This window comes from Corynebacterium hylobatis, from assembly GCF_003955685.1.
GTDB classification, from domain to species: domain Bacteria; phylum Actinomycetota; class Actinomycetes; order Mycobacteriales; family Mycobacteriaceae; genus Corynebacterium; species Corynebacterium hylobatis.
The window spans coordinates 113,053-169,549 of sequence record NZ_RXHJ01000006.1; the positions used below are offsets into that span (position 1 = coordinate 113,053).

Here is a 56,497-nt window from a genome sequence, read left to right on the forward strand (position 1 = left end):
AAGACCGGCTTGGGGAACTCGATCTCCCGGAAACCGAGATTGCCCAGCGTGGTGCCCAGGGTGGTCTCCTGGACCGGGATGCCGGTGACCACGCCGAGGGTGAAGATGCTGTTGACGATCTGGCGGCCGTACATGCTCTCGGCGGCGAACTCGGCGTCGAGATGCAGGGGCTGGACGTTCATGGTCAGGGTGGTGATCAGCAGGTTGTCGGTCTCGGTCACGGTGCGGGTGACCTCATGGCGCAGGACCTCGCCGACGGTGAAATCCTCGTAGAACATTCCGGACATGTCAGGCTCCTTCAGTGATGAGTTCGGTGGAGATGCCGGCGACGGCGAGTGCCTCGCGGGCGTGGTTGGCGTGCGCCAGGTCGATGTGGTCGCCCTCGTAGGAGACGGCGCCGTGCCCTTCCGCGGTGGCCTTCTCGAAGGCGGCGATCAGGCCGCGGTAGTAGGCGATCTGTCGTTCCGACAGGCCGTACTCCTCGTTGGCCACGGGGGCGTGGGAGGGGTGGATGAGCACCTGCCCGGTGTAGCCGAGCCGGTTGTTGTCCTGGGCGAAGGTGCGCAGACCGTCGAGGTTGCGGACTTCCTGCCACAGGCCCAGGACGATGCAGCGGATACCGGCGGAGCGCGCGGCGAGGACCACCTTGCTGCGCAGGTGGAGCGTTTCCAGACCCTCGGGGGTCCACGTGAAACCGACCTCGCGGGAGACATCGGCGTCCTTGGCTGCGGCGGCCATCACGCCGCCGACGCGGGGTCCGGCGAGGATCTCGTCGACCTTGTTGATTGAGGCGGCCGTCTCCAGTGAGGGCATGAGTTCGACCTGTCCGCGCGGGAGACCGTTGGCGATCTCGGCGGCGGTGACGAGGGCGTCGAAACGCACCACGTCATCGCGGCTGAAGAGTTTGGGCAGCAGCAGGGCGGTCAACCCCTCCCGGACCACCGCGGCGACATCCGCGCCGAAGTGCTCGGTGTCGAGTGCGTTGGGCCGGATGAGGACGGTGGCTCCGGTACCGGCGACCTCCGCGAGGATTTCGCGGGCGTTACTGCGGGCGAGGGCCTTGTCCTCCTGGGGGACGGCGTCCTCCAGGTCGATGATGATGGCGTCGGCCTCGGAGGCCAGGGCCTTGTGGATCCAGTCCTTCTTGTGTCCGGGGACGAACAGCAGGGATCTCACGGGTTTCATGCGTTCACCTTCTCGAGTTCCAGGGTGGTCAGGGCGGCACCGGCGGCCAGGGATTCACCGAGGCCGACGAGGATCTCGCCGACCGTTCCGTCGGCGGGGGCGGTGATGGGGTTCTCCATCTTCATGGCCTCCTGGACGAAGAGGAGGTCCCCGGCGCTGACCTGCTGGCCTGCGCTGACCTTGATCTGCACGATCGTGCCCTGCATGGGGGCCTTGACGGTGCCGTCGAAGGCCTTCTTCGCTTTTCGACGCCCGCCGCCCGTGCGCGGTCGGCCCGCGCCACCATTGGTCGGCGCCTCCGCGGGTGCCGCTCCCGCTGCCACGGGGGCACCGGGCACGGCTTCAGTGAAGTAGGGGATGGCGTAGAAACGGCCGCCGACCTCGACCTCGTTGCGGGCGAGCAGCTCATCCCCTTCGTCGTCCTCGTCCTCATCCTCGACGGTGACGTCGGGGAATTCAACGGTGGATTCCAGCCACAGGGTGTTGAAGCGGGTGGCGCGGAAGTCCTCGTGCTCGAGGACGAGCTTGGCGGCCGGGGCGGTGGTCTTCACACCCTGGATGTCCAGTTCATCAAGGGCCCGACTCAGGCGGTTGATGGCCGACTCGCGGTCCGGACCCCAGGCGATGAGCTTGCCGATGAGGCTGTCGTAGTAGGGCAGCACCTCGTCGCCGGCCTCGAAGCCGGTGTCGAAGCGCAGGCCCGGCTGGCTGGGCACCTTGAGGGCGGTGATCTTCCCCGGGGTGGGGACGAAGCGACCGCCGTTGATGTCCTCGGCGTTGATGCGGGCCTCGATGGCGGCACCGCGCGGGGGCAGACCGGATTCGGTGACCGAGAGCGGCTGGCCGGCGGCCACGCGGATCTGCTCGGCGATCAGGTCGAGGCCCTGCACCAGCTCGGTGACGGGGTGCTCGACCTGGATGCGGGTGTTCATCTCCAGGAAGTAGAACTTCTCACCTTCCACGAGGAACTCCACGGTGCCGGCGCCCACGTAGCCGACCCGGCGGGCCAGCCGGACGGCGGCCTCACCCATGCCCTTACGCATCTTCTCGCTCAGGCCGGGGGCGGGAGCCTCCTCGATGAGCTTCTGGTGGCGGCGCTGGACAGAGCAGTCGCGGTCACCGAAGTAGACGGCGTTGCCGTGGGTGTCGGCGAAGACCTGGACCTCCACGTGGCGGGCGTTGGTGAGGTAGCGCTCCAGGTAGATCTCACTGTTGCCGAAGGCTGCTGCCGCCTCGCGCTCGGCCGCTGCCACGGCCTCAGCGGCTTCGTCGGCGGAGTTGATACGGCGCATCCCGCGACCGCCACCGCCGTGGGAGGCCTTCACCAGCACGGGGTAACCGTGCTCCTCACCGAAGGCCAGGACCTGCTCGGCACCTTCGATGGCACCGTTGGAACCGGGCGCCAGCGGCACCTCGGCGGCGACGGCCAGCTCACGGGCGGTGACCTTCTCACCCATGGCGGAGATGGCGTCACCGGAGGGACCGATGAACACCAGACCGGCAGCGGCCACGGCGCGGGCGAACTCAGCGTTCTCCGCCAGGAAGCCGTAGCCGGGGTGGATGGCCTCGGCACCGGTCTTAAGGGCGGCGTCGATGATGGCGGGGATGTTGAGGTAGTTCTCACTCGAGGGGCCGTCGCCGAGGTTGACTGCCTCGTCGGCGCGGCGGACGTGCAGGGACTCGCTGTCGGCCGCCGAGTACACGGCCACGGTCTTGATGCCGAGGTCGGCGCAGGTCGCCATGATCCGCACCGCGATCTCGCCGCGGTTGGCGATCAGGATCTTGTTGAACATCTGTCATGTCTCCTTATGGGGAAAAGGTGGGGATCAGAAGGTCTCTGATTTGGTGGTCCGGGCCGCCGGGTCGGGGCTGGTCCAGCCGAGGTTCTGCTTGAGGGTGGCCTTGCGCAGCTTGCCGGCGGCGGAGCGGGGCAGTTCCTCCGGTTGGAGGAAGACCATCTGTTTGGGGATCTTGTAGCCGGCCAGCTGGGTGCGCAGGAAGGTGGAGAGCTCCTCCTGGGTGGCGGCCACCTCGCTGCGCAGGACGATGGCCGCGCGGACCTCCTCATCCCATTTGAGGTCCGGCACCCCGACCACCGCGGCCTCCAGGACGGCCGGGTGCATGTGGAGGGCCTGCTCGACCTCAGCGGCGTAGACGTTCTCGCCGCCGGTCTTGATCATCTCCTTGAGCCGGTCGCGGAAGAAGTAGTAGCCACGGTCGTTCTGCGTGGCCACATCCCCGGTACGCAGCCAGCCGTCCTGCAGTGCCTCGGCGGTCTGTTCGGGGCGGCCGTAGTAGCCGGTCATCAGCGACGGGCCGCGGACGCAGATCTCACCGAGGTCACCGACCGGGGTGGGGCGGCCGTCCGGGTCCTGCAGCTGCACTTCGGCCATGAAGTACTCCTGGCCGATGGAGCCGTCGACCTCGGGGTCGAACATGTCCTCGGGGCGCAGGCGGGTAACCATGGGGCCGGCCTCGGTGAGTCCGTAGCGGTAGTAGAGGTCGGTGCCCGGCAGCATCTCCGCGAAGAGTTCTTTGTCGGGCATGCGCAGCAGGCCGGCTCCGGTGTGCAGGGCCCGCAGGTTCTGGCGGAAGACCGGATCGGCCAGCACACCGTTGTCCATCATCTTGCGCATCATGTTCGGGATCATGAAGGTGTTGGTGATCTTCTCCCGGCCCACCCAGTCGACCAGTGACTCGGCGTCGAATTTCGGGGCCAGGACGCTGGTGGCCCCGCCGACGAAGTGGGCGACGAGCCAGCACAGCAGGCCGGCGGAGTGGAACAGCGGGGTGACGATCAACCCGCGCTCATGCGGGCGGGATCCGAGCTGGCAGTCCACCAGCTCATTGAAGGCGTTGGCCACGGCGGCGCGGTGGGAGAGGACGACGCCCTTGGACTTTCCGGTGCTGCCACCGGTGTAGATGATGCACAGAGGGGAGTCGAGGGTGGTGGGGTCCAGCAGGGGACCGCTCCCCTGCCGCAGGTTGTCGGTCTGGGCGCCCTGGACGATGACGGTGGGCAGCTGGTCGTGGGTGCGACCGTAGATCTCCAGGGCACCTTCCAGGAGGGGGAGGAACTGCTCCTCCACCAGGATGATCCCGGCCCCGGTCTCCTCGATGCCCTCAGCCAGCTCCAGTTCGGTCCAGCGCCAGTTGTAGGCGACATAGACGCCGCCGCTGGCGGCGATGGAGAAGAACATCTCGGCGTTGTAGACGGTGTTGGCGGCCAGGACGCCGATGTGGCTGCCGGGCTGCGCGCCCAGACTCCGGAGTCCGCGTCCGAGGGCCCAGGATCGTTCCGCCAATTCCCCGTAGGTGCGCCGCCCGTCAACACCCACGAGGGCCTCCTTCGCCGGCCGTTGGCGCTGATGGAGGTGCAACCAGTCTCCGATGGTTCGCATCGCTGCCCCTTTTCTGCTGTGTTCCCGGCGGTGTGGACCGCGGGAGAATGAGGATCACTTTCTAAAACTAACGATCGTTCGTAAGCGAGTCTAGGCTGTGGCCCGCGTCTCACGCAAGAGGGGCAGTGAAACTGGTCATGAAAAAAGGCGAGGTGACCTGGTCACCCCGCCCGCGGCAGTACTATTGAACGCCGTTCAAATTATCGGCTATGATGCGACTTTTCCGGACCGCGCCGCCGCATCCACCCGCTCGTCGGCGTCCGCGACCTTCATTTCCCGGAGGACGAACTTGGTGTAAGTTTCCACGATCTCGTCCAGGCTCAGGCGCCCCCCGGGCCGGTACCAGCCCGCCAGATGCGTGCCCAGGGCGACGATGCTGTACGTGTGCAGACGGGGGTCCAGCACGGAGGCGAGGCCGGATCTGCCGGCCTCCACGACGGCGGCCTCGATGACGTTGGAGTAGTCGGCGCGCTTGGCCACGATCGCCCGGCGCGCCTCCTCCGAGAGTGCCCGGAGGTTGGTGTTGCCGATGTAGACCTCCTTGGCCCGGCCCGCATGGAATCGGATATGGCATTCCACCACCGAACGCAGCCGCTCCACGGCATCACCCTCCACCTGCAGGGAGGCCTGCTGCTCGGCGACCAGATCATCGATGGCCCCGCCCATCACCTGGAGCAGGAGGTCCTCTTTGCTCTCGATGTGGTTGTAGAGGCTGCCGATCTTCAGCCCTGAGGCGGCTGCAACCTCCCGGAGATTGGTGGCGTCGTAGCCCTTCTCGAAGAAGAATTCTGCGGCCTTCTCCCGGACCACTTCCTTGGTGTTTCTCCCCGTGCGCGCCATACATCCCTCACTTGATCGTCCGGTCAGCTTCCCCCGTTCCGGGGAAACGTGGATTCTTTCTTCTCACGCTATTGACAATAGCGCACCGGTCGGTGACGCTAAGACTTACTAACAATCGTACGTTAGGAGAGCAGATGTCAGACTTCTCCCTGTTCAGCACCTTCCATCTGGGCCCCCTTGAGCTGCGCAATCGCACCGTCATGGCGCCCCTGACCCGCAGTCGGGCCACTCCGGAGGGGATCCCCACGGCGCTGATGGAGGCCTACTACGCCCAACGGGCCGGCGCCGGCCTCATCGTCTCCGAGGGGGTGGTCGTCTCCCCCCAGGGTGTGGCCTACCCCCGGGTGCCGGGCCTCTACAACGACGAGCAGGTCGAGGCCTGGCGCCGGGTGACCCGCGCGGTCCATGAGCAGGGCGGGGTGATCTTCGCCCAGCTCTGGCACGTGGGCAGACAGTCGCACTCCTCTGTCCAGCCCGACGGCCTGCCGCCTTTCGCCCCCTCCCCCGTGCGCATCGAGAATTACCGGTACTACCGCAAACCGGACCGCCTCCCCTACGAGACCCCGCGCCAGCTCTCCCGCGAGGGCATCCGGAAGGTCATCGACCAGTATGCCCAGGCCGCGGCACGGGCCATGGCGGCGGGCTTCGACGGCGTGGAGATCCACGCCGCCAACGGCTACCTCATCGACCAGTTCCTCAACTCCGGCTCCAACCAGCGCACGGACGAGTACGGCGGTTCCCCGGCCAACCGGGCGCGTTTCCTGCACCAGCTTCTCGACGCCGTCGCCACCCACGTCCCACCCTCCCGCGTGGGTGTGCGCCTGTCCCCCTCCTCCACTTGGATGGACGCCCTCGACGAGGACAAGACGGCGCTGCACAGCCACGTCGTGGCAGCGCTGAACCGCCACGGCCTGGCCTATCTGCACCTGGTGGAACCGGAGATCGCCGGCAGCACCACGGCGGAGATCGCCGAGGACGCGGTACCCACCGAAAAGCTCGCCGCCCTCTTCCGCGGCCCGGTGATCGTCACCGGTGAGCACGATCTCGCCTCCGCCGAACAGCGTCTGGCGGACGGTGTGGCGGACCTGGTCGGCTTCGGCCGCACCTTCATCGCCAACCCGGACCTCCCGGAACGCCTGCGCACGGGCAGTCCGCTCAACCCACCGGAGAAACGGACCTTCTACGCCGGTGGTGCGGAAGGTTACATCACCTACCCCTCCCTCGCGGAGGAGGACCGGTGGGCACAGCTGCGGGCGGCCATCGAGGAGGGCACCATATCCGCGGCGGCCCACCTCGAGCAGCTGTCGTCCCGGACCCCGCTGGACCTGGTCCGTTCCGGCGAGCTGCACTCCCTCCACCAGCTCCGCGAGCTGGTGGCCACCTATTCAACCGTCTCCTGAGCGAAGGAACCCACCCATGACCCCCACCTCCCTCAACGTCCTGGTCACCGGCGCCGCCGGCGGCATGTGCCGGGGCATCAACGCCCGTCTCGCCGAGGCCGGCCACACCGTGCTCTGCGCCGACCTGAACCTGGAGGCGGCCCAGGCCGCAGCCGACCAGATCACCGCGGCCGACGGTTCCGCCCACCCCTTTGAACTCGACGTCACCAGCGATGACTCGGTCGAGCGGCTGCTCGCCGAGGTCCAGGAGTCCGTCGGTGACATCCAGGCACTGGTCAATGCCGCCGGCATCCTGGACCGCAAGTACCTCGCCGACCACGAGGGAGGCTCCTTCGAGCGGGCCATCGACATCAACCTCAACGGCCCCTTCCGGATGATCCGGGCGTTTGCCCCGCAGCTGGTGGAACAGGGCTGGGGGCGGATCATCAACATCTCCTCCATCGCCGGCACCACCGGCTACCACTACCCCAGCTACGCGGCCTCCAAGGCGGGCCTGTCGAACCTGACCCGCTCCCTGCTGGTCGATTTCTGGGGCACCGGCGTGACCGTCAACTCCGTCTGCCCGGGTGTGGTGGACACGAGCATGGTGATCCAGGAGGTCCGAGACCAGGTCAAGCGCAAGGTCCCCACCGAGCAGATCGTCCAGCCGGAGGAGATCGGTGCGATGATCACCTTCCTGCTCTCTGAGGACGCGAAGAACATCAACGGCGCGGACCTGGTGATCGACGGCGGGGCGACCCAGGTCTTCTCGCTCTTCGACCGCTGACCTGATTCCCGACGACAGGGGCGGCACCCGGTGTCCGGGTGCCGCCCCTGCCTGTCTGCGCCCGCAGCAACAAGAGCCCTCCCCGCACCGGAGACCCGGCGCGGGGAGGGCTCTTGATGGGCACGGGGGCGTCGTCAAGCCCTCGCTTCCACGGCGAGATCGATCTCGACCTCATCCGCGATGAACCACTCCATGCTGCCCAGGAAGAGCCGTTCGTGCTCAAACAATGCCTCCGCCTCCGGGCCGGCGTAGGCCACGGCGACGTCCTTCACGGAATCGAACCACAGTTCCGCCATCCCGTCATAGGGCCATTCCTTGCGGTGGGCGATGGCCGGGTTCTGGCGGTACCGCCGGATGCCGGGCAGCTCACGCACGTAGGCGGGGTGCTCGACGTTCCAGTGGTGGAGGAACTCCTCCCGGGTGTGCCCGGGCTTCTTCTTCACGATCGCGACGATCTTGACCATGAGCTTCCCCCCTAGACCGGGGTGACTGCCTGGCGGCGCTCGACCGGCACGGCCTTACGCCTGGAGTACAGCCCCAGGCGGCGGGTCAGGTCGTCGCGCAGCTCATTGGCCGGGACGACCGCCTCGACGGCGTTGGCGTTGGCAATCTTGAACACGTCGATGCCCTCGGCGTATTCGGCCTGCTTCTCGGCGATGAAGGCCTTGCGCTCCTCCGGATCCTCGATCTCGTGGATCTGGTTGTAGTAGATGCCGTTGACGGCGGCATCCGGACCCATCAACGCCGGGCGGGCCGTCGGCAGGGCGATGACAGCGTCCGGGTTCATCGGGGCACCGGACATCGCCAGGTAACCACCGCCGTAGGCCTTGCGGACGAGCACCGTGATGCGCGGGACACGGCACTCGGAGACCGCGAAGATCATCTTCGCGCCGTGGCGGATGATGCCCTGGCGTTCCACCTCGGAGCCGATCATGTAGCCGGCGATATCCACCAGGAACAGGATCGGGATGTTGTAGGCGTTGCAGATCCAGATGAACCGGGCCGCCTTGTCGGAGGAGTCCGGGAAGATGGACCCGCCCATGTGCATCGGCTGGTTGCCCACCAGGCCGACGGGGCGGCCGTTGATGCGGGCGAAGCCGGTGAGCATCTCCGGGGCGAAGAGTTCCTTATAGGGGAACCAGCTGCCCTCGTCGACGAGGGATTCGACGAACTCCTCCATGTCGAAGACCTCGGCCTCGCGCAGCGGGACGATCTCCTCCAGGGTGCGGCCCTCGCGCGGCTCGGTGGCCGGGGCGATGGGTGCCGGGGTCTCCCAGTCGGAGGGCAGGTAGGACAGCCAGACGCGGATCGCGGCGATGGCCTCGGCGTCATCCTCGACGAGCACATCGCCCAGCCCGGAGACGGTGCAATGCATCTCGGCACCACCCATCTCCTCGAGGGTGACCTTCTCGCCGGTGACCATCTCGGCCAGGCGCGGGGAACCCAGGTAGGCGGTGGCGTGCCCGCGGACCATGATGGTCAGGTCACACAGGGCCGGCACGTAGGCCGAGCCCGCCGGGGAGGGGCCGAAGAGGGCGCAGACCTGCGGGACGCGCCCGGAGATCTGGACCTGGTTGTAGAAGATGTTGCCCCAGGCGTGGCGGCCGGCGAAGGACTCGAACTGCTCGTTGATGCGGGCACCGGCGGAGTCGAAGAGGTAGACGATGGGGATGCCGGCCTCATTGGCCTTCTCCTGCGCCTGGATGATCTTCTCGAAGGTGCGGTTACCCCAGGTGCCGGCCTTGACGCTGAAGTCGTTGGCGATGACGCAGACCTCCCGGCCGTCGACCTTGCCGAAGGCGGTGACCACGGCATCGCCCGGCAGCCCCTCCTCGAAGCGGGCCAGCAGGCCGTCCTCGATGTAGTGCTGGTCGTCGAAAAGCAGGTCCAGGCGCTGGCGGACCAGCAGCTTGCCCGAGTCGATGATCTTCTTGCGGTTCTTCTCCGGCCCACCCAGGCGGGCCTCCCCGAGGCTGCGGGCCAGCCTCTCATGGACAGTCTCGTTCATCTGGTCCTCCGTGTTCATGGTGGTCTGCTCGGTGGTCTGCTGTGCGGGGATGGTCTGGGTCATGGGGTCCTCCGGTCGGGTCGGTCAGACAGTCAATGTTTCTTTCTCTATTGGTACACGAACGAACATACGTTAGTCTAGTGTATGTTGAGAGACAGGCCACAGTTCCACCGAAATGACACAGTCGACACAACCTGTGATGCTCGACTGGGACCACCTCAGGAAGGAATGACCACCATGACCAACGCCACCCCCCTCGCCCCCGCCATCAAAGGGGCACCCGACCACTACTGGGACGCCCTCGAAACCGGCGACAAGCTGCGCAGCCCCGGACTCACCATCACCGAGGCCCACCTGGTCAACTGGGCCGGCCTGACCGGTGACTGGGTTTCCCTGCACCTGGACGCCCAGTACGCCGAGCAGACCGCCTTCGGCCAGCGCATCTGCCACGGCCCGCTGACACTCTCGGCGGCCCTGGGTCTGATGACCCAGACCGGTTACTTCACCCACGTGGTCGCCTGGCTGGGACTGGACGCGGTACGCGCCACGAAGCCGGTCCTCATCGGCGACACCATCCGCGTCGAGGCCGAGGTGACACTGGCCCGCGAAACGAAGAAGCCGGAACACGGCGTCTGGTCGCTCGGCTACACGGTGTTCAACCAGCATGACGAGGTCGTCATGAACTTCACCAGCAGTTTCCTCATCGAGCGTCGCTGAACCCGGGCCCCGGAACACCGAAAGGAACATCATGACCGCTCCCCCGACCACCACCCCGGCCCTGGCACCCTTCGCCACACTGGCCGACACCCCCGACGTCGCCGAGGTCCGCGCCCGGGTGCGCCGGGTGCTCGCCGAACACGTGACCCCGGAACGTCTCGCCGAACACGACGAGAACGAAACCTACGACCTGGAGCTCTACAACGAGCTCGCGGCCGCCGGCCTCATCCGCCTGGAAACCGAAATCGACGGCCGCAAGGCCGCCCACCAGAGCCAGGTGACGGTGCTCGAGGAACTCGGCGCTGGCGCCACCTCGGTGGGCGTGAGCATCGTCGTCCAGTACATGGGCGTCGAACTGCTCCACTCCTTCGGCAATTCCGCCCAGCGCCAGGAATTCCTGGCGCCGTTGCTGGCCGGCGACGCCCGCATGTCCTTCGCCCTGAGCGAGCCGGACGGTGGCACCGACGTCGCCCGCGCCATGAAGACCCGGGCCACCCGGCGCGCGGACGGCTCCTACGTCCTCAACGGCCGGAAGAAGTGGATCGGTGGTGCGTCCACCGCGAATTTCCTGCTCGTGCTGGCACGCACCACGGAGATCGAACGCTCTTCCATCGACGGCATCACCATGTTCATCCTGCCGCGCTCCACCCCGGGTATCACCACCACCCCCATCGACACGATGGGTATCCGGGCCCTGGAGCAGGCCGACATCGTCTTCGAGGACGTGGTCATCCCGGCCGAGTTCGTCCTCGGCGAGGTCGACCGCGGTTTCCGGCAGGTGCTGGCCACCCTCAACGGTGAGCGCCTCAACGGTGCCGCCGTGGCCCTGGGCATCGGACGCGGTGCGCTGGAGCACGCCGTGGCCTACGCCAAGGACCGCGAGGCCTTCGGCCGTCCGGTGGGCGCCTTCCAGGCGCTGCAGCACGAGCTTGTCGACGCCGCCGTCAAGATCGAATCAGCCCGCCTCCTGCTCCACAACGCGGCGCGCACCTCGGACGAGGCCGAGGGTGGGGCCAACGAGACTCTCTCGGCCATGGCCAAGCTGGCTGCCTCGGAGGCCGGCACGACCGCCTCGGATATCGGCATGCGCGTCATGGGCGGCTGGGGTTTCCTGCGCCAGCTGCCCATGCAGCGCTACTTCCGCGATGCCCGGCTCTACACCTTCGCCCCGCTCACCGACGAGATGATCCGCAACTACATCGGCGAGAAGCACCTGGGCCTGCCCCGCTCCTACTGATCCACCCCCATCACTTTCTGAAAGGAACCATCCCCATGTCCCAGAACATCCCCGGCCCCGACTTCGACATCAACAAGAACGTCGACATCTTCACCGTCAACCGCGCCGACGATCTCGCCGCCGCCCCCGGCCAGACCCACAATGCCCGCCGCATCTCCGGCGTGTCCAAAGAGAACTCGGCGGCCTCGAAGATCTGGTTCGGCAAGGTCTACACCGGACCCGGCGAGGTCTCCGGCGCCCACCACCACGGCGAGGCCCAGACCGGCGGCTATGTGTTCAAGGGCCGCGGTTACATCCGCTACGGTGAGCGTTACGAGAACATCGCCTACATGGAGGAGGGCGATTTCGTCTTCGTCCCGCCGTTCATGCCGCACATCGAGGGCAACGCGAGCAAGACCGAGGAGCTGATCTGGATGACCACCCGCACCCCGGACAACATCGTGGTCAACCTCGAGGACCAGGACGTCGCCGACATCGAGATCGACTACCGGTCCTGACCCCCTCACCCCAGCTAAGGAGCCCCTCATGCAGAAGACCGCCACCACCCGCCCGGTCCCCTATTTCCGTGGTCCCGGCGAGGTGGCCTTCGGCATCCAGCCGGTGCTGACCGAAGGCCACACCGCTGAAGGAGCCATGCGCCTGGGTGAGTGGGCACTCTACGGGGACGGCTCCGGCGTGCACCAGGGCGCCACCGGAGTGCTTATCGACGACACCACCGCCTACGCCGCCCTCACCGCCCGCAGTGCCGACCAGTGGGGTGTCAGCACGGAGATCAGCGTGGATTTCCATGCCCCCATTCCGGTGGACGCGGGCCGGTTGATCTGCACCGCCACCGCCGACCACAGCTCCGCCGGTTGGGGACACAGCACCGGCGAGGTGCGCGCTGACACCGGTGAGCTGATCGCCACCGTCGGCCAGCGGATGCGATTCTTCCCCGGCGATGACTCCCCGCACCGGCAGGACCCGCAGCCGGCGGACGCACCCTCCTGGCTGACCTCTCTCGATTCCCATCTGGAGCTGGCCGAGCAGTCGGGCACCCGGAGCGAGTTCCTCCTCCGGGTCGATCCGGGCATGCGCAACCCGATGGGGATGCTGCACGGCGGCATCAGCCTGGGGTTCTCGGAGCTCGCCGCCCGGAAGGCGTGGGAACAGTCCGAGAACTTCCCCGGGGAGCCCTTCCGGACCGCCTCCCTGCGAATGTCCTACCTGCGCCCGGGTGTCCTCGACGGTGACCTCCGGATCGTCGTGGACATCATCCACTCCTCCCGCTCCGTGGTGCTGGCTGAGGTGTGCATCCGTAATGCTGACGGCTCAGCAGCGACCTTCGGGCTGGCGACCCTGCACCGGGTGGCGACGATGTAAACGGTACGGCCAAGCCCGGAAGACGCCGGACGACCTTGCGGTTGTCCGGCGTCCTCGCGCTCTCCACGGCAAGGCTCGTCACCGCCGCCGCGCGACTCTACGATGGGACTCCCCGAAACATTCACGGACCGTTATGCACGCGACGAGAGGATCTCACGTGGCACCCTAGGAACACATCGACGAAACACTGGATGCTGTCGACGCCCTGCTCCTGACAGTGAGAAGAAGCCCGACGCCCCAACCAAGCTCACCGGGTCCAACTGGGAGTACGCCCTGAAACGGTCGGTGCGGGAGTTCATCTCCGACGGTGGCACGGATCTGGCGACCATGCTCCCCTACTTCACGGTCCTGTCCCTGGCACCGTCCATGCTGGCGGTGTTCTCCACCATCACCCTGGTGCTGGCCACCAACGCCGAGTCCATGACAACCCTGGTGGAGGATTTCGCCGAGACCTATGTGCCCGTCGACGACCAGGAGCTGGTCACCGACCTGATCGACACCGGCACCGGTTCAGCGACCGGTGGCGCGTTCGCCCTGATCATCGGTGTGACCACCGCCCTGTGGTCCTCCTCGGCGTACGTGAAGGCCTTCTCCCGCAGCACCAACACCATCTACGAACGCACTGAGGGACGTGGGCTGATCAAGCTGACCGGTACCATGCTGGCGACCACCCTGGGTCTGCTGCTGGGTATCGTGCGCACCCTCATCTACCTGGTTCTCAACGAGACGGTGGTCTCCGGGATGCTCGGCCTGTCCGGGGCCCTCGACTTCCTCATGGGTACCTTCCTGCCGGTGTGGGCCTGGGTGAAGTGGCCGGTGATCCTCGCGCTGCTCATCGGCCTCATCGCAGTGCTCTACTACTTCACCCCGAACGTCCGGCAGCCGAAGTTCCGGTGGATCAGCCTGGGTTCGATCGTCGCCATCATCGGTATCGCACTGGCCACGGGAGCGCTGTACCTGTACTTCTCCTTTCTCGGCGGCTACAGCGTCTACGGAGCCGTCGGCGGTGTCATGGCCCTGCTGTTCACCCTGTGGGTGTTCAACATTGTCCTGCTGCTGGGCGTCGAGATCGACGCCGAGGTCGAGCGCGCCCGCGAACTGCAGGCCGACATCGCAGCTGAAGAGAACATCCAGCTGCCCCCACGCGATACCGCCAAGGTGGAAAAGCAACAGGAGGTGCCTGAGAAACTCGAGGCTGACGGCCGGAAGCTGCGCGCCGCACACAATGGGACGATGTCCTGAGGATGCGGAAGATGTTGATGGTGAGGACGGTGAGGATACGAAGCGCTCCGGCAGCACTGCCCACCGGGAGGGGTTGAGGAGAAACGCTAGTGCCCTGAGTCTTTAATTCGTTTCAAGTATCGGGCGATAGAGGCAAGGATCTCCTCTGCGGTTTTCGTCCAGATGAACGGCCGGGGATCCTCATTCCAGGCCGTCACACAGTTACGTAAAACCTTCTCCAGGGCCTGCACGCTCCGATGATCCGAGCGCTGAAGAAGCTTCCGGGTCACCTCAGCAAAGAGTCGCTCGACCTGGTTAATCCAGGAGGAGTACGTCGAGGTGAAATGCATGTGGAACCGGGGATGCTTGGCCAGCCGGGTGTTGATGGTGGGATGTTTGTGGGTGGCGTAGTTGTCACAGATGACATGGACATCCAGGTGTTCCGGGACCGTATTGTCGATCTTGGTCAGAAACTTCTTGAACTCCACAGCCTGGCGCCGCCGATGGATCGAGGAGATCACCGTTCCATCAGAGACATTGAGCGCCGCGAACAAGCTCGTGGTGCCATGCCGGACATAGTCGTGACTGCGCCGCTCGGGCGTGCCCGGCATCATCGGCAGCGCCGGCTGGGACCTTTGCAGTGCCTTTACCTAGGATTTCTCATCCACCGACTCCGGCGGATTCAAATAGAGTCCGACGATGTCGTAGACCTTCTCGGTAAACAAGGGATCGGTGGAGAGCTTGAATCCCTCCTCCAGGTGGGACTTGAGGCCGAAGGCCTTCCAGATCCGGCCGACCGTGGACTTCGACAGCCCGGATTTCTCGGCCATACTCGCCCGTGACCAGTGGGTGGCATTCGGTGGTGTGGATTCCTTAGGTGTCGATGATGACCTGCTCGACCTGGTCGAGGCTGATTGTGGCTGGCCTGCCGGGTCGGGGTTCGTCGACCAGTCCGTCTAGGCGTTGGGCGATGAAGCGCGAGCGCCCCTCTCCCATCAACAAGAGGATCCCCAACGCTAAGGGCTTCCAGGGAAGCCTCTCATCTCAGTGAATAATGGGCTGGCTCCACTACCGTGCCGTAAAATTAGAAGAAATCACCGGGGTTCGCAGTCAGATTTCACGTGAGACCTATCCAAAATCACCCCGCGGAGCCGCCCCCGCCCAGATATCAAGCAGTCATCCCCGCTGGACATAACTACAAAGTCCGGATCCTGCTTTCGTAACCTCACCAACCCCTTGATTAGATACGATACGAGCCGTATGATGTGATCTGCATCGCTTCTATTCTTTCCGAGGGAGTCCCCCATGTCTGTCCAATTTCGCTCCGCAGCCGAAGTATTGTCCAGTTCCTGGAGAATCGGCGACGTGGAGATCAAGAACCGCTACGTCGTTGGCCCCATGGCTGTCCTTCAACCCACCGTGGATGGGCACCCCAGTGAGCAGACGATTGCGTTCCTCACCAGGCGCGCCCGAGGCGGAGCTGGCCTCATCATTGTGGGTGGAACCGTGGCCACCGAGGGCGGGTATATGGAGGCTCCATTCCAGCCAATTCTGCGTTTTGACCATGATAAGTTCATCCCAGGTCTGACCCGACTGGTTGATGCCGTGCACGCAGAAGGCATCCCGGTCTTCGCCCAGATCTTCCCCAGCTTTGGGGCGATGGGCGTACCCGGTGATGACAGACCCACCAAGGCGGCAAGCCCCAAGCCGGTGCGCATGGCTGCCCCTCGCCTGCCTGAAGGACTCTATATTCCCGGTGGTCGAACCAACCCGACCCCGATGGAGATCACTAAGGAAGAGATCCTGGAGATCCAGCGCCAGACAGTTGCCGCTGTACTCCGGGCGAAAAAGGCAGGCTTCGACGGCGTGGAACTCGGCGCACATATGCGTTACCTCTACGCCTCGTTCCTCACCCCCCGTACCAACTGGCGCAAAGACGAGTACGGAGGAAGCGCGGAGAACCGTGCCCGGATCCTCGCTGACGCTGTGCACGCAATCCGAGTTGAGGTGGGGCCAGATTATCCAGTGGGCGTGAGAATGAGTGCGAACGACCATCTGGAGGATGGCCAGGGCCCAGAGGGATTCGCCGAAGTTGCTGCTGTCATTGCCCGGGAAGGACTGGGGTATATCGCACTGACTGACGGCAACTACGAGTCCATGAACTATAATGTCACCTCGGAATCAGGTGTCATGATCAAACATGGCGAACCGCAGGCGTTCCGCGATGCAATCCCTGATGTCCCCCTCCTACTCAGCAGCACCTACAAGCCTCAGCAGGGTGCCCAGGCGATTGCGGCGGGTTATGGAGACGGAATCATGCTGGCCCGCCAGATGCTTGCGGACCCTGATTTCCCCACGAAGGTCCTGGAAGGCCGTGATGACGAGATCATCTGGTGCGACCATGCCAACTCCTGCCTGCGGCGACTCATCCTCAACGTCCCTGTGCGTTGCCATAAGAATCCCGAAACTGGTCGGGAAGCAGTGCAGACGGGTGTGCGTGAACCCCTCTCCGTCAAGCTCAAGCGGCCGGTTCAAGATCTTCTGATCACTGCCGCGGGGTCGCCGACCCTGATGGGAGTCGCCGATAAGCTGGCATCCGCACGACAGAATTCCAAGATTCCCCAGTGAGCTACGGCTCTTCAGTCACGGTCTGCATACTATTAATCAGCACTGCTGACCATTGAAGAGGACGGGCCTCACGCCCTGACGGTGCCTAATTCACCGCAGTCATGCGCTTCACAGGAAAAATCATGGTGAGACGATGAGTAGCGTCTTAGATACCCGTTCCGTTCCCCCGCACGATCGCCAGAACTACTGGTCCTGTGGGATAGCCGAACACTTCTTCCCCATACATATAGAAGCAGAGGGGGTAGCTCCACTTGATCTTCGCCTGGCCAGCGGCCAGATCGGGCCGGTAGGAATTCGGTTCATCCAGGGCCTCCCCCACCGGGTAACGCGTACTCCCGGCATGATCACCGCAGCTGACCCCCAGTGCATCCTTCTTTACCTGCTCATAAGGGGCGTGGTTCATCTCGAGCAGGACGATCGGAGTTGTGTTCTCCAACCAGGAGACCTGGCCTGTCAGGACACGTCTTCGCCCTCGGTGTTCGAGAGCCGGGAGAACTTTGAGGTCCTGGTTTTCAGTGTGCCCAAGTGGTTCATCGGAGGGCATGCAAACAAGATCACTCAGCATACGGCAACCCGGGTAGGTAGAGACGAGGGTCGACTTTCTCTGCTTGCCGCTCCATTTCTCATCAACCTGGCCCGGACAGTGTCCAGCAGCAGTCGCCTTCCGCTACGTGACGGAAACAGCGCCGCAGAAATGCTCTTGTCGATGCTCAACTGTCTCTTCGACGAGGAGGAGATCGTTTCCGGACACTCTCATCCGGAAGATCTTTTCACACGCATGCAGCTGTACGCGATGGAGCACCTGGATGACCCCCATCTTGGTCCGGAGAAGATCGCGCAGGCCCATTTCGTGTCCACCCGCTACGTCCATAAGCTCTTCGCTTCCTCCGGGTCCGGTGTATCGGCCTGGATCCGCCAACGACGTCTGGAAGGCGCGTCTGAAGAGTTGCGGTGCTCACCGGCCACTCCAGTTTCCACAATCGCCGTGAAATGGGGATACCGCAACCCAGGGAGCTTCAGCAGGGCCTTCCGTGAGAGGTTCGGTTATGCCCCACGAGAGGCCCGCCAGATCTCGGAAATCACAGGAGATTCTTACCAGTGATGGGCGATAATTACCGGCCTGGAGCAGGCATTCAGTCCGTGGAAGTGGTTGTGACTCATTAGGAGAAACATCCTGGGCATGTTGGCCCCCACCGCGCCACCAGAATCGCCAGGGTTTGCACCCCTCCTGCGTGCAGACCCTGGCTTCTTTCGTGATCCAACAAACTGCCGACATGGACGATGTCGATCTCCAGCCTCTTTACCACGATGGAAGAGGGTATTTGCCCGCTGGAGTGAGGAAACTATCAACGCAACGGATGCGAACGGACTCAAAACAGAGATGTGCCTGCGGCATGCTCTTCACCTGGACAACTACGGGAATACCATCAAGAACCTCCTCCCCTTCCCTTCTGCACCGGAGGGGTGACGCCACCAGGCTCAGATTGACGCGCGCGGGTAATTGGTACTGATGTTCTGGGGATCGGGTACCTCTGTTCTGCTCATCGGGTACCGGGGGTAATGAGCTGCGATCCTGTGACCGACGGCTTGCGCACAGTGGACGCGCAAGCCGTATGGTCAACAAAGGAGACCCGCAGATGACCGACTACCGGTCAATTTTGCTGTGGTTGCACGACGGCAGGTCCTACACCCAGATCGCCTCATACCTGGGATGCTCCCGCCGCACCATCAGTCACGCCCGAACCGTCCTGGATGCCCAGGGCTTCTCAGCCGCAGACATCACAGCCCTGAGCACCACCGACCTGGAGATCTTGTTCCCCGATCACCGACGACGCGACCCTGGTAGGTTCGTCCAACCGGATTTCGAGGCCATCGCCCACCGCCGGAAAACCCGCACCCGCATCACCCGCAAAGTCGAGTGGGAACGCTACCGGAAACTTCCCGCCGCACCCGGTCTGGAGTTCTACTCCTACCCGCAGTTTTGCTCCCTGTTCGACGACTACGTCCACGAACACGAACTGACCACCCAACTCGACCACCTTCCGGGGGAGAACATGCAGGTCGACTGGGCCGGCGAGACGATGACGGTGGTTGATCCGTTGTCGTCGCAGCGCTACCGGGTCTACCTGTTTGTCGCGAGCCTGCCGCACTCCGGGATGATCTACGCCTGCGGATGTCTGGATATGCGGATGCGTAACTGGTTGGCCTCCCACCAGCAGGCCTTCCGCTATTTCGGTGGCGTCCCCAGGGTGGTCATCCCTGATAATGCCGCGACCGCGACGTCCCAGGTGGCCCAGGGCACCCGGGTGAGGGATCTGACTGATGAATACTTCAAGTTCAGCACCCACTTCGGCTTCGGTGCCGTCGCCGCGCGTTCCTAGACCCCCAAAGACAAAGCTCATGTGGAAAAGAGCGTGGACATCGCTGAGCGCTGGATCATCGAGTACCTGGCCGACCGGAGTTTCTTCAGCCTGGAGGAATGCAACGAGGCAATCGCTGAGCAGGTGGAGTGGATCAACCACCGGGATCAGTTCCGCGGCCGGTCCCAATCGCGGTGGCAGCTGTTTGAGCAGTATGAACGTGATCAGTTGCTGCCGCTACCCGATCGTCCCTGGTCCTGGGCCGTGTGGCGTAAGTCCAAGGTGGGGATGAACTACCACATCAGGGTCGACAACCACTTCTACTCCGTGCCGTGGCAGTTGGCGGGGAAAACCGTCGAGACCTGCATCCTGGACGACGCCATCGACATCATCCACGACACCGAGATCGTCGCCCGGCACCGGAAAGGCCCCCGCAATTTCCAGTACTCCACCCTCGATGAACACGTGCCACCCTCGCATCAGGATCTGCGTACTCGGTGGGACAGGCAACGCATCGAGCAGTGGGCGGGAAGTATAGGAGCTTCTACCTTCGCGGTCATCGAGCAGATGTTTAACGCCAGGAAAGTCGAAGCTCAGGCCTATAATAGCTGCCTTGCGGTGCTGGCACTGTCGAAGGATTTCTCCCGCAGTGAACTCGAGCAGGCCTGCGACGTCATCATCCGCACCCGCCAGGTGCCGTCGGTACGCAGGATCAAAGAGCAGCTGACCGATCATCGCAAACATCCCCCAGTCACGGTAGAACCCACCGACCCCGCAGCGTCGACGACCCCGGGTGCGTCCACCCCGGCCACCACCCCTGCCCGGGTGGTGGCCCGTCCGGGGGACAACCCGAATGTCCGTGGCGCCGGTGCCTTCACCTTCAAGGAGGTGAACTAACCGATGACACTGACCCAGGAAGACATGGAACTGTTCAAGGAACTACGGATGACTGAATTCGGACGCGTAATCCAGGAGATCATCGACGACCCGGCCCGTGACCACGACAGTTTCGAAGGCAAGATCAAACAGGCCCTGTATGCCCAACGTGATGCCCGGGACAGTCGGCGGATCGAGAAACTCATGAAAGAAGCCGGCCTCAACACCACGGCTGCGGCCCTGGAGCGTTTTGACACCACCACCGACCGTGGGATCACCGCAGACCGGATCAATCGTCTGGCCTCGTGTGACTGGATCGTCCACGGTCAGGATCTGCTGCTCATCGGGGCGACCGGCACCGGGAAAAGCTACCTCGCCCAGGCACTCGGGGTTCATGCCTGCCGGTCGCAGTTTCCCACCCGCTATTACCGGCTGGCGGATCTGGCTGATGACTTCGACGCGTTGGCAGTCAACCCCGCCGCGCGTAAAGAGTTCCTGGCGTCGCTGGTCAAGCCGGCGTTGCTGGTACTAGATGATTTTCTGGCAACGACGGTGTCTGACCATGCGTTGTTCCAGGTCTTCAATCTCCTGGTCGCCCGGGAGAATTCCTCGACGGTGCTGGCCAGCCAGCACCAACCAGAGTACTGGTACTCGGTGTTCACGGATTCTGCTGTGGCGGATGCGGTGTTGAGCAGGCTGTCGAATAATGGTCTGCTGCTACGGCTGCGGGGAGAGGATATGCGCACACGTACGGACCTGAACGTGGATCATCCTTATCGCAATACCACGATTCCGAGGCATCTGCGACGCGCAGAACGATAGGAGGGGGTGAAAACAGCGGTACCGGAGGTTCAGACCTGCGGTACCGCTTCACCATATCCCCGGTCCCCGAAACAAGCGCAGGTCACTCAGATTTCCTGCCGTCTCAGGACCGTGTAACCAAGTATGGAAGGTGGCCCAGAGGATACTGTTCACCAGAAGAACCCCGTGGACCAGTTCATTCACATCAGGTTCACGGGGTTCTTCTTTCCGGCACAGTGTCTTTACGGACGGCAGCTCACAATCAGGAGGATGCCGGATATGGTCACCGAAAGAAGGCTTCGGGGAGCCCTGTTAGCTCTGGGGAAAGCCTGCCTCACGCATGCGGGTGCCCCAGATACCGGATTTACCAGGAGCAATGATCCCATTCGGATCGAGCGTGTCCTTGATGGACTCATTGAAGCGTCGCTGAGCATGATCATTGAAACCGAACTGATCGGCAGCGAGGTCCATGAACGACAGATGGGCGCGGTACTCTCCATAACCGAGTTCGCCGGCCTTTGCCACCATCCGCTTCGCTGCCGTGTAGGCCTTCTCCACCTGCTCCGGGTCCTTGGTGTCGAACGGGATTACATTGATGAAGGTGGTCGAGCGACCGTTGATCGGCAGCATGCCGCCCAGATAATCGAGCCCGGCTTCCGCACACATCTCCATCATCAGTTTCTGAGCGGCTTCTGCATGCTGCGTTGTGAGGGGGATGACCGGGGAGAAGTCGACGTGTCCGCCCTCTTCACCTCCCGCCCAGCTGGCCATGCGGTACAGGTCGTTGTTGGGCACACCGATCATCACCTGCTCGTGGGGGTTGGGCAGCGTCTCCCATTCGTCCGCACCATATTTCTCACCCCAGATCTCAACCCCCGGGATCTGCAGGAAACGTGCCTTGATCTTGGCGAAATTGTGGTCAACCACTGTTTCATCACCGTACAACGCAAAACGCATCATCCACCGGCCCAGACCCAGTTCATTCGCTATCTTGTCGATGACATCCTCGGGCACGGGCCCGGGGCCGTCGTACCACTGAGCACGGTCAGTAAGCATCGAGGCCATGATGAGAGTATTAGACAGCTGCGGACGCATGTTGATTGTTCCGGCGAGCATCAGTTCCCGCAAGGCATCAACCAGTGCCGGCATCTGAGCATCATCCCAGGAGCGCAGCCACAGCGGCATGTACACCTCGGGCTTGGGCATCAGCCAGTAACCCATTTTCGTGACGATGCCGTAGTTGGACTGCATGAACATCTCGGTGGAGGTCGGTCCGAGACCACGCTTGTACAGTGGCCAGGTGGGGTTGTTGTCCATCGCTCCCGACCCAGTCCGCATGAGGTCGCCGTTGGGGAGAACAACCTCGAATCCACAGTGGGATGCCTGATCGATCGAGTACGGCATGTAGGTCAGACCATGGTCAAGGGTGTTAGAGACAACTCCTCCCCAGCCGACGTCAACGATGGAGGCGACGAGATCATGACCTCCCTCCTTGATGGCGTCGTGCAGGTCGTACCAGCTCACGCCCGGTTCAAGGAGCGCGTAACCGAGCTCCTCATTGATTTCGAGCACACGGTTCATCTCCTTGAAAGAAACCATCACGGAACCTCGTACCTGGGGCGCAGCACCCCCGTACCCGTTGTTCTTTCCCCTGCCGATGGGCCACAGCGGAATGCGATGCTCGTTGGCGATTCGAACAATTGCCTGGACGTCCTCGGTGGAGGCGGGACTAACGACTGCGGACGGGACATTCATGGCGGCACCCGGAACCTGGTACGGGTCCTGGAAGTCCTGCAGAGCCTTGGGATCGTCGGTGACCTTCTCCTGACCGATGGCGGTTGCGAACGCAGTCAGTGCGCGCTCCAGCTCGGCCTCAGTGACTCCGGGTGGCACGGGACGGGCTGAAGTTACAGGGACGGTAGTCATTACTCATCATCTCCTTCGAAGTTCAGTGACTGGCGTCACGACTTCCTTTTATCGTGCCGTGCACCATAGGGGGATAGGAGGCCTCGCCCTGGTTGGTGCAGCCAGCGCATAGAAGTGTGCGCGGACTGCACCATCCTTCCGGAGCCCAGGGGATTGGGGTGCCACCGTGGTTGCATGAAATCACCGGCACAATCGAATGAAATGGAGAAACACCATGAGCGTTGGTCGTTTGGAAGGAAAAGTAGTGCTGCTGACGGGGATCGGCGGTGGAATGGGCCGCGTGACCGCGCAGCTGTTCGCCCAGGAAGGGGCCACGGTGGTGGGATGTGATCTCAACCCCGACAGTGCCGCGGAGACGGTTCGGCTTGTGGAGTCTGAGGGGGGTTTGATCGAATCCAGTGCTCCTGTGGATCTGAGCCGACAAGAAGATATTGAGAAGTGGGTAGCCGAGGCCGCTGAACGCCATGGGCGGATCGATGTACTCTACAACAATGCCAGCCTTCCCCGGTTCGCCCCGTTTGCCCAGACCAGTGAAGAAGATTATCTGTTCACCATCCAGAATGAGCTGCACCTGGTCTGGCACGCCTGCCAGACTGCGTGGCCACATCTGGCTGCAGTGGGAGGCACCATCGTCAACATCGGTTCCGGAGCCGGCATCCAGGGTGTCCGCTCCCTGCCTCAGGCCGCGCATGCCGCAGCGAAAGGTGCAGTGATCGGTCTTACCCGACAGCTGGCGGCGGAAGGAATGGCCGAGGGTATCCGGGTCAACTGCGTGAGCCCCGGTGTCATGGCGACTCCACCCGTCCTGGCCATGTTCGAGCAGTTCGGGGAGCAGGCGCCCGTAGCACCCGTCATCGAGCGCACGATTGACGGAAAGCCCGGCGACCCCCGCGCTGTAGCTTATGCCGGACTCTATCTGGCTTCTGACGAAGCGCAGTGGGTTACCGGAACCAACCTGGTTGTGGACGGAGGCGCCAGCGCGATCATGTAGGCCGACGCCACCCGGGCAAGCAGTTGCGGCCACAACCGATCATGGTTGTGGCCGCAACTCCGTATTCCTGAGTCCGGCAGACTCCTGCCCGGCTTCTTCCAACTCAGACCAGATTGAGCGCCGTACTCCGCTGTTGTGCGATAGATGCGTACTCTTCCAACAGCCCCGGGTCGTCGACTGCCCCCAAATCAGCCACTTCCCCCAGGGAAGCACCCTGGATAAGTCGCTTGACGGGCACTTCCAGTTTCTTACCCGTCCGCGTGTGGGGGATGCCGCGCACAGGGATGATCTCGTCCGGCAGATAGCGGGGTGAGAGTTGGAGGCGGATAGCCGAGATGATCGCGTGGCGGGCATCCTCCTCCTCAATGCCGGGCGCCACCTGAACGAAAAGTGGCATGTAATAACCCTCAGCGCCGATCTCGGCCCCCACGACCATTGCTTCCGTGATTTCCGGGAGAGCCTCAACCACCGTGTAGATATCGGCTGAGCCCAGACGTAGGCCGTTACGGTTCAGAGTCGAATCCGAGCGTCCGTGGATGAGAATGCCCGATGCGCTGAACTCGATAATGTCTCCGTGCCGCCACATTCCGGGAAAGGTTGAAAAATAGCTGTCGTGGTACCTTTCCCCGTTCTCATCTCCCCAGAAATAGAGGGGCATGGAGGGAATGGGATAGGTAACCACGAGTTCTCCCTTGCCCTGGGTGGGGTCCCCGTCCATGTCCCAGGACTCCACGCGGACTCCTAGCGCCGGTGCCTGGATAAAACCAGAGTGGACCGGGAGAGTAGATGAACCGCCCACGAAGATCGAAACGATGTCAGTCCCTCCACTCATCGAGGCGAGCCAGACGTCACCCACATGGGAGTACACCCATCGGAACCCATCCACGGATAGTGGGGAACCTGTGACCTGCAGACACTGTAGTTGCGACAGGTCATGGGTGGTCGCCGGATCCAGTTCCGTCTTGGCGCAGGCGTGGATGAAACCGGCGCTGACGCCCAAAGCTGCAGTGTGGGTGGCCGCTGCCACCTCCCAGACCCGATCCACCGACGGGAAAGTGGGGTTGCCGTCGACCAGGACGGCAGTGGCTCCCACACCGAGGGCACCAACCAGTGCGTTCCAGAGAACCCAGCTGGTGGAAGCCACATTCAGGTAGCGGTCTCCTGGCTGTAATTCAGTATGGAAAGTGAGCATTTTGAGCAGCTCGAGAAGCGCACCCCCGTGGCCGTGCACAATTCCCTTAGGTTTGCCCGTGGTCCCCGAGGAAAAGAGCACCCACAACGGGTGGCTGAAATCCACCTCAGCGTAAATAAGCTCCACGGCGTCGGTTGGTAACTGCTCCCATTTCAGGGAAGAAACAAATGGGTCGGGAACCGGCACGTCCGTATGTTCACTGACCCAGATGACATGCTCAAGATCGGGAAGCCCGGCGAATATCTCGGCAAGCGCCGCCCGGCAGTCCCGGTTCTTGCCGTTGAGGACATAACCCGGAGCAGCAATGATAACTTTCGGCTTGAGCTGGGAGAAGCGGGAGATCACCGCTCCGGGTCCGAACTCCGGGGCACAGATCGACCAGACGGCTCCGATAGAAGAGGTGGCCAGCAGTCCCACCACAGACTCAGTGATATTAGGCAGAACTGCCACCACCCGGTCGCCAGCCTGGACGCCCACCGACCGCAGGTGCTGGGCCAGTGCTGCCACTTCTTGGCGCAGCCCCTCCCAGCTGGTCTCCCTGGTCTGCCCATCTTCCGAAACTGCCACCAGAGCGGTGCCACTCCGCCCGTCCAGAAGGTGTCGGGCGAAGTTGACGGTACGCCCCGGAAACCACCGGGTGTGCGGCATGGACTCGTCAGTGCGGACGGGGCCGGTCGGCCCGCCAAGCCGAACACCGGAGAACTCGGCGAAGAGTTCCCAGAAGCGTTCCGGTGCATCAACTGACCACTGCCACAGGTCGTCGTAGGTCTCGCCGATGGTGATGTCATGGCCCTGCAGATAGGTCACGAACTGCGTCACTGCCGAAGAATCAATCGTGCCCTGATCGGGGGTCCAGATAACCTCACCGAACGCGGCCTCTTTGTCGATGATCATGACACTCCTGTCTTCACCCCGGCAGAACGCCGCAATTCAGCAATCTCCGCTGCTGACTGCGGCGGGGTGCCGATCAGGACGAACAGCACCCGAGCGGTCTTGTCTGTCCGGTTGGACCACGCATGGCTGGTGGCGCGCTGGATTGCCACGTCCCCCGCACGAAGAGTCGCTTCCCCTTCATCCACCAGGAGAGTGATCTCTCCGTCGAGTACCACGGCATAATCCAGAGAATCTGTGCGGTGGAACCAGAAGTGCTTGCCCGCGCTGTGCTGGTTGCCGGCCTCTGCCTCATCATGCCCGTCCAGTTCGTTGAAGATCACTGAATCAGCTTCATCGGGATACACGGAGTCCGGGGGAAAATCGGCGATCCGGAAAATTGTCTCGCCCGGACCAGGGAAGGACGGGATCTCCGTAGCAGCGGTGGCAGGGTCGTTATCCCTCACGTGGTCGATAGGTACGTCCTCTGTCCACCAGGGCACGGTCGCACCGAAACCGGGGATGGAAGGGGATTCAAAACTGTTGGGGGCAGGGCCATCAGAAAGGATGATGGCCTCACCGGAGTCATTGTGCCCGGTCACCACCCGGCGTACAGGTCGTCGAGTCATGGTCAGTTCTCCTCGTCATCAAAGGGGTAGGGGCGCGGGGTTGGCCACCACGGGGGTGTCTCTTTCTGGTTGGCCACCGGATTCCGCAGCGTGCCGACTCCTTCCAGCTCAAGCTCGACTACATCACCCGGCTGCAGGAAGCGGTTGATCTCCACACCGGCACCGAATCCCATCGTTCCGGAGCCGATGAGATCCCCTGGCTGGAGTCCGTCGAAGATGGAGACGTAGGCCACCAACTCGGCGGGGGTGTAGACGAAATTCTCGACCCGGGTGTCGGACCAGACCTCACCGTTGACCCGAACCTGGCCCTTGAGCCCTTCAATAGAGTCAATCTCGTCCATGGTGGTGATCCACGGTCCGATGCCGTAGGCAAAGTCCTTACTGTGCTGGGCCCCCATACCGATGGGGCCCTCGAGTGCCTGGACATCCCGCAGGCTCCAGTCGTTGAAGATGGTGATGCCGAAGATATGGTCCATCGCTTCGTCCGGCGTCAGGTTCCTTCCCGGCTTGCCCACGATGTAGCCGATCTCCAGCTCGTAATCGAGTTTCTCGGAGATGTCGGGGTAGGGAATGGTCTGGTCGGTGCCGTACACCGTTGCCGTCGATCCCTTGAAAAAACCGGGCCGTTCATAGACGGCTCGGACAGGCTTGGAATGCACCACGTTCTTGAAGTAGTTCTCGATGTGGGTACCGAACGTGAGTCCGTCGCGAATCACCGGCGGGTCAACTGCCGCCCGCCACTCGACCTCAGCTAGGGGAAGCGAGGCGTCGTCAGCTGCATCGAGAGCTTCACGGGCCAGTTCGAGGAACGCTTCGCCAGCGGCAATTCCCCGGGACAGACTGCCCGGGAACACGTTCTGCGCGACCTCGCGCGCCCGCTCCGCGGTGGCGCCCCTGCGCTGCAGGGTCAGAGCATAGGCCCGGGCGAGATCAATGACCCTGCCTGCCTCGGGTTCGACCGCCACCACTCTGATCTGTTCACCATCAGGTGTCTGTACTGCAATTCGTCCCAGTTTCATGTACGTACTCCTAGAAAATTGTCTGTTTGATGTTTGCCAATTCATGGCGGGGTGTGATCACACCCCGCCATGCCCAGGAAATCCCTGAGTCTTAAACCGGAGGGGCCACGTAGAGGCCCTTGTCCGGATCATTGAACATCTCCCGCGTAATGAAGTCGTCCATGTCGTTGGCCGTTCCCCACTGGTCGGAGGTCTCGGATTCCTTGACGTTGAAGACGGAGGGGTGCCAGGTGTCCTCCTCCACCGTCTCCAGCTCAGTGGTGTACTCCATCGTGTTTCCGTTGGGGTCGAGGAAATAGGTGAAGGTGTTGTCACCGGCCCGGTGGCGGCCCGGACCCCACAGCTTCTGCCAACCGGACCGCATCATGCGGCCACTGCCGCGCATGTACTCATCCAGTCCACGCAGCTCAAAGGATGCGTGCTGCAGCGATGCGTGGGGGCCACGGGCAATGGCCATGCTGTGGTGCTGCGCGTTGCAGCGCATAAAGTAGAAGAGATCACCGGTCCGGGGATGGTTCAGCGTGTCAGACAGTCGGAATCCGAGGTGCTTCTCGTACCAGGCCCGCATCTTCTCGGGCTCAGGCGAGTTGAGGACCACGTGAGACAGGCGGACCGGGATATCCTCCCGTTCCTCGATCTTGCGGTGCTGCCGTACCTCGACATCCGAGGAGACCTCGATGGTGCGTCCCTCCAGATCGAAGAAGCGGAAGCCGTATCCGCCACCGGCAGTCTGGACGTCGGTGGGCTCGTTGATCAGATGGACACCCGAGGCCGCAAGATCCTGGGCGAGCTTCTCGACGGACTGCCGGTCGGCAGCACCGAAAGAAACCAAGTCGAGACGCTTGTCATCTGCCCTGCGCACGCGCACCACGTACTGCTCGGGGGAACCTTCAGCGGCGAAATAGGTGAGATCGGAGCCGTCGGTGGTGGCCGTCAGACCCCAGTGCTTACCGTAGAACTCCACCTGCTTGTGATAGTCCGGAACCGCGAGATCGAAGTGGCGTAGATGAGTGATCGGACTGAAGGACATGATGTTCTCCTTGAATATGAAGTGAGTGGGTCATGCATTCTGGACGGTTTCGACCGCCAGGCCGGGGAGATGGCGGATCAACCGGTCGAATTCAGCAGGCGAATCCGCGACGCCGAGGACATGACGGTCGGGTCGAATGAGGACGGCCCGGGTATCAAGATCCTCCAGCAGGGAAGCGACCTCTGCCGTTTGCCGGATCACGGTGACCTCTTCACCGGACTCGAGCTGCTGGCGCAGATCCACATCAGCCCCGCTGTACAGTTCGGGGTCAACCACGAGGGCGAAACGAAGCCCGACGAGTTCATCGAGGCGTACGCCATCGGCCAGGATCGGCTGGGGGCTTAGCTGTCCGGCCCAGGGATTGGCTTCACCGTCGTGCAGGCCGGGTCCCAGCGGAGGAGAAACCGGGGCGGCTTCCGCAGGGTTGGCCCGAATGAAGGCGTCCCGCCGGCGGGCCGCCTCCGGATCTAGGGTCTGGAGGAAATCTGCTGCTTTGACCGCCTGCTCAACCCAGAACCTGGCGTGCGGTTTGCGTTCCGTTTCGTAGGTGTCCAGTAGAGCGACGTCCTCCACCCCGCGTTTAACCAGGTCAAGTTTCCAGACCAGGTTGGCGATATCCCGGATTCCGGCGCAGAGCCCCTGGCCGAAGCACGGCGGAGCCTGATGCGCAGCATCGCCGGCGAGGAAGATGTTGCCTTCTCTCCATCGCTGGGCGATACGTCCCCGAAACGTGTAGATGGCCTGTCGCTCAGCAGTGAAGTTTGCGGCTGGCAGGACTCCGCGACTGATGCGCTCGATGGCTTCCGGGGTGACTATCTCATCGCGGTCGTCACCGTCCAGGAGCATGAACTCCATGCGCACCCGGGTGCCGGGAAGACGGACCCACATGGCAGGCCGGGTGTGGTGGCAGATGAAGACCATGTCGTCCTCGTAACCGGGACTGTCCTTCAGGTGACCATCCACCACCACCCAGTCTGCGTCGTCACCGAACTTGTCACCCTCAATACCCAGGGACCTCCGGACTGACGAACGAGCACCGTCAGACGCGATGACCCACCGTGACCGGAGGATCCGTTCTGCTCCGTCCCGATCAATTGTGGTCACCTCCACACCACCCGGTATGTTCCTGACTCCCTCGGCCGTGACACCACAGCGCAGTTCAATCCCGGTCAGTTCAGCGATGGCCTCCCGCAGTACACGCTCAAGATCCGGCTGGTGGAAAGTGAGGTCATCGGGCCACGCCTGGGTCCCGAAGCGCCCGGTCGGGACGGAGACGAGGATCTCCTGCGCCTCATTCTGGATGTGCATGGAGTTCATCGGGCGGGTGGTATCGGCCAGTTTCTCGGTGATGCCGAGCGACTGCAACATCCGGAAAGCTTCCCCGTCGAAATGCACGGCGCGAGCGGTGGGCCAGACGTCGGAACTCTTCTCCACACCGATGGCGGTCAGCCCCCGCTGGCCGAGCATGGCCAGGGCTGTCACCCCGACGGGTCCACCGCCAATCACTATTACGTCTGCATCGAAAGTGCCTGTCATGGCTACCCCTTCAGATTCGGTTCGGTTCGTTTCGTATCGATTGTAGGGCGGGTCACACCCAAGCACAAGGGGTGAGGTGAATCTCGCCAAAAATGGCTGTACCGTCAGGCCTTCCACACGGTCTTCAGGTTGCAGAACTCCCGGATACCGTCAGCAGCCAGCTCCCGACCGTAACCCGAGCGCTTGATACCCCCGAAGGGCAGTTCCTGGTAGGAGACGGTCATGCCGTTAATGAACACGGCCCCCGCATCAAGATTCCGCAGGAACCACGACTGCTCCTCCGGCTCAGTTGACCAGACCGAGCTGGACAGACCGAAAGAGGTCTGATTGGCAATGCGTAGCGCATCCTCAGCGCTCTCAGCGCGATACAGGGAAGCGACAGGACCGAAGGTCTCCTCCTGCACCACCCGCATGCTGCCATCGAGTCCGGCGAGAATGGTGGGCGCATAGAAGAATCCGTCCCCTTCGGGCACATATCCTCCCACCAGGACCTCTGCACCCTTAGCCACCGCGTCATCCACCAGTTCCATCAGATCGTCACGTCCACCCCGGGTCGCCAGGGGGCCGACATCCACGGAAGGATCAAGCGGGTCACCGACCACCAGGGCCGACATATGCGCGACGAATGCCTCGGCAAATTCCTCGTAGACGTCCGTATGGACAATAAAACGCTTGCCCGCAATACAGGACTGCCCATTGTTACTGATACGCGCCCGCACCGCAGTGACGGCAGCTGACGCAATATCTGCTGAGGGCATCACGATGAAGGGGTCGGAACCACCGAGCTCCAGGACGGATTTCTTAATATTGTCACCAGCGATCGAGGCAACCGAGCGACCGGCAGCCTCGGATCCGGTGAGAGTGACCGCCTTGACCCGGGGATCGGACAGCACGTCAGCCACCTCCGAGCCACCGATCAGCAGGGTCCGGAAAGAACCGCCGGGGAAACCCGCCCGCTCGAAGAGGGTGTCGAAAAAGAGCGCAGCCTGCGGCACATTCGAGGCATGCTTGAGCAGCCCCGCATTGCCCGCCATCAGGGCAGGAGCAGCAAACCGGACCACCTGCCAGATCGGATAGTTCCAGGGCATGACGGCGAGCACCACACCCAGCGACTCATAGCAGGTCCAGGCCCGGGAGGCGCCGACCACTGCCGGATCCTCCAGGGGGACCTCAGCGAGAAATTCCTCGGCATGGTCCGCATAGAAACGCATGGCCTTGGCCGACTTATGCACCTCAGCTACGGACTGCTGGATGGGCTTGCCCATCTCCACAGTGATCAGCTCTCCCAGACCTTCAGCCTGGTCGGTGAGGATGTCGGCCGCAGCGTGCATCCACCGGGCCCGCTGCTCGAAGGTCGTCGAGCGCAGCTTCCGCGCCGCGACATCAGCTTCGTCGATCCGCTCGAGCGTCTCGACGCGATCATGCCTTTTCACCAGCACCTCGGTGGCTCCGGTGGTGGGGTTAATTGTTGCGAGGGTCATATCTGCCTTCCTGCTTGAGATGAGGGTCACGTTCAGTATAATGGAAACGGTGCGTTTCGAACAGCATTTAATGATCTACTTTTCCAGCCATCCAGATACCGGTCCCTTCACACCTGAGGAGTGGCATGACCGAGCAAGTTCTCTCCCCTAGACCCCCACTGTTCCTCAGCGATACCGACATCGCTGAACTGTCCGATGTCCGCGCCGCCATGGAGGCGGTCCGGGACGCCTACTGCATACTCGAGGAGGAGGGTCGCACCCCCGGACGCATCTTCGCCCAGTCTGAGCAGGAGTGGATGCGCATCATGCCGTCCGTTCCGTCTTCAGGTCGACTCTTTGGTGCCAAATCCATCGTCGGCAGCTTCGCCTCCGGTCTCTCGGTGAGCTACCTGATCACCCTCTTCGACAAGGAGACCGCCGAGCTGGTGGCACTGTTGGACGGCAACCGGGTGACCGGGTTGCGGACAGCAGCCACCACGGCCGTCGGGACGTCAACAATCGTCCCGGACAGATCCCTGACCGTGGGAGTCATCGGCTCCGGATTCGAGGCCCGATCCCACCTGCAGGCGCTGTCACACATCGCCCGATTCTCCTCCATCCGGGTGTTTAGCCCGACCGAGGCCAACCGGGAGGCTTTCGCCCGGGATTTCAACGGTCTCGACGGAGCATCGGCCACAGCCGTCTCCTCGGCGGCGGCTGCCTCTGAAGGTGCTGACCTGATCCTCTGTGCAGCCCGTTCCCGGGACGAGATACCCATCATCGAGTCCCGCCATGTCGGGGATGACGCGACCGTCATCTCCATCGGCTCTACCACCGCAGGTCAGCGCGAGCTTCCCGTCGACCTGATCGAACGGGCCACCACCATTGTCGTGGACACCTACGACGAAGTGGTCCACGACAGTGGCGACATGATCGCGGCCCAGACAGAGGGCGTGGACCTGACATCGAAGGTTATCACCCTGAACGATGCCCTGCGGGGCAAGGCACCGATCGACACCCAGCGCGGCATCCGTATCTACAAGTCAACGGGTTCCGGCCTCCAGGACATCGTCGTCGCGGAGATGCTCGTAAACCGGGCACGCACACAGGGCCGGGGCGTCCCCCTGGCTACCACCATTGTCACCACCCGCAAATAATTGAAGGAGAAAACCATGGATTACACCAAGACTGAAGCACGGGCCTGGGCCCGGGAGAACTTCAAGGGCACCGTGGCCGTGACCCACCCCTCGTACACCCCTGATTTCTCAGCTATCAATGAGAACGCGATCCGCCATGACATTCTGCGCCTGAAGGAACTCGGTTACACGGGCTCCCTCCTGGTCGCCGAGGTGAATGTCACCCCGGAGGAGAACGCGCGCATCACTGAGATCGCACGTGAGGCCGCCGGCCCTGATTTCGGCCTGTTCTTCCACGCCATCTTCGGCACCCTTGAGGAGAACATCCACGCCGCCAACCTCGCCGCCAAGGCCGGAGCCGACCGCGCCCTGCTTGCCTACCCCGCCTCCTTCTGGCCGACCTCCTACGACGAGGTCTTTGACTACACCAAGAAATTCACTGACAGCACTGACCTCGCCACCATGCTCTTCCCTTTGCCCGCCTGGGGCTTCGAGCGCATCCACCCGGCAGGCATGAGCGTCGATTTCGTCCATCGAGTGCTTGACGCCATGCCAAGCATCGTGGCCATCAAGGCGGAACAGGGTTACCCCGGCATCCCGGGCCTGATGGAGATGTATCACCACTTCCGGGAGGAGGTCATCATCTCCTGTCCCATCGAGGCCGACACAATCCCGCTCATGTCCCAGCTGGACCTGCAGTTCTCGGGCACCGCAAACACCCACTGGATGGGCGATTACTATCCACGCGCCTTCGAACTGGCCCGGACCGGTCAGTGGGAGAAGGCCATGGAGTTGTATTGGAAGGTCCAGCCTGCCCGCGCGGCCAACACGTCCGTCTCCTCCACCTCCACCCCGGGTACCAACACCATCAACCGCACCCAGTGGAAGTACCAGGAATGGCTGGCCGGCTTCAACGGTGGTGCCCTGCGCCCGCCGTCATCCAAGCTGCCTGACCGCTTCATGAAGCAGCTGCGTGCGGGTCTGATCGCCTCAGGCCTGCCTGTCACGGATCTGCCGGATGAGGAATTCGTGAAGGGTCGTGTCTCACCCTAAACGTTCCTCTCACGGCTCCGGGGCCACCAGGTTTCCTGGTGGCCCCGGAGCCGCTTCCCTTCTTCTCAGACCTGTCCAGTGTCAGCGGCCCGCACCAGGCGGGCCCATCTAGGTGGAGGGCTCCCCCGTGGTCCTGCCCGTACCGCGGAACAGAGCGATGGTGCGTTCCCCACTGCGTACCGTGACGTCCACGATGATTCGGCGCCCACCGCTGAAAGAGACGACGGCCTCCGCCACGAGAATCTCCCCTGCCCTGGCAGGGGAGAGAAAGGAAATCTGCGCATCCACCGTGGCCACCCGTGACAGGACAGAATTGGCGGCGCAGGCGAAGGCATAGTCGGCCAGGGAGAACACGAAGCCGCCGTGGATCACCTCGATGCCGTTGATCATGTCGGACTCCACCGTCAGGTGGGCCGTGGCCTGACCCTGACCCACCTCCGTACCCCAGATGCCCAGGCGTTCACGGCTCTGGTCCGCCTCAAGCATCTCCGTCACGAAACTATCGTTGACCTGGTCGGAGTCCCTCTCAGCCATTCCACTCATGCCAGCCTCTCAATCACCATGGCCATGCCCTGGCCGCCACCTACGCACAGAGTAGCGAGGCCAAGGGATCCGTCCGTGGAGCGCAGTCCATTCATCAAGGTGCCCACCAGACGGACGCCGGTAGCCCCGAAAGGATGACCGATGGCGATGGCACCGCCATGGACATTGACCTTCTCCGGATCCGCTGACAGGCCACGCACAACCGGCACCACCTGTGCTGCGAAAGCCTCATTGAGTTCGATGAGGTCGATGTCGTTGATTGTCATTCCCAGCCGCTTCAGCACCTTCTCGGAGGCACCGATCGGCCCAAGGCCCATGATCTCCGGCGACAGTCCTGTCGCGGCGGTCCCCAACACACGTGCCAACGGAGTGATGTCCAGCTCCTCGGCGCGCCGCGCGCTCATGAGCACTGCGGCAGAGGCTCCGTCATTGAGCGGGCTGGCGTTACCGGCGGTTACCGTCCCGCCCTCCAGGAAGGCAGGGCGCAGGGCCGCCAGGCCCTCCATCGTGGTGCTGGGCCGAGGGCCGTCATCAGTCTGGACCACTGTGCCGTCAGCACGCTCATAGGGCAGGATCTCCTGGGTGAAGAATCCCTGCTCGATGGCCCGGGTGGTCCGCTGCTGCGACAGCAGGGCCCATTCATCCTGCTCCTTCCTGGTGGTACCCGTGGTCCGGGCCACGAACTCAGCAGTGGCCCCCATGGGGATGTAGAGGTCGGGCAGCTCACCGGTTTCCCGGGGATCACACCATCTCTCACCGGACTCGAGAATGCGCCGGGTGCGGGAGGCCTCCGCTTCCATTCCCGGGTAAGGACTGGTGGTGACGGGAGGGGTCGTCGAGGTGGATTCCACGCCTCCCACCAGGTAGATGTCTCCGTCCCCGGCTTTGATTGCCCTGGCTCCGGCGGATACAGCTTCAAGAGAGGATGCGCAGAAGCGGTTGATGGTCACGCCGGCGAGTTGGTCCCTGTCGGACAGAACGGCCACCCGTCGGGCGATGTTGTCACCCTGGGCGCCTTCCGGCACTGCGGTGCCGAGATAGAAATCATCCACGCTCGCCCTGCCCAGGGCAGGAATTGAGAGCATCACAGCAGACACCGCAGCTCGGGCCAGATCCTCCGGTCGCTCTCCGGCGAGCGTTCCCTTCCGGGCCTTGCCGAAGGGTGTGCGTTGATATGCCACGATGACGGCGTCGTGGGGCGCAAGAGTGGTAACCATATTCTTCGTGTTCCTTCCAGGGCAGGCAACCGCCCTTTCAATTCGATACGTTTCGAACTGTTAGCTTACTCCTAACCATCACCCCGTTCCAGGGCTACGTTCGTTTCATACGGATCAGCAGGAAGGATAAGGTCAGAACATGGCACTCAGAAGCGAAGAAAGTCATCAGGCGATCCTCAACGCCACCATGGCCCTCGTGAATCCCGAGGATGGGGAGGGATTTTCCCTGCAGAAGCTCTCCATTGAGCGGATCGCCCGGGAAGCCGGTGTCAGCAAGACGACCATCTACCGCTGGTGGCCCAGCAAAGTGGCCGTGGTGATCGACAGCTTTCTCGAGCACCATGTGGCCCGCACACCCTTCAATGAGGAACTGCCCGCTGTCGATTCACTACGGGACCATCTCGGGTCAGTCGCGGAAGTCTATGGGACCGGTGAGGGGCGCCTGGTCGCGCAGCTGATTGCCGAATGCCAGCATGACCCGGAGGCGATGAAGGAGTTCAAGGACCGGTTCTGGCTCAACCGTCTGGAAACCGCCACCTCACTCATTCATCGCGCCCAGTCAGAAGGTGTGATCCGGAACGACATCTCCTCCCGCGAGATAGCAGACATCCTCTACGCACCGATCTATTTCCGCCTTCTCCTGCAGTCCGGCCCCCTTGACCGGGACTGGGCCCATAGCCACTTCGACATCGCCATGGAAGGGGTCCGCAGCCGGAATTGAGCGGACCACCGGGAGCGCCACTAAGGTCGTGGACCCTGCCACCATGATGGCGGCAGGGTCCACGGACTTTCATAACAGAGCAGGTCACGGCCGGCCAGTACGGACTCGGCCGTCGGGAAGCAGACCCCTACGAGGTGAAGAGTACACTCTCCTGATCCCGCGCAGGAGCCTGCTCCACGGGGGCGACCTTGGGGGGCCGAGCCAGCATCTTGAGACCGGCGAGCGCCAGCCCGAGGATCCCAAACGGAACGAGCAACGCCAGGAAGAAGCCGCTCAGTCCCAGACCCGCACCGATGATGACTCCACCGAGCGCACCCTGACCGGCAGAGCCCAGGCGGGCGCTAAATTCGGTCGTGCCCACACCCGTCGCCCGCATGTCCGTGGGATAGGAGTCAACCGCCAGGATATTGCGGGTCGGGCCCAACGCGGCGGGGAGGAAGAAACCAGCCGCGGTCAAAGCGACCGCCAGGGGGATGAAACCGGCGTCATTGACGAAGCTGACGATCACCGCCACGAGCGCAGAGCAGGCCAGACACAGGGCGATGACCCCGAAGTGGTGCCACTTGGCCAGAACCGCGCCCAGCAACAGAAGGCTCAGGACGCTCGCGAATCCGTAGAGAGCGACGATGGTGCTGCTCTGGACGGTGGTGAGGCCGGGCACGGGAAGCTGGAGCAGGGTCGGGAGGTACTGGATAACGAGCAACTGGGTTCCCAGGGACACGAAGCCGAAGGCCCAGAGCAGCAGAGTGGTCAGCGTGAAGGGCCGGGTCAGCAGACGCCGCAGGGTTCCCCTGCTGAGCTCCTCTACATCCGGTACGAAGAACTCGACCGAACTGACATCGAGCCGCGGCAGCAGGCGACTGAGGGAGCGGCGTGCCTTCGCCATCTCACCCCGGGCAGCCAGGAACCCGGGCGATTCGGGCATGCCGATCCAGATCAGGAGCGTGAGCACGAGGGGGACCACTCCCCCGATGATCAGGAGCGTCCGCCAGCCCTGCGTGGGCAGGATAAAACCAGCCAGAGTGGCACCGACGGTGGTGCCCAACCCGAGCCCGGCGTAGGCGGCGGCAATCATCGCGCCGCGACGCCGCTCCGGCACCAGGTCAGCGAGAAGCGTGACCGCAGTCGGCAGCACCGCACCGATGCCCACACAGGCGATGAAACGCCACAGGGTGAACGCGTTCAGGTTGTTGGCGGTCCCCCCGAAAATTGTTCCGAAAGAGAGCAGCAGACCGGCGACCACCAGAATGCTCTTGCGCCCCCACCGGTCCGCCAACCGGCCGGCCAGGAAAGAACCCAGCCCCATGGCCAGGAAGCCCCCAGACACGATCAAGGCGATGCCCCCACCGATGGACACCCCCCACTCCTTGATCAGCGAGGGGAAGATGTGGCTGACGATGGTCGAATCCATGCCGTCTGCCATGAGCAGGAAGAAAATGAGGATGAAATAGAGCCAGTGGCGTCTGGTGAGGCCAGCAGATTCGATGACTTCGGCGATGTTACGCCGTTCTACTGGAGCAGCAGTCATGGCGGGACCTTTCCCTTTCGATTCCGGTCGTCATGACCTGCGTCACAACGTAATGCAATACTATACGTTTCGAATCGAATTGGAAGAGGCAATTTTCCAAAATTCAGAAAATATCTAGGGCCTGCGATCAGGTCGACCTACCCGCAGCCCCGCACGACCTCCGCCACCGACGCCACGGCGACGTCGAAACGGATCCGCTCCTGCTCAATCCGCAGGTGGCCGGCCTCGATGAGGGCCTCCAGGCTGGCCAGCTCCGCGGCGCTCAGCCGCTCATAGACCCGCGGCTGGAAATCGCGGTCGGGCACTCCCATGTGTTGCCACCGCTGCACCGTCGCGCGGTCCATGAGCACCGATCTCGTCTCAGGAACTGCCCCGCGGACGCCGTCGAGGATCCCGTAGCCGTCGGTGTCCAGGTCACCCCAGTAGATCAGGGGCGCGGCGTGGAAGAAGGGCTCGCGCACAATGTCGGTGGCCCGGTAACCGGCGCCCCAGGCCAACACCACCCGGTCCGGGACAGGCAGGGCCAGGAAGGACTCCAGGTTCTCCACCATGACCACCGCCCGCGGGACCGGAATCCCAGGCAGTTCAGAGAAGACCACCTCGACGTCGCTGAGCCCGCCCGGCCCCTGCCCTGCGGGGAAACGCAGACGTACCCGCCCCTCCGGCTCGGCAAGGCCCAGCTCCGCGCGGCCGACCTCGCCGCGGCGGGCAGCCAGCAGTGTCTCCACCAGCGTGCGGTGCTGCTCCAGCCACTTGGTGTGCACCCCTTCCACGACCACCGCCCGGGGCAGCACACCGGAGGCTGGGTGCGCCTCGAACCAGGCCAGCACCTCCACCGCCAGGTGCAGATCCACCACCGCCACCCCGCGCCACAGCGGCAGGGCAGCCAGCACCGCGGGCAGCGAACCGGTCACCGACACCAGCAGATCCCGGCGCTGCACCAGCCCGTCCCATTCCTCCCGGCAGCCGACGAAATCAACCAGCCGCTCCACCGTGTCCAGCTGCAGGCGCACCGGCACCTCCTGACGGCCCAGGCCCACCGTCGACCAGTTGCGCACCGCGGTCTCCACACCGGCCACGCCCTGCCACTGGCGGATGAACTCCTGCGTGGCCGACACATCCGCCGCGGCCTGCGCGGCAGTCGGCGGGCGCAGCGGAAAACCGTAACCCTCGAAGTCCCCGGCGAGCAGCTCGCGCTCGCGGGAGCGGAGGTGGCGGAGGGCGCGGGAGCGGGCGTCGATAAGCGGGAGCATCTCAGACCGCGTCGATGCGGGAGTACCGGGAGGTACCGCGGATCTCCCCGCGCTCGTCGGGGGCCTCCCGGTAGTCGACCACGATCGTCGCCCCGACATAGCGGCCGAGGGTCTGGATGAGCTTGAGCGGGGTGGCCAGCACCATGTGGAAACCGAAGCTGGCGAAGACATCCATGGTCTGCCGGGTGAAGGCGGGGTCGGCGCGGTCGAAGGCCTCGTCGAGGATCACCGTGGCATAGGTCGGGTACTGGGCGCCGGGTTCGGCCAGCTGGTAACGCAGCGCGGCGGCCAGGCAGAAGAAGACCAGCTTCTGGGCCTGCCCACCTGACAGCGAGGAGGAGTCGACATAGGTGTTGATCGTGGTGCCCTCACGGTCGCGTTCGATGCCGATGAAGCTGACGTGGCGGCGGGTGTCCAGCACCAGCTTCCGCCAACGGACATCCGCGGAATCCTGCGAGCCCAGGCGCCGGATGAGCGCGGCGATGACCTGGTAGCGGGCGAAGGCCTGCTTCTCATCGTCCGTGCCCAGGCCACCACTGACGGCCTCGTCGAGGTCGCGCTGGAAGTCCTGGACCACCTCTCCGCGCCGGTCGCGGACCTGGATGTGCAGGAAACGGTCGGTGTTGAACTCGGAGCGTTCCAGGGAGTGGTTGATCGGGTCGATGCGTTCCTCGATCTCCCGGCGCGCGTTGCGCAGGGCCCGGGCGATCTGGCCGAGGTTGCGGGTGGACATGTCGTTCATCAGGCCGAGGAAGCGGGCGGTGAATTCCGCCAGGCGGTCTCCACGCAGGGCCCCGAGGCGGTTGAGGGCCTCGCCGATGTACTCGGGCTGGGGCAGGATGTCGGCCTGCTCGGCGGGCCATTTCTGCAGGTAGCCGCTCAAGGTGGAGGTGATCTGGGTGTCAGTGCGGCTGAGGGTGGTGTTGAAGGTGTCGATCTCCGCGTCGAGTTCCTCCCGCAGCGCGTTGGTGCGCTCGTCGACGTTGCCGGCGTGGATGCGGCGGGTGGTTTCGGCGAGCCGCTTCTCCACCTCGCGGGCGACTGCCTCCTCGACCTCGGTCGTCGGGATCTTCCGCAGGCGCTCGAGTTCCTGCAGGGCGGAGGCCTGCTGGTTCGCGGCAACGGATTCGTCGCGGTGCGCCTGGTTCCACTGTTCCCGGGCCGCTGCCAGTTCCGTCGTCGCAGCCTCAAGACGTGCGCTGAGTTCCGCGGCCTCCGGGGTGGTCTGCAGCTCCTGCAGGGCCTGGTCCAGGTCCGCCAGGGCCTGCCGCACGGTGGCGGTGTCCACCTGGGCCCAGGAGGTGCGCAGGATCAGCTCCGCGGCGCGCAGTTCCTTATCCAGGACATCGATCCGCGCCTTGGCCTCCTGCTGCCGGTGGACGGCGGACTGCATCTTCCCTGCCGCCTGCCGGACCTGCTGGCGCAGCAGCTCGATCTTCTCGTGGTTGGTGGAGCCGAGGCGGTAGGTGGAGCGGTCGCCCAGGCGGCGCCGGTCGTCCTTCTCCAGGCGCTCGGTGGTATCGCCCGTGCGGCGGGCGTGCCGGCGCAGGCCCCGCAGGGTCACCGCATCATCCTGGGGGCGCAGGTCCGCGAAGTCGGCCGGGCTGTCCACGCAGAGGATGTTGTGGCGTCGGCCGAGTTCCGCCTGCAGCCAGGCCTGGAAGGGTGAGTCGATGACCTCAACCTTCCGGGGCAGGGCGTTGTGCGCCAGCCGTGGGGTGGAGTACTCCTCGGTGGTGTGCACGCCGTTGACCACCAGGCGGGTGCCGAGGTGTTCGGCGTCGATCCAGTCGCGGATGCGCGGGAGGGCCTCGTCCTGGACGAGCAGTGTGGCGGCCAGGCCGCCGAGCAGGCGCTGGACCACCGGTTCCCATTCCGCGTCGACGGGGTCGATGAGTTCCCCGGCGAAGGGCACGTCCCGGGTGTTCAGGCCCAGGTCGTGGCACATGCGCTCGCGGACCTCCAGCAGGCGGGAGTCGATGTTGCTGCTGCCGCGGCTGAGCGCGTTGAGTTCGCGTTCTGCGGCCTCGTGTTCATCGGTGGCGCGGGTGCGGGCGGCGACGGCCTCCTCGCTGACGGTGTCCAGGGCGGTTCGGGCGGCTGCGTGTTCAGCGGTGATCACGCGGGCGTCATTGCCCAGCACCAGGAAATCCTCGGCCACCTCCGGGGGCACACCCCCGATTCCTTCGACAGCGGCCGCGAGTTCCGCGCGGTTCGCCTCGGCGCGGTCCAGGCGCTCGGCCGCGGCATCGAGGCGTGCGCTCAGCTCACCGTGTTTCGCTCCGAGGGTCTGCTCCACCGCGTTGCGGGCGATGCGTTCCATCTCCTCGGCGTGGGTGCGCCGCTGCTCCGCGGACTCCAGCCGGGAGGCCGCCTCATCGTGTTCCACGGTGTAGCGGCGGACCAGCGCCTCCTGCTCGCCGCGTTTGATGCGGTTGCCCACCGCTGGCAGAGCCTGCTTCAGCGTCAGCGCGTGCGCCCTGCTGGTGCGCGCCTCCTCCTTCCTCCGCTGCAACCCCACCAGCGGTTCCAGGGCCGCCACCTGCGCCTTGATGTCTTCAACCTTCTCGTAGGCGCCCTCCAGGTCCCGGAACTGCTCGACCGCGGTATCCGCGAAGCCGAAGGTGGCGGGTTCTTCCAGCATGTAGTCGCGGAAGAGATCGTCCAGGCTCTGCAGGTCCTTGGCGGACTGCGCCCGGTGCAGCAGGTACTGGGCCTCCTCGCTGGCGATGCCCAGGCGCTGCCGGAACTTCCCCGCGAACACGGAGTGGTTCTCGGAGAAGGTGGCCTGCTTGTGGGCCGCCTTGATCCGCCGTTTGTCGATGCCGCTGCCCAGGTGCTCCACCAGGCCGAAGACCGTGTGGTCACCGGGGATGAGCCCGTAGAAACGCGCCACCTCGGCCGGGGAATTGTGCCCGGACTTCAGGTAGAACATCGCCACCAGGGTGTGGGCGGTGCCTTCCCCGTCGTCGTAGGTCAGACCCACCACCGAGTAGGTGGCCTTCGGACGCAGATAGGTCGCCACCACGGTGCCGGAGGCGTGGTCCTCCCGGGAACGCCACGCACCCCGGATGTAGGAGACGAGGTTGCGGCCCTTGCCGCGCGGGGTGTTCGCCTGGGCGGCGGCGTTGAAACGCACCCGGTCACCCGGCAGGAGGACGGCGGTGATCGCGTCGATGAGCGTGGACTTGCCCGAACCGGAACCACCGGTGATGAGGAATCCCTCCCGGGCGACGGGGATGTCCACGCTGCCCTCGAAGGTCCCCCAGTTGATCAGCTGGATCCGGGAGAGCCGGTACTGGCCGGGGTGGACACTCACTGCTGCTCCTCGGTGTCTTGGGCACTGCCGGCGTTCCGGTAGCGTTCGTATTCGGCGCGCACGCCCTCGACGGTGGCGGCGTCGAAGATCTGGCGCAGCGCGGGCGAGACCTCGAAACGCCCCTCGGTCTCCGTGGCGTGGACGAGTGAGTACTCCCCCATGCGGCGGAAGGCCGCGTCGAAACGTTTGCCCAGTTTCGTCTCATCGCGTTCCGTGTCCACCCGGTAGAGCAGCACCTGCTCGCGCAGTTCCCCGCGGTCCACGATCACCCGCTCCCCCGGTGCCGCCAGGGCCAGCTCCTGGCGCAGGTGCAGGATGATCAGGGTGTCGGTGTGGCTGAGCGATTCGGTGCGCAGCACCTTCGGCATCGGTTCGCGTCTTCCGTCGCCGGTGTCCACGTCCTGCCCGCCGGCCGCGGCCCGGGAGAAGGCGATGCCGGCGTCCTCGTCGAGCACCAGCTCCAGGAAGACGTTGTGTAGGCAGGAACGCAGCGCCCCCTCATCACTGACGATGGCCTGCCACACCTGCGGGTGATCCTGGGCCGTGGACATCGGCCCCTTGAGCAGCTGCACCAGGGCGCGGCGGGAATGATACGACAGGGTGCCGGTGTCCTCCGGCCACATCGGGGTGCTCATGGTTCTTCAGTCTCCTCTTCCGTGCCGCGGTGGAACTGCCAGCCGCTGATCCGCGCGCGCCGCTGTTCTCCCGCATCCTCCCACTGCACGGTCTGCGCCTGCCCCGTGGACACGCCGCGGGTCATGGCCAAGTACAGCAGACCGACAACGCTGGCCAGGCCCTGGGTCGCCGGGGTCAGCTCCAGGATCTGCGCGATGGTGGCCGTCGGCTGCTGCGCCAGGGCCGTGGCGACGGCCCCTTCCAGTTCTTCAAAATCAATCTCGCTGGCCCGGATCTGCTCCATGAGGACCCCGGCATCCAGTTCCACCTCTTCGACCTGCACGGGGGTCTCCTCGACGCGTTCCTCCCCGGGGTTGCGCAGGCGCAGTGCCGCCACCGAGCGCAGCTGCATGCCGATGCGCACCAGCGGGGTCTCCATCTGGTTGAGCGCGCTGACCGAACCCTCCTGCGCGGCCTCGGCTGCGACGTGCCGGGTGGCGCGCAACAGCTGCACCATCCGACGGTTCTCCGCGAACTCCTCGGTGGTGACGTAGTGGCGCAGACTCCGGGCCAGGCCGGTCATCTCCTGGCTGACCTCATAGCTGGCCTCCTCCATGTCGCGGAAGAGCCGGTACAGGCCGACGCGGAGATGCTCGGGGACCTCCTCAGCGGCGTCGCGTCCCAGCACCTCGGCGATCCACCGGTCGACGAGGGCGGAGCGTTCCCGGTCGAGCAGCACCTCGAAGAAACTGTTGAAGCTACGGCCGGCATCCGAATCGCCGATCAGGTCCACGCCGCGGAAGATCTCCTCGAGCACGTTCCCGCGGGAATCCTCCGGGTCCAGCAGCTGCCGGCGCAGCTGACGGTTGAGGTCCCCGAGCTCATGGCGCACCCGGGCAAAATCCGCGGGGATGGCGGACGCCAGATCCAGGATGTCGGCCATCCGCTCCGTGATCTGCGTGGTGGACAGCACCTCGAATTCACCGCGGTGGGTGGCCTCGATGAGGTGCGCGATCTCCTCACGCTGACGTTCCAGCTCGCCGAGACGTCGGCCCACATCCGGGTCGGATTCCCGCGCCAGGGTCTGCAACGCCTGGGAGAGCGATTCAATACGGGAAGCGGAGACCGCACGGTGCGGGCTGTCCCAGCGCTGCAGGGCGTCGAGCACCGCCAGCACGTCCTCGCTCGGCTCCAGGGTCTCACCGGTCCGTGAGGTGCCGGGGCGACGCACCAGCCAACCGCTGCGCACCCAGTCACCGACATAGTCCTGCGGTCCCTTCGGCAGACCGAAACCTTCACCGCGCAGCTGACGCAGCCCCTCATCCAGCAGCGTGTAGACCTCGTGCGCCGGGCGTGCCAACGCACCCTGCGGGAAGTACTGCGCGACCACGGCCAGCACCACCGGCAGGTTCTCGCTGCGCAGCAGCGCCATCACCGGCGATTCCCGTCGGAAGCGGGCGAAGCCCAACGCATGGGAGACCAGACTCATGGCACTGACTATTCCAGAAAAGGGCTCTGCTCTCGCAGGCACGGTGCTTATCGACGCCCCTCCCCAACCCCGGCCCGTGAGGAGGTTTCACGTGAAACATGGGATACGTCCACATAGGTCGATGAAATAAACATATCGGTTCAATATGTTTATTTTTTAGGCCGAAATCGACATATGACCTTTCTGGCACTTCCCGATCTGCAACCGTCTCACATCGGGGGCGATCGCCTCGAGGTGCCGGATATGCCCGAAGGCAAACGACCGCAGGAAGGAACCCAGGGTCGACGGGACGTAGACCCGTTGAAGAGTCGGGTCATGCCGTCGTGGCGTGCTGGGCAAGGCGACCCGCACCCAACTGAGCAACGACGGTGAAATCGACTGGATCATCGACCAGGACGCCCTGGGTCTCAGCCGCATCTACGTGCAGGCCAAACGCTACGCACTGACCAGCAGGGTGGGCCGACCGGAGATCCAGGCCTTCGTGGGAGCCCTCCACGGGGTGCAGGCCAACCAAGGTGCCTTCCTCACCACCGCACAGTTCACCACAGGTGCCGAGCAGTACGCGGAGAGCCTCAACGTCCGCGTCGTGCTCATCGACGGCCCCCGGCTGGCCCGCCTGATGATCCGCTACGGCGTCGGCGTACAGGTCCAGCAGGTGGTCAACGTGGTGGAGGTGGATGAGGACTTCTTCGAATAGGCGGAACAGCCAGCAGCTCGCCAGCAGGAAACCGGAGAGGTGGCATGAAGTTTCGAATATCTTCTTCCAACCTTCTCGGAGAATCATTGAATGCGCTACCAAGGCAGATTTTTACCCGTAATGCCCCGAACCCCATAGCCTATAATCGAACATTATGACGGGAACGGCAGTTGAAGAAGATCACCGCAGAACTCTGCATGTGTTCATGGATGAATCAGGGGACCTGCAGTTCGGTCGGAAAGCCTCCCAGCATTTCATCTTGTCCGCCGTGTACACCGACAGTCCCCAGAGCTCAGCAGCTGCAATGCAGGAATTGAAATACTCTCTGCTTGCCTCTGGCAGCACCGATCTGGAATTTCATGCGACTTATAATTCGCGCGGAACCCGAAAACGCGTGATTGATACCATCGTCGATATTGAGACCATCAGGATTCACACCCTGTGGATTGATAAGGCGTTCACGGCACCAGCGCTCCAGAATGAGATCGCCCTGCTCGGGCAATTCGGAAAATCCATGGGCCGGTGGATCAGCTCAACCCACACGTTGGCAGATTATGACCAGGTTGTGCTGATCTTCGATTCGGTACTGACAGGAAAGAAGCAGGACGCCTTCCTCAAACTTCTCAAGCCGGAGCTTGCTACGCTGCCGATCCCGTACCGGGTCCTTTTCCATCCCGTCAAACAAGACCTGAACGGCCAGATCGCAGACTATTTTTCCTGGTCGTGGTTTCGGAACATCGAACACAAAGATCCCCAGTACTGTGAGGCTCTTCAGCGAAACGGCCGGTGGACACAGTTCAACCTCTTCCGAAATGGAAACACCCGATACTGGTCTCGGCCTCTATAAAAGCGACCACCCTGCCTACCGGCGGACCGGAGAGCCCAGGGGCTCTTATCAGCAGGGTGGAACCTTTGTTCCTCGAATTCTAGCTGATAACCACCCCGATTGTCAACACTTTCCGGAATGTTTCCGCAGGTAGATACACATATTTGACGCAGCTAACCGACTTTGAGCCGGGGGGATAATCCACTCAGGCGTCCGACATCCACGCCGCCCACGTCATCGCCGAGACCTGGCGGCACGGAAAAGGAGAACACCCATGAACAGCACCGATGAGACTTTTGAGCCTTTCAATGCCGCGGACTATCTGAATACTGTGGACGATGTCGCCGCTTATCTGGAAGCAATCATCGATGAATACCCCGACGATGCCTCCGCTATCGCACGCGCCCTCGGAACGATCGCACGCTCACGCAACTTCAGCCAGATCGCCCAGGAGGCCGGAATCAGCCGGGAGGGCCTCTATAAGGCGCTGTCTGGCGACGGAAACCCCAGCCTTTCTACCTTCATCAAAGTCTCGCGGGTTCTCGGACTCCGCCTGCGCTTCGAGGCAGCTGCCTGAAGAAACATGAGCCGGAAGGCCTGGCATGGCTGGCAGCCATCAGCATCCTTTCTGCCCATGGCAAGTCTGGCTCCACCACTGCGCTTCAGAGTTACTTGCACAGTCTCCGTCGCAGCAGGGTGAGTCGATAACTACCGCGGTCGCACATCAACCGCTGTCACCGTCGGTACCCGCCGGTCACCGTGCTCGATATCGGAGATCCGCAGGTCGACGTCGAAGATGTCGCCGAGGTTCTCCTCCGTCATGACCTCGTCCACCGGACCGAACCGGGCGCGGTGGTCACGGCCGATGAGGATGATCTTGTCGGCGATGCGGATGGCGTGCGCCGGGTAGTGGGTGTTCATCACGACCACCAGGTTCCGCTCCCGCACGAGGTGCTGCAGGAGGTTGAGCACCACCATCTGGTTGTGGAAGTCCAGGCCGGTCTCGGGCTCGTCGAGAACCATGATCCTCGGTTCCGCGATGAGCGCACGGGCGATGAGGATCATCTGGAACTGTCCGCCGGACATGTTCCCGCAGGGCATGTCCGCCAGGTGTTCCGCGCCTATCGACGCCAGCGTCTCCCACGCCATCGCCTCCTCCTCCGGTCCGGGCTGAGCGAACATGCCCAGGTGCGCGGCACGACCGATGGTCACCATGTCCAGGCCCGACAGGGAGAGGCTCACCGCAGAGCGGGCCTGTGGGACGTAGGCGATGGTCCGCCCGATCTCCCGGGGGCTCATGTCCTTGAGGTTCGCCCCGTCGATCTCGGTGTGGCCGCTACTCCACTGCTGCAGCCCGGTCATGGCGCGCATGAGGGTGGTCTTCCCCGCACCGTTGGGTCCGAGGATGGCCAACAGCTCGCCGGGTTCCACGCGGAAGTTGATGTCCTCGAGGATGGGTTCCCGGCTCAGCGGGTAGCGGAAGGTACCGCCCTTGACCTGAAGAGCCATTACCAGTTGCCTCCGGTCTTGCGCAGCAGCAGGATGAACACCGGGGCACCGATGAGGGCAGTGAGCACGGAGATCGGGATCTCGGAGGCCGTCATGGTGCGTGCCAGGGTGTCGATGAGCAGCATCATGGCCGCCCCCAGCAGCAGGGAGACGGGGATGACCAGCCGGTTGTTGTTGCCCACGAGCATGCGGGCGCAGTGCGGGACGAGCAGGCCGATCCAGCCGACCTGCCCACACATGGACACCACCGAGGCGGTGATGAGCGTGGCACACGCGATGACCAGGGGGCGCAGCACCCGGATGTTGAGCCCTGCCGCGCGGGCCTCATCCTCCGAGAGTGCGAGCACGTTGAGGCGCCAGCGCAGCAGGTAGATGCCGAGGGTGCCCAGCACGATGAGCGGCACCCCCAGCGCGATGGAGCTGAAGGAGACGCCCGCCAGGGAGCCCATGAGCCAGTAGGTGATCTCCGGGAGCTTGGAGGTCGGATCCGCCATGAGCTTGAGCATGGAGATGACCGCGTTGGCGATCGCGGAGACGATGACCCCGGCCAGCACGAGCATGACGATGGAGGTCTTCCCCCGGTGCCGGGCGATGCTGACGGTGACGGCCATGGCCAGCAGGCCGAAGAGCAGGGCCAGTGCCTGCACACCGAGCAGGTTCCAGCTGAAGATGAGGGCGAGGACCGCTCCGACGGAGGTGCCCGCCGAGACACCCAGGGTGTCCGGGGTGGCCAGCGGGTTGGAGAACACCGACTGGAAGGCGGCACCCGCCACGGCCAGTCCGGCGCCGACGAAGATGGCCAGCACCGTCCGGGGGAAGCGGACACCGAAGAGGACGGAGCCCACGCGGTCATCGGTGAATTCCTGACCGCTCAACGAGTCGCCGAGGGCGCGGATGATCTCCGGCAGGCTGATGCTGTAGCGGCCGGCCATGACGGAGATGAGCGCGCAGGTGATGAGCAGCAGCCACAGCACGATGACGAACCAGGCCCGCAGCCTGCCGGAGACGACGAAGGCCTCCGTCCATCCTCGCCCGGCCGCGGTTCGGCGGCGCCCGGTCGCCGCTGAGGCGGCCACGGGAACCTGTTCAGTCGATCGGGTTTCAGCGTAGGTCAGCATCGGGATCAATGATCTGGGCCGCGCGGTCCGCACTGACCTCGTGGCCGTACATCTGCTCGTAGTAGTCCTGCGTCATCTGAACCAGGTCGACGTCCTCGAACTGCTCCGGGTACAGGCGGGAGCCCAGCCAGTTGGCCACGACGGGCGCGTCCGGGTTGGGGGTGAACCAGTTCCACATGCCCAGTTCCGTGGAGTAGACCTCACCGTTCTGGACAGCGCTGAGACCGGAGAGGTCGATACCCTCGATTTCGTTGTTGAGGATCTCGGCGGCGGTCATGGAGCTCTGCCCCTTGCCGGTGACGAAGATGACGTCCGGGTCCCAGGCCAGCAGCTGCTCGGCGTTCACCGGCATCTGGCCCTGCTCGGAATCGGCGGTGGCGTTGATGAAGTTCATGCTCTCGGCCCAGCCGTCCGTGAACCAGCCGTCCTGGCCGCCGGCGACAACGAGCATGCCCTGGTTGGTCTGCATGACCACCAGCGCGGTGCGCTTCTCGTCCTCGGGAACCGCGGCGACGCGTGCCTCGGCGTCGTTAATGAGGTCCTCGCCATAGGCGATCTTGTCGTCCATCTTGCCGGGCTCGCCGTAGACGTCCTCGAGCAGGCGCAGCCACTTCACGTAGGTGTCGGTGGGGGTGCCGAGGGTGTCAAAGCCGACGACGTCCAGGCCGACGGCTTCCATAGCGCTGCGGCTGTCCTGGTTGCGGGCGTTGTTGAAGATCAGGTCCGGGCCGATACCCAGCAGGGTCTCGGCGTTGATGGTGCCCTGCTTGTCAAAGGAGGTGTCCACCTCCAGGGCCTCCGGGGCGATGTCGGCGAGGATGGTCTCGTCCATCATGTTGATCAGCCGCTCCGAGGTGGCGACAACGTTGGGGGCCTCACCGTCGAAGTAGGCGACGTAGGTGGACAGCAGGGGGATCTGCTCGAAGGCCACGGCGTTGATCTCCGCGGGGATGGTGACCTCCGCGCCAGAGTGGTCGGTGACGGTGCGGCTCTGCGCCGACTGGGCGGTCGTCGTGGTGGTCTCGCTGCTGCCGTTGGAGGTGGTGCCGGTGTCCGAGCAGCCTGCCAGAAGCAGTGCGCTGCCCATGGTCAGCGCAGCAATGTGCTTCATCCTGAACTTCATGTCATTTTCCTTGGGTCTGGGGAGGGAGGGTTCTCAGGCCTGCTGCTGGACGCGCTGGCCGTGGTCGTACATGCCGCTGAGGGTGATGTTGCCGACTGCGTCGAAAAGCTGCTCGGGATCCTTGGCGACGAAGCCGGTGAGCACATCAACGCCATGCTCGAAGAGAATCGGGCTCAGCGTGGTGGAGGGGCCGACGAGGACCGTGGTGGCGTTGCGGGAGAGTTCCAGCAGCCGGGGCATCGTCTTGTTCACGAAGGCGGAACCGGAGATGAACACGAAGTCACTGTCCGGGAGCAGGTACTCGGCGGCCGGATCCGGGTAGTCCCCCGGCTTGGTGTTGCGCTCCAGCATGCGTAGTTCCGCGGCCTGCGCGAGCGGTTCCGGGGCGAAGGGGAAATGTCCGATGACGGAGACCTTCTTGCCCGCCACCGCCTCCGAATAAGGGTGGAAGACCTGCTGCCACAGGTTGACGTCGCTGGCCACGAAGCCGTTCTGCTCGGCGGTCTCCGGCTGGGAGTACCAGGCGTTGACAGCGGCCAGGCCGAGCGCGGCCTCCGCGAAATTCCAGCTCTTCACCAGGGCGGCGACCTCACGCAGCGGGGCACCGACGAAGCTGGGCTCCTCATAGAGCGCCGGGCGGGACTGTTCCCCGAAGGTCAGGCCCATTCCCAGGCCATCTTCCGAGGACAGGATCCGGGACCAGCGCAGGCCCACGGAGGCAGCCGCAACCGTCGGTTCTGGTGGGATCCCGTCGATCAGCTCATCATAAATCTTCCAGGGATCTCCCACGCGAACCTCTTCCATCGGCGAATTGAAGGACAGGCCAGCCGCGACTCCGCAGAGTGCCTGCCCCACCAGGACATGGTTGGGTTAGGCAAGGCTGACCTATCTAGATCCTGAAGATATCCCATGGAAAGTTCCGTCACAAGGGTGTAGTGGAGGGGTTACACCCGCTCGCGCGCCGCGGGAGCGCGGGCGTCGATAAGCAGAGGGCTACTCCCCCAACGGCCCGAGCTCCTCGACCAGAACCTCCTGGACCACCTTCATCGCGGAGAGCGCAGCCGGCGCACCGCAGTAACCGGAGGCGTGGATGACGGCCTCGGTGATCTCCTCGCGCGTGAGACCGTTGCGCAGTCCACCGCGCACATGCCCGCGCAGTTCCTCGGTGGCGCGCAGGGCGATGAGCATGCCGATGTTCAGCAGGCTGCGGTCGCGTTTGTCCAGGCCGGGGCGGTTCCACACCGAACCCCACACTGTCTCGGTGAGGTGACACTGCAGGTCCTCCCCATCGGTGCCCGCGTTGCGGGACAGCGCAGCGTCCACGAAATCATCGCCCATCACCTCCCGGCGGATCCGGATACCCTCGTCGAAACGGCCGTCAGCGTGATTCTGCTCAGTCATGGCACTGAAGCTACCGGAAGGGCACCTCGCCCATCGTCCGGCGCAGCTTGCGGGTGCGCAGTCGTTCCGGGTCCTCCGCGAGCGACTCCACGGCACGCACCGCGCACATGACGTGGGCCTGCTTGGAGTTGGAGTAGAAGGCCTGCGCCTGGGCCGGCAGCTTGGGCACGGCGTGCAGCGGCAGGTCAGAGACCGAGAGCAGGCTGCCGTAGGGCACCCGGTAGCGGTAACCGTTAGCGGCCAGGGCGCTGGACTCCATGTCCACGGCCGCGGCAGTCGAGCCCTTGAGCCAGTCCCACAGGTCGCGTGGGGTGTGCCATTCCCAGTTGCGGTCGGCGGTGGACAGGACGGTGCCGGTGCGCATGAGGGAGTTGTCGTCACCGTAGATCTCCTCCACCGCCGCTTCGAGAGCGATCTGTACCTCGGGCACGGCCGGGATGGGGATGCTGCGGGAGATGTGCCGGTCGAGGATGCTGTCCTGGCGCTGGTAGGCGTTGCCCAGGATGAGATCCCCCATGCGCATGCGTCCGTCCATGCCGGCGCAGTGGCCGATCATGATCCACGCCTCCGGGCGCAGGACAGCCAGGCAGTCGGTGATGGTCTTCGCGTTGGAGGGGCCCACCCCGATGTTGATCATGGTGATGCCGTCACCGTCACGGGTGCACAGGTCATAGCGCGGCATCTGGTAGCGGGAACCGAGATCCAGATCCGCGATGGTGATCAGCGAGGCCCGGTCCCGGCTGATCTGCAGCCCGGAGGGCAGCACGAGGTCGGTGTAGCGGGAGCCCTCGGTGGCCAGTTCCGTCAGTCCGAACTTCACGAACTCGGCGGTGTGCATGTCGTAGTTGGTGAACAGGATGAACCGTTGGACGGTCTCCACCTCGATACCGGTGTAGTGCTCGATGCGGGCACACGCGATGTCGAAACGCTGCGGACCGAAGTGGAACAACGGCTTCTCCGGACCGTGGAAGGCCTCCCATTCCCCGTCGACGATCGCATCATGGACGTGGTCGAGCGTCGGGCGCGGGATCTCCGCGGCACTGTCCCCGGCGCGGCGGGCCTCGGTGATGCCCTCGATGCCGCGGATGTACTCCGGCGGGATGCGCTGGTCGGAGGGGCCGATGTAGATGTCACAGGGATAGTTGTGGGTCAGCCGGCTGAGCTGGTCGTGCAGGTAGTCCCGGATGATGTGCGGTTTGGACAGCGTCGCGGAATAGCGGCCGGCCTCGTCGACATAGCCGAAGGGCTCGGAGCGGTCGATGGGCCGCCACTGCTTCACGTCCACGATGAGCTTGGGGTAGACGACGTCGCGATACTCGTCGTAGGTCCCTTCATCCAGGATCGTCCGGGCGAGCGCGGTCGCGTGGTCGTAGAGCTCGACGAGGCCGTCGACGGCCTCGTCCACGTCGAAAACCTGGTACATGACGGCCAGCCTAATGACGAACCCGGACATCTGCCCGGGCCGGAAGACCCGACCGTGGCGAACCGGAGAACACTACACAACAATTCCATACCGAACCCCACACAATATTCCTGTGACCATGTACAATGCCCCGGCCCAGGCCATACCGTTAAAACATGAGAAACCACACGAGATCACATACCGCCCACCCCCTGCTCGCGGCACTCTTCGCCGCATCGTTGGCCCTGTCCGCCTGCACTGACGGCGGCTCCTCCCCTGCCCCCACCGGCAACGGCCCGGAACCGCCGGGCACCACCGCCACCATGACGGCGGCTGCGAACCATCTGGGTTCGCCGGACCTGTCCGAGAAGCGGCAGGACTCCTCCGTGGGTGAGCAGGTGGAGATCACCAATGTGCGCCTCGGCCGTCATGCGACCTTCGATCGCGTGGTCCTGGATCTGCGCGGTGAGGGCATCCCGGGTTGGATAGCCCGGTTCAATACCAACCCGGTCCAGGACGGTTCGGGCTTCCCGGTCGAGTACGAGGGCGAGACCAGCCTGGAACTGGCGGTCACCGGACTGACCATGCCCGGGGAGGACTACCGACCCATCGACACAGTGCCCGGCGCCGGTGGCGTGGTCACCGAAGTCATCCCGGGTGGCTGGTTCGAGGGCATGAGCTATGTGGTCATCGGTCTGCCCGGGGAACGCCCCTACTCGATCCAGCTGCTCGAGAATCCGCCGCGCCTGGTCGTGGACATCCTGCACCAACCCGAAACACCCACCCCGACCAGCACCCCACCGGCCACAAGTCATCTGGGCTCACCGGACCTGTCCGAGAAGCGGCAGGACTCCTCCGTGGGTGCGCAGGTGGACATCACCAATGCGCGCGTCGGCCGTCATGCGGACTTCGACCGCGTGGTCCTGGATCTGCGCGGTGAGGGCACCCCGGGCTGGATCACCCGCTTCAACGCCAACCCGGTCCAGGACGGATCGGGCTTCCCGGTGGAGTACGAGGGTGAGACCAGCCTGGAGCTGGCGGTCACCGGACTGGCCATGCCCGGGGAGGACTACCGGCCCATCGGCACCGTGCCCGGCGCGGGAGGAGTGGTCACAGAGGTCATCCCGGGTGGCTGGTTCGAGGGCATGGGCCATGTCGTCATCGGCCTGACCGGGGAACGCCCCTACTCCGTCCAGCTGCTCGAGAATCCACCGCGTCTGGTCGTGGACATCCTGCACCGGCCCGACGCCCCCACCACCCGGCACCTGGGTAACCCGGACCGCAACGATAAATCCGCGGACTCCGGACCGCCGCACCGCCGGGCGGTCACGGACGTGCGCATCGGCACGCACGAGGGTTTTGACCGGGTGGTCTTCGATACGGTCGGTGAGGGCAGGGTCGGCTGGTACACGTCGTACACCACGGATCCGATCACGCCGGAGTTCGGTGAGCCGGTGGACTTCGAGGGAGCAGTCGCCCTCGACGTCAACCTCACCGGCGTGTATCTCCCCTCGGAGATCGGTGAGGACTACCCGCCGATCGGTACCGTCGCCGGCACCGGCGGCGTCGTCGTGGAGGTCGTGGATTCACTGACCTTCCACCAGCAGAGCCAGTTCATCATCGGCCTGCCGGAGGAGCTGCCCTACTCAGTCCAGATCCTGGAGAATCCGCAGCGGGTGGTCATCGACATCCTCCACGAATAGGCAGGGACTACGAGGAGGTGCCGCGAGCACCGAGGGCGGTGTCGATGCGCAGCAGACCGGAGCCGTCCTCGCCGACCAGCTTCACCTGGTCGATGATCTCGGAGACGGTGTCCTCCTCCTCGATCTGCTCGCTGAGGAACCAGTTGACCAGCGCACGGCTGTCGAGGTCCTTGACCTCGTCAGCAACGCGGGTCAGGTTCCGGATCATCTCCGAGACCTGCTGCTCGTGCTCGAGGGCGTAGTTGAAGGCGTCCAGTGGGGTCTTCACGGCGAGGAAGGGCAGCTCGACGGTGCCCAGCTCAACCTTGCCGCCACGGGCGATGATGTGGTCGGCGATCTTGGACGCGTGCACACGCTCCTCGCTCGCCTGGACGGCCATCCAGGAGCTCATGCCCGGAAAGCTCAGACGGTCGAGGTCGTAGGAGAGCTGGGTGTAGATCAGCGCGGCCTGGTGCTCGGCGGTGACCTGCTTGTTCAGGGCCTCAAAGAGTTCATCGGGAATGTTCATGCCTCCATGCTAGGCGCGGCAGGGGTCTGCCGTCATTAGAGTGGGAACATGGCCACCGACTACCTCGCCGAACTACAGAAGGACATCTCCGAGAAGCTCAACAGACTGCTCCCGACGAGGGAGGCGGACGTCGACAAGCCCCCGCGGCAGGCCACGAAACCCGACCTTCCGCTGACCGCCCGCCTACCCCCGCGCGGCCACATCGAGGACGATTGGCGGGCCCGTCCCACCGCGCAACGCCCCTGGCCGGTGATCCTCATCCACGGCACCGGCGACACCAACGGAATCTGGCAGCAGCTGACCATCGAGCTGCGCGAGGACGGCTGGGCGGTGTTCGCACCCGAATTCGGTCAGCGCTGCACCGACCAGGTCGAGGAATCCGCCGCGCAGGTCGGCGCCTACATCGAGGCCGTCCTCACCGTCACCGGCGCCGAGCGGGTGGTCATCGTCGGCCATTCCCAGGGCGGGGTGCTCGCCCGCTACTGGATGCGGCTTCTCGACGGCGCGGCCAAGGTCCACCACCTCATCAGCCTGGGGGTCCCCCACCACGGGACGACCATGGGCGGGATGCTCTCCTCCGTCACCACCACGAAGACGGGCGAGACGATGATGAACGCCATCGTGCAGTCCTGGTTCGGCCCCTCCGGATTCCAGCTGATCACCGGCCACCCGCTGCTCGAAGAACTCAATGACGGGGGCAGCACCGAACCGGGTGTCGGATACACGAACATCGCCACGAAGAACGACACGATCATCCAGCCCACGGAGACCAGCTTCCTCGTCTCCGAGGACCCGGAGGCCGACATCACCAACATCCTGCTCCAGGACCTCGAACCCAAGGCCCTGGTCCTGCACATGGACATGCCCGGCGATGTGCGGGTCCGTAGCCTGGTGCGGGAGGCGTTGGACGGGCTGGTGGAGCAGGACTGAGGCCCGGGGCCTACAGCGAGAGGGCGTCGAGAAGCGCGTCGAAGGCCGGGGCCACGGGCGTGCGCCACAGGACATCCACCCGGCCGTCCGCCCGCCCCGGGCCACCGTTGATGACCGAGACCTTCTTGCCCTGCCGTTGGGCGTCGAGGATGAAGCGGTACCCGCTCATCACCGCCAGCGAGGAACCGACGACCAGCAGCGATGCAGCCACGTCGAGCAGGTCGCGGGCCTGTTGTTTCCGGTCCGCGGGGACGGGTTCGCCGAAGTACACAACGTCCGGCTTGAGCCGCACCGAACCGCAACGCAGGCAGCCGATCATCCGGAAACGGTCGACGGCCGACTGCGGCAGAGTGACATCACCGTCCGGGTTGACCATCGTGGGATCGAGGACGATGGACTCCAGATAACCGGGGTTGGCGGCCTCAAGACGTTCGCTGAAGAGCCGGCGGTCCTCCCGGTGACCGCAGTCCAGGCACATGACCGTGTCCAGGTCTCCGTGCAGGTGCAGCAGATTCCCGGAGCCGGCCGCGCGGTGCAGGCCATCGACGTTCTGGGTGATCAGGCCCTGCAGGTGCCCGGCGCGCTCCAGCTCGACCAGGGCGTAGTGGGTGCGGTTGGGCGCGGCCACGTCCATCTCCCGCCAGCCGACAAACGAGCGGGCCCAGTAGCGTTGCGACGCCGCCGGGTCATGGCAGAACTCCTGGTACGTCATCGGCCGGTGCCTGCTCAGCGAACCGCGCGGGCCCCGGTAGTCGGGGATGCCGGAGTCCGTGGAAACTCCCGCACCGGTGAGCACGAGGACGGAACCTTGTTCGAGCTGCTCGGCGGTGTGCTCCAGCGCCTCTTCCGGCGGGGTGGGCGTGGCCGTCTCGTCCACCACGCGGGCGATCGAGCGCAGGGCGGCGCGGTGGGAATCGTTGATCGCGGGGTCGGTGAAAGGGCTGCGAAGAA

52 protein-coding genes and 1 pseudogene (2 of these 53 running past the window's edge) are annotated in these 56,497 nt (G+C 64.2%); 21 read left to right on the top strand and 32 right to left on the bottom strand.

Annotated elements, in window-relative coordinates:
- From EAH68_RS06270 to EAH68_RS06290, 5 genes are all read right to left on the bottom strand, one after another.
- Positions 1 to 287, bottom strand: the 5' portion of a protein-coding gene (locus tag EAH68_RS06270) for a MaoC family dehydratase (RefSeq protein WP_126120471.1). 208 nt of this gene lie to the left of the window's left edge; only the first 287 of its 495 coding nucleotides appear in the window; it begins with the start codon at positions 285 to 287; its stop codon lies off the left edge, out of view.
- Position 288: 1 nt separating this feature from the next.
- Positions 289 to 1,185, bottom strand: a complete 897-nt coding sequence (locus EAH68_RS06275) for an HpcH/HpaI aldolase/citrate lyase family protein (protein WP_126120472.1) — start codon at positions 1,183 to 1,185, stop codon at positions 289 to 291.
- Entirely contained in the window at positions 1,182 to 2,978 is a 1,797-nt protein-coding gene (locus EAH68_RS06280; protein WP_126120473.1) for an acetyl/propionyl/methylcrotonyl-CoA carboxylase subunit alpha, read from the bottom strand. Before EAH68_RS06280 ends, EAH68_RS06275 begins: the two co-directional genes overlap by 4 nt.
- Positions 2,979 to 3,011: 33 nt before the next feature.
- Entirely contained in the window at positions 3,012 to 4,586 is a 1,575-nt protein-coding gene (locus tag EAH68_RS06285; protein ID WP_126120474.1) for a class I adenylate-forming enzyme family protein, read from the bottom strand.
- A gap of 207 nt (positions 4,587 to 4,793) precedes the next feature.
- Positions 4,794 to 5,426, bottom strand: a complete 633-nt coding sequence (locus EAH68_RS06290; RefSeq protein WP_126120475.1) for a TetR/AcrR family transcriptional regulator — start codon at positions 5,424 to 5,426, stop codon at positions 4,794 to 4,796.
- 134 nt (positions 5,427 to 5,560) lie between these two features.
- Between EAH68_RS06290 and EAH68_RS06295 the strand changes: the two genes are divergently transcribed.
- Together EAH68_RS06295 and EAH68_RS06300 are read left to right on the top strand one after the other, a co-directional pair.
- On the top strand, positions 5,561 to 6,826 hold the full coding sequence (locus EAH68_RS06295; protein WP_126120476.1) for an alkene reductase: 1,266 nt from the start codon (positions 5,561 to 5,563) through the stop codon (positions 6,824 to 6,826).
- A gap of 16 nt (positions 6,827 to 6,842) precedes the next feature.
- Positions 6,843 to 7,592, top strand: coding sequence for an SDR family NAD(P)-dependent oxidoreductase (locus EAH68_RS06300; RefSeq protein WP_126120477.1), 750 nt, complete (start codon positions 6,843 to 6,845; stop codon positions 7,590 to 7,592).
- Between the two features lie 134 nt (positions 7,593 to 7,726).
- Here the strand turns inward: EAH68_RS06300 and EAH68_RS06305 are convergent, their stop codons facing one another.
- On the bottom strand, positions 7,727 to 8,056 hold the full coding sequence (locus tag EAH68_RS06305) for an EthD family reductase (RefSeq protein ID WP_126120478.1): 330 nt from the start codon (positions 8,054 to 8,056) through the stop codon (positions 7,727 to 7,729).
- Between the two features lie 11 nt (positions 8,057 to 8,067).
- Positions 8,068 to 9,618 (bottom strand): acyl-CoA carboxylase subunit beta, encoded by a 1,551-nt coding sequence (locus tag EAH68_RS06310; protein WP_206436372.1) that lies wholly within the window; start codon positions 9,616 to 9,618, stop codon positions 8,068 to 8,070.
- 219 nt (positions 9,619 to 9,837) lie between these two features.
- Here EAH68_RS06310 and EAH68_RS06315 point away from each other — a divergent pair, with 219 nt between their 5' ends.
- The 5 genes from EAH68_RS06315 (at position 9,838) to EAH68_RS06335 (ending at position 14,158) form a co-directional block, all read left to right on the top strand.
- Complete coding sequence (locus EAH68_RS06315) at positions 9,838 to 10,317, top strand: MaoC/PaaZ C-terminal domain-containing protein (RefSeq protein ID WP_126120479.1); 480 nt, start codon at positions 9,838 to 9,840, stop codon at positions 10,315 to 10,317.
- A gap of 31 nt (positions 10,318 to 10,348) precedes the next feature.
- Positions 10,349 to 11,554 carry an acyl-CoA dehydrogenase family protein gene (locus EAH68_RS06320; protein WP_126120480.1) on the top strand — a complete coding sequence of 402 codons (1,206 nt, stop codon included), beginning with the start codon at positions 10,349 to 10,351 and terminating at the stop codon, positions 11,552 to 11,554.
- A 35-nt stretch (positions 11,555 to 11,589) separates the two neighbouring features.
- The gene (locus tag EAH68_RS06325) at positions 11,590 to 12,051 is read left to right on the top strand and encodes a cupin domain-containing protein (RefSeq protein WP_126120481.1); all 462 of its coding nucleotides are present in this window, start codon (positions 11,590 to 11,592) and stop codon (positions 12,049 to 12,051) included.
- A gap of 28 nt (positions 12,052 to 12,079) precedes the next feature.
- Positions 12,080 to 12,916 carry a hotdog domain-containing protein gene (locus EAH68_RS15130; RefSeq protein WP_126120482.1) on the top strand — a complete coding sequence of 279 codons (837 nt, stop codon included), beginning with the start codon at positions 12,080 to 12,082 and terminating at the stop codon, positions 12,914 to 12,916.
- 285 nt (positions 12,917 to 13,201) lie between these two features.
- Positions 13,202 to 14,158, top strand: coding sequence for a YihY/virulence factor BrkB family protein (locus EAH68_RS06335; protein WP_241228323.1), 957 nt, complete (start codon positions 13,202 to 13,204; stop codon positions 14,156 to 14,158).
- A gap of 86 nt (positions 14,159 to 14,244) precedes the next feature.
- On the opposite strand, the gene EAH68_RS14935 is transcribed toward EAH68_RS06335, so the two are convergent.
- From EAH68_RS14935 to EAH68_RS15060, 3 genes are read right to left on the bottom strand one after another with little or no spacing between them, the layout of a single operon-like run.
- Entirely contained in the window at positions 14,245 to 14,751 is a 507-nt protein-coding gene (locus EAH68_RS14935; protein ID WP_241228324.1) for an IS630 family transposase, read from the bottom strand.
- Positions 14,752 to 14,787: 36 nt separating this feature from the next.
- Positions 14,788 to 14,967: a hypothetical protein gene (locus EAH68_RS14940; RefSeq protein ID WP_241228325.1), complete on the bottom strand. Its 180-nt coding sequence runs from the start codon at positions 14,965 to 14,967 to the stop codon at positions 14,788 to 14,790.
- Between the two features lie 43 nt (positions 14,968 to 15,010).
- Positions 15,011 to 15,133 (bottom strand): hypothetical protein, encoded by a 123-nt coding sequence (locus EAH68_RS15060; protein WP_277600459.1) that lies wholly within the window; start codon positions 15,131 to 15,133, stop codon positions 15,011 to 15,013.
- Between the two features lie 369 nt (positions 15,134 to 15,502).
- Here EAH68_RS15060 and EAH68_RS06345 point away from each other — a divergent pair, with 369 nt between their 5' ends.
- The 5 genes from EAH68_RS06345 to EAH68_RS06365 all read left to right on the top strand — a co-directional run bounded on the left by EAH68_RS06345 (position 15,503) and on the right by EAH68_RS06365 (position 20,823).
- Positions 15,503 to 16,765 carry an NADH:flavin oxidoreductase gene (locus EAH68_RS06345; RefSeq protein ID WP_164546415.1) on the top strand — a complete coding sequence of 421 codons (1,263 nt, stop codon included), beginning with the start codon at positions 15,503 to 15,505 and terminating at the stop codon, positions 16,763 to 16,765.
- A gap of 133 nt (positions 16,766 to 16,898) precedes the next feature.
- Positions 16,899 to 17,867 (top strand): helix-turn-helix domain-containing protein, encoded by a 969-nt coding sequence (locus EAH68_RS06350; protein WP_126120484.1) that lies wholly within the window; start codon positions 16,899 to 16,901, stop codon positions 17,865 to 17,867.
- 535 nt (positions 17,868 to 18,402) lie between these two features.
- Positions 18,403 to 19,146 carry a DDE-type integrase/transposase/recombinase gene (locus tag EAH68_RS06355; RefSeq protein ID WP_164546416.1) on the top strand — a complete coding sequence of 248 codons (744 nt, stop codon included), beginning with the start codon at positions 18,403 to 18,405 and terminating at the stop codon, positions 19,144 to 19,146.
- A 33-nt stretch (positions 19,147 to 19,179) separates the two neighbouring features.
- Positions 19,180 to 20,022, top strand: coding sequence for a Mu transposase domain-containing protein (locus tag EAH68_RS06360; protein WP_126120486.1), 843 nt, complete (start codon positions 19,180 to 19,182; stop codon positions 20,020 to 20,022).
- Between the two features lie 3 nt (positions 20,023 to 20,025).
- Positions 20,026 to 20,823: an ATP-binding protein gene (locus EAH68_RS06365; protein WP_126120487.1), complete on the top strand. Its 798-nt coding sequence runs from the start codon at positions 20,026 to 20,028 to the stop codon at positions 20,821 to 20,823.
- A gap of 291 nt (positions 20,824 to 21,114) precedes the next feature.
- On the opposite strand, the gene EAH68_RS06370 is transcribed toward EAH68_RS06365, so the two are convergent.
- Complete coding sequence (locus EAH68_RS06370) at positions 21,115 to 22,728, bottom strand: FAD-binding oxidoreductase (protein WP_126120488.1); 1,614 nt, start codon at positions 22,726 to 22,728, stop codon at positions 21,115 to 21,117.
- 214 nt (positions 22,729 to 22,942) lie between these two features.
- Here EAH68_RS06370 and EAH68_RS06375 point away from each other — a divergent pair, with 214 nt between their 5' ends.
- On the top strand, positions 22,943 to 23,719 hold the full coding sequence (locus tag EAH68_RS06375) for an SDR family NAD(P)-dependent oxidoreductase (protein ID WP_126120489.1): 777 nt from the start codon (positions 22,943 to 22,945) through the stop codon (positions 23,717 to 23,719).
- A gap of 103 nt (positions 23,720 to 23,822) precedes the next feature.
- On the opposite strand, the gene EAH68_RS06380 is transcribed toward EAH68_RS06375, so the two are convergent.
- From EAH68_RS06380 to EAH68_RS06405, 6 genes are all read right to left on the bottom strand, one after another.
- A complete protein-coding gene (locus tag EAH68_RS06380; protein WP_126120490.1) occupies positions 23,823 to 25,805 on the bottom strand; it encodes an acetoacetate--CoA ligase in 1,983 nt (660 codons plus the stop codon).
- Entirely contained in the window at positions 25,802 to 26,383 is a 582-nt protein-coding gene (locus EAH68_RS06385) for a cupin domain-containing protein (protein ID WP_206436364.1), read from the bottom strand. Before EAH68_RS06385 ends, EAH68_RS06380 begins: the two co-directional genes overlap by 4 nt.
- Positions 26,384 to 26,412: 29 nt before the next feature.
- On the bottom strand, positions 26,413 to 27,429 hold the full coding sequence (locus EAH68_RS06390) for a fumarylacetoacetate hydrolase family protein (protein ID WP_126120492.1): 1,017 nt from the start codon (positions 27,427 to 27,429) through the stop codon (positions 26,413 to 26,415).
- Positions 27,430 to 27,520: 91 nt separating this feature from the next.
- Complete coding sequence (locus tag EAH68_RS06395; RefSeq protein ID WP_126120493.1) at positions 27,521 to 28,459, bottom strand: VOC family protein; 939 nt, start codon at positions 28,457 to 28,459, stop codon at positions 27,521 to 27,523.
- Between the two features lie 30 nt (positions 28,460 to 28,489).
- Positions 28,490 to 29,995, bottom strand: a complete 1,506-nt coding sequence (locus EAH68_RS06400) for a bifunctional 3-(3-hydroxy-phenyl)propionate/3-hydroxycinnamic acid hydroxylase (protein ID WP_126120494.1) — start codon at positions 29,993 to 29,995, stop codon at positions 28,490 to 28,492.
- A 104-nt stretch (positions 29,996 to 30,099) separates the two neighbouring features.
- Positions 30,100 to 31,476: an aldehyde dehydrogenase family protein gene (locus EAH68_RS06405; protein ID WP_126120495.1), complete on the bottom strand. Its 1,377-nt coding sequence runs from the start codon at positions 31,474 to 31,476 to the stop codon at positions 30,100 to 30,102.
- A gap of 125 nt (positions 31,477 to 31,601) precedes the next feature.
- On the opposite strand from EAH68_RS06405, the gene EAH68_RS06410 reads away from it, so the two are divergent.
- Together EAH68_RS06410 and EAH68_RS06415 are read left to right on the top strand one after the other, a co-directional pair.
- Entirely contained in the window at positions 31,602 to 32,612 is a 1,011-nt protein-coding gene (locus EAH68_RS06410) for an ornithine cyclodeaminase family protein (protein WP_126120496.1), read from the top strand.
- A gap of 15 nt (positions 32,613 to 32,627) precedes the next feature.
- Positions 32,628 to 33,644: a dihydrodipicolinate synthase family protein gene (locus EAH68_RS06415; protein ID WP_126120497.1), complete on the top strand. Its 1,017-nt coding sequence runs from the start codon at positions 32,628 to 32,630 to the stop codon at positions 33,642 to 33,644.
- Between the two features lie 108 nt (positions 33,645 to 33,752).
- Here the strand turns inward: EAH68_RS06415 and EAH68_RS06420 are convergent, their stop codons facing one another.
- Both EAH68_RS06420 and EAH68_RS06425 read right to left on the bottom strand, forming a co-directional pair.
- Positions 33,753 to 34,178, bottom strand: a complete 426-nt coding sequence (locus EAH68_RS06420; RefSeq protein WP_206436365.1) for a hotdog fold thioesterase — start codon at positions 34,176 to 34,178, stop codon at positions 33,753 to 33,755.
- 5 nt (positions 34,179 to 34,183) lie between these two features.
- Positions 34,184 to 35,404 carry an acetyl-CoA C-acyltransferase gene (locus EAH68_RS06425; protein ID WP_126120499.1) on the bottom strand — a complete coding sequence of 407 codons (1,221 nt, stop codon included), beginning with the start codon at positions 35,402 to 35,404 and terminating at the stop codon, positions 34,184 to 34,186.
- A gap of 139 nt (positions 35,405 to 35,543) precedes the next feature.
- Between EAH68_RS06425 and EAH68_RS06430 the strand changes: the two genes are divergently transcribed.
- Complete coding sequence (locus EAH68_RS06430) at positions 35,544 to 36,125, top strand: TetR/AcrR family transcriptional regulator (RefSeq protein WP_126120500.1); 582 nt, start codon at positions 35,544 to 35,546, stop codon at positions 36,123 to 36,125.
- A 127-nt stretch (positions 36,126 to 36,252) separates the two neighbouring features.
- Here EAH68_RS06430 and EAH68_RS06435 read toward each other — a convergent pair whose 3' ends face one another.
- From EAH68_RS06435 to EAH68_RS06455, 5 genes are all read right to left on the bottom strand, one after another.
- Positions 36,253 to 37,653, bottom strand: coding sequence for an MFS transporter (locus EAH68_RS06435; protein WP_126120501.1), 1,401 nt, complete (start codon positions 37,651 to 37,653; stop codon positions 36,253 to 36,255).
- A gap of 137 nt (positions 37,654 to 37,790) precedes the next feature.
- Positions 37,791 to 38,906: a Wadjet anti-phage system protein JetD domain-containing protein gene (locus EAH68_RS06440; protein WP_126120502.1), complete on the bottom strand. Its 1,116-nt coding sequence runs from the start codon at positions 38,904 to 38,906 to the stop codon at positions 37,791 to 37,793.
- A gap of 1 nt (position 38,907) precedes the next feature.
- Positions 38,908 to 42,225, bottom strand: a complete 3,318-nt coding sequence (locus EAH68_RS06445) for an ATP-binding protein (RefSeq protein ID WP_126120503.1) — start codon at positions 42,223 to 42,225, stop codon at positions 38,908 to 38,910.
- Positions 42,222 to 42,860 carry a DUF4194 domain-containing protein gene (locus tag EAH68_RS06450; protein ID WP_126120504.1) on the bottom strand — a complete coding sequence of 213 codons (639 nt, stop codon included), beginning with the start codon at positions 42,858 to 42,860 and terminating at the stop codon, positions 42,222 to 42,224. The genes EAH68_RS06445 and EAH68_RS06450 overlap by 4 nt, the downstream gene beginning before the upstream one ends.
- Complete coding sequence (locus EAH68_RS06455; RefSeq protein WP_126120505.1) at positions 42,857 to 44,329, bottom strand: DUF3375 domain-containing protein; 1,473 nt, start codon at positions 44,327 to 44,329, stop codon at positions 42,857 to 42,859. The genes EAH68_RS06450 and EAH68_RS06455 overlap by 4 nt, the downstream gene beginning before the upstream one ends.
- Before the next feature lie 343 nt (positions 44,330 to 44,672).
- Here EAH68_RS06455 and EAH68_RS06460 point away from each other — a divergent pair.
- The 3 genes and pseudogenes from EAH68_RS06460 to EAH68_RS06470 form a co-directional block, all read left to right on the top strand.
- Positions 44,673 to 45,026, top strand: a pseudogene (locus EAH68_RS06460) (restriction endonuclease); the annotation flags it as partial.
- Between the two features lie 154 nt (positions 45,027 to 45,180).
- The gene (locus EAH68_RS06465) at positions 45,181 to 45,873 is read left to right on the top strand and encodes a DUF3800 domain-containing protein (RefSeq protein ID WP_126120506.1); all 693 of its coding nucleotides are present in this window, start codon (positions 45,181 to 45,183) and stop codon (positions 45,871 to 45,873) included.
- Between the two features lie 253 nt (positions 45,874 to 46,126).
- Entirely contained in the window at positions 46,127 to 46,429 is a 303-nt protein-coding gene (locus EAH68_RS06470) for an addiction module antidote protein (protein ID WP_126120507.1), read from the top strand.
- Positions 46,430 to 46,560: 131 nt separating this feature from the next.
- On the opposite strand, the gene EAH68_RS06475 is transcribed toward EAH68_RS06470, so the two are convergent.
- From EAH68_RS06475 to amn, 6 genes are all read right to left on the bottom strand, one after another.
- A complete protein-coding gene (locus tag EAH68_RS06475; RefSeq protein WP_126120508.1) occupies positions 46,561 to 47,361 on the bottom strand; it encodes an ABC transporter ATP-binding protein in 801 nt (266 codons plus the stop codon).
- Positions 47,361 to 48,479, bottom strand: a complete 1,119-nt coding sequence (locus EAH68_RS06480; protein ID WP_126120509.1) for a FecCD family ABC transporter permease — start codon at positions 48,477 to 48,479, stop codon at positions 47,361 to 47,363. Before EAH68_RS06480 ends, EAH68_RS06475 begins: the two co-directional genes overlap by 1 nt.
- Positions 48,463 to 49,602 (bottom strand): ABC transporter substrate-binding protein, encoded by a 1,140-nt coding sequence (locus EAH68_RS06485; RefSeq protein ID WP_126120510.1) that lies wholly within the window; start codon positions 49,600 to 49,602, stop codon positions 48,463 to 48,465. The genes EAH68_RS06480 and EAH68_RS06485 overlap by 17 nt, the downstream gene beginning before the upstream one ends.
- Positions 49,603 to 49,635: 33 nt before the next feature.
- Positions 49,636 to 50,391 carry a Rossmann-like domain-containing protein gene (locus EAH68_RS06490; protein ID WP_126120511.1) on the bottom strand — a complete coding sequence of 252 codons (756 nt, stop codon included), beginning with the start codon at positions 50,389 to 50,391 and terminating at the stop codon, positions 49,636 to 49,638.
- A 204-nt stretch (positions 50,392 to 50,595) separates the two neighbouring features.
- A complete protein-coding gene (locus EAH68_RS06495) occupies positions 50,596 to 51,003 on the bottom strand; it encodes a carboxymuconolactone decarboxylase family protein (protein ID WP_126120512.1) in 408 nt (135 codons plus the stop codon).
- A 10-nt stretch (positions 51,004 to 51,013) separates the two neighbouring features.
- Positions 51,014 to 52,426: an AMP nucleosidase gene (gene amn, locus EAH68_RS06500; protein ID WP_126120513.1), complete on the bottom strand. Its 1,413-nt coding sequence runs from the start codon at positions 52,424 to 52,426 to the stop codon at positions 51,014 to 51,016.
- Positions 52,427 to 52,581: 155 nt separating this feature from the next.
- Here amn and EAH68_RS06505 point away from each other — a divergent pair, with 155 nt between their 5' ends.
- Complete coding sequence (locus EAH68_RS06505) at positions 52,582 to 54,108, top strand: AMIN-like domain-containing (lipo)protein (protein WP_126120514.1); 1,527 nt, start codon at positions 52,582 to 52,584, stop codon at positions 54,106 to 54,108.
- 7 nt (positions 54,109 to 54,115) lie between these two features.
- On the opposite strand, the gene EAH68_RS06510 is transcribed toward EAH68_RS06505, so the two are convergent.
- Complete coding sequence (locus EAH68_RS06510) at positions 54,116 to 54,616, bottom strand: ferritin (protein WP_126120515.1); 501 nt, start codon at positions 54,614 to 54,616, stop codon at positions 54,116 to 54,118.
- A gap of 48 nt (positions 54,617 to 54,664) precedes the next feature.
- Here EAH68_RS06510 and EAH68_RS06515 point away from each other — a divergent pair, with 48 nt between their 5' ends.
- A complete protein-coding gene (locus tag EAH68_RS06515) occupies positions 54,665 to 55,546 on the top strand; it encodes an esterase/lipase family protein (protein WP_126120516.1) in 882 nt (293 codons plus the stop codon).
- Between the two features lie 10 nt (positions 55,547 to 55,556).
- On the opposite strand, the gene EAH68_RS06520 is transcribed toward EAH68_RS06515, so the two are convergent.
- Positions 55,557 to 56,497, bottom strand: partial view of a Sir2 family NAD-dependent protein deacetylase gene (locus EAH68_RS06520; protein WP_241228326.1) — the 3' portion only. Its footprint extends 13 nt past the window's final position; the window shows 941 of its 954 coding nt (coding positions 14-954); its start codon lies off the right edge, out of view; the stop codon is at positions 55,557 to 55,559.

Excerpts from the sequence above, each read along its gene's own strand:
- amn (WP_126120513.1), bottom strand. The coding sequence starts at position 52,426 with ATGTACCAGGTTTTCGACGTGGACGAGGCCGTCGACGGCCTCGTCGAG.
- EAH68_RS06410 (WP_126120496.1), top strand. The coding sequence starts at position 31,602 with ATGACCGAGCAAGTTCTCTCCCCTAGACCCCCACTGTTCCTCAGCGAT.
- EAH68_RS06315 (WP_126120479.1), top strand. The coding sequence starts at position 9,838 with ATGACCAACGCCACCCCCCTCGCCCCCGCCATCAAAGGGGCACCCGAC.
- EAH68_RS06450 (WP_126120504.1), bottom strand. The coding sequence starts at position 42,860 with ATGAGCACCCCGATGTGGCCGGAGGACACCGGCACCCTGTCGTATCAT.
- EAH68_RS06465 (WP_126120506.1), top strand. The coding sequence starts at position 45,181 with ATGACGGGAACGGCAGTTGAAGAAGATCACCGCAGAACTCTGCATGTG.
- EAH68_RS06370 (WP_126120488.1), bottom strand. The coding sequence starts at position 22,728 with ATGACTACCGTCCCTGTAACTTCAGCCCGTCCCGTGCCACCCGGAGTC.
- EAH68_RS06275 (WP_126120472.1), bottom strand. The coding sequence starts at position 1,185 with ATGAAACCCGTGAGATCCCTGCTGTTCGTCCCCGGACACAAGAAGGAC.
- EAH68_RS06510 (WP_126120515.1), bottom strand. The coding sequence starts at position 54,616 with ATGAACATTCCCGATGAACTCTTTGAGGCCCTGAACAAGCAGGTCACC.
- EAH68_RS06310 (WP_206436372.1), bottom strand. The coding sequence starts at position 9,618 with ATGAACACGGAGGACCAGATGAACGAGACTGTCCATGAGAGGCTGGCC.
- EAH68_RS06365 (WP_126120487.1), top strand. The coding sequence starts at position 20,026 with ATGACACTGACCCAGGAAGACATGGAACTGTTCAAGGAACTACGGATG.
- EAH68_RS06455 (WP_126120505.1), bottom strand. The coding sequence starts at position 44,329 with ATGAGTCTGGTCTCCCATGCGTTGGGCTTCGCCCGCTTCCGACGGGAA.
- EAH68_RS06325 (WP_126120481.1), top strand. The coding sequence starts at position 11,590 with ATGTCCCAGAACATCCCCGGCCCCGACTTCGACATCAACAAGAACGTC.
- EAH68_RS06295 (WP_126120476.1), top strand. The coding sequence starts at position 5,561 with ATGTCAGACTTCTCCCTGTTCAGCACCTTCCATCTGGGCCCCCTTGAG.
- EAH68_RS06440 (WP_126120502.1), bottom strand. The coding sequence starts at position 38,906 with ATGCTCCCGCTTATCGACGCCCGCTCCCGCGCCCTCCGCCACCTCCGC.
- EAH68_RS06485 (WP_126120510.1), bottom strand. The coding sequence starts at position 49,602 with ATGAAGTTCAGGATGAAGCACATTGCTGCGCTGACCATGGGCAGCGCA.
- EAH68_RS14935 (WP_241228324.1), bottom strand. The coding sequence starts at position 14,751 with ATGATGCCGGGCACGCCCGAGCGGCGCAGTCACGACTATGTCCGGCAT.
- EAH68_RS06380 (WP_126120490.1), bottom strand. The coding sequence starts at position 25,805 with ATGATCATCGACAAAGAGGCCGCGTTCGGTGAGGTTATCTGGACCCCC.
- EAH68_RS06280 (WP_126120473.1), bottom strand. The coding sequence starts at position 2,978 with ATGTTCAACAAGATCCTGATCGCCAACCGCGGCGAGATCGCGGTGCGG.
- EAH68_RS06375 (WP_126120489.1), top strand. The coding sequence starts at position 22,943 with ATGAGCGTTGGTCGTTTGGAAGGAAAAGTAGTGCTGCTGACGGGGATC.
- EAH68_RS06475 (WP_126120508.1), bottom strand. The coding sequence starts at position 47,361 with ATGGCTCTTCAGGTCAAGGGCGGTACCTTCCGCTACCCGCTGAGCCGG.
- EAH68_RS06400 (WP_126120494.1), bottom strand. The coding sequence starts at position 29,995 with ATGACAGGCACTTTCGATGCAGACGTAATAGTGATTGGCGGTGGACCC.
- EAH68_RS06435 (WP_126120501.1), bottom strand. The coding sequence starts at position 37,653 with ATGACTGCTGCTCCAGTAGAACGGCGTAACATCGCCGAAGTCATCGAA.
- EAH68_RS15130 (WP_126120482.1), top strand. The coding sequence starts at position 12,080 with ATGCAGAAGACCGCCACCACCCGCCCGGTCCCCTATTTCCGTGGTCCC.
- EAH68_RS06300 (WP_126120477.1), top strand. The coding sequence starts at position 6,843 with ATGACCCCCACCTCCCTCAACGTCCTGGTCACCGGCGCCGCCGGCGGC.
- EAH68_RS14940 (WP_241228325.1), bottom strand. The coding sequence starts at position 14,967 with ATGGCCGAGAAATCCGGGCTGTCGAAGTCCACGGTCGGCCGGATCTGG.
- EAH68_RS06470 (WP_126120507.1), top strand. The coding sequence starts at position 46,127 with ATGAACAGCACCGATGAGACTTTTGAGCCTTTCAATGCCGCGGACTAT.
- EAH68_RS06480 (WP_126120509.1), bottom strand. The coding sequence starts at position 48,479 with ATGCTGACCTACGCTGAAACCCGATCGACTGAACAGGTTCCCGTGGCC.
- EAH68_RS06395 (WP_126120493.1), bottom strand. The coding sequence starts at position 28,459 with ATGTCCTTCAGTCCGATCACTCATCTACGCCACTTCGATCTCGCGGTT.
- EAH68_RS06515 (WP_126120516.1), top strand. The coding sequence starts at position 54,665 with ATGGCCACCGACTACCTCGCCGAACTACAGAAGGACATCTCCGAGAAG.
- EAH68_RS06420 (WP_206436365.1), bottom strand. The coding sequence starts at position 34,178 with ATGGCTGAGAGGGACTCCGACCAGGTCAACGATAGTTTCGTGACGGAG.
- EAH68_RS06390 (WP_126120492.1), bottom strand. The coding sequence starts at position 27,429 with ATGAAACTGGGACGAATTGCAGTACAGACACCTGATGGTGAACAGATC.
- EAH68_RS06405 (WP_126120495.1), bottom strand. The coding sequence starts at position 31,476 with ATGACCCTCGCAACAATTAACCCCACCACCGGAGCCACCGAGGTGCTG.
- EAH68_RS06350 (WP_126120484.1), top strand. The coding sequence starts at position 16,899 with ATGAGTAGCGTCTTAGATACCCGTTCCGTTCCCCCGCACGATCGCCAG.
- EAH68_RS06355 (WP_164546416.1), top strand. The coding sequence starts at position 18,403 with ATGACCGACTACCGGTCAATTTTGCTGTGGTTGCACGACGGCAGGTCC.
- EAH68_RS06285 (WP_126120474.1), bottom strand. The coding sequence starts at position 4,586 with ATGCGAACCATCGGAGACTGGTTGCACCTCCATCAGCGCCAACGGCCG.
- EAH68_RS06305 (WP_126120478.1), bottom strand. The coding sequence starts at position 8,056 with ATGGTCAAGATCGTCGCGATCGTGAAGAAGAAGCCCGGGCACACCCGG.
- EAH68_RS06505 (WP_126120514.1), top strand. The coding sequence starts at position 52,582 with ATGAGAAACCACACGAGATCACATACCGCCCACCCCCTGCTCGCGGCA.
- EAH68_RS06290 (WP_126120475.1), bottom strand. The coding sequence starts at position 5,426 with ATGGCGCGCACGGGGAGAAACACCAAGGAAGTGGTCCGGGAGAAGGCC.
- EAH68_RS06495 (WP_126120512.1), bottom strand. The coding sequence starts at position 51,003 with ATGACTGAGCAGAATCACGCTGACGGCCGTTTCGACGAGGGTATCCGG.
- EAH68_RS15060 (WP_277600459.1), bottom strand. The coding sequence starts at position 15,133 with ATGGGAGAGGGGCGCTCGCGCTTCATCGCCCAACGCCTAGACGGACTG.
- EAH68_RS06430 (WP_126120500.1), top strand. The coding sequence starts at position 35,544 with ATGGCACTCAGAAGCGAAGAAAGTCATCAGGCGATCCTCAACGCCACC.
- EAH68_RS06415 (WP_126120497.1), top strand. The coding sequence starts at position 32,628 with ATGGATTACACCAAGACTGAAGCACGGGCCTGGGCCCGGGAGAACTTC.
- EAH68_RS06320 (WP_126120480.1), top strand. The coding sequence starts at position 10,349 with ATGACCGCTCCCCCGACCACCACCCCGGCCCTGGCACCCTTCGCCACA.
- EAH68_RS06425 (WP_126120499.1), bottom strand. The coding sequence starts at position 35,404 with ATGGTTACCACTCTTGCGCCCCACGACGCCGTCATCGTGGCATATCAA.